At 69.4% G+C, this 55,063-nt stretch carries 58 protein-coding genes and 1 pseudogene (2 of these 59 running past the window's edge); 40 read left to right on the top strand and 19 right to left on the bottom strand.

Annotation, left to right across the window (positions count from 1 at the left end; genetic code table 11):
* The 6 genes and pseudogenes from PA27867_RS19155 to dnaB form a co-directional block, all read left to right on the top strand.
* Positions 1–224, top strand: partial view of a hypothetical protein gene (locus tag PA27867_RS19155; protein ID WP_066598665.1) — the 3' end only. Its footprint begins 631 nt before the window's first position; 224 of the gene's 855 nt are visible here — the last part of the coding sequence; the start codon falls outside the window, past its left edge; it ends in the stop codon at positions 222–224.
* A gap of 211 nt (positions 225–435) precedes the next feature.
* Positions 436–804: pseudogene (rpsF, locus tag PA27867_RS19150) on the top strand (30S ribosomal protein S6); the annotation flags it as partial.
* A gap of 141 nt (positions 805–945) precedes the next feature.
* Entirely contained in the window at positions 946–1,455 is a 510-nt protein-coding gene (locus PA27867_RS19145; RefSeq protein ID WP_066598661.1) for a single-stranded DNA-binding protein, read from the top strand.
* A 54-nt stretch (positions 1,456–1,509) separates the two neighbouring features.
* Positions 1,510–1,773 (top strand): 30S ribosomal protein S18, encoded by a 264-nt coding sequence (gene rpsR, locus PA27867_RS19140; RefSeq protein WP_035835236.1) that lies wholly within the window; start codon positions 1,510–1,512, stop codon positions 1,771–1,773.
* An 11-nt stretch (positions 1,774–1,784) separates the two neighbouring features.
* Complete coding sequence (gene rplI, locus PA27867_RS19135) at positions 1,785–2,234, top strand: 50S ribosomal protein L9 (RefSeq protein WP_066598659.1); 450 nt, start codon at positions 1,785–1,787, stop codon at positions 2,232–2,234.
* A gap of 442 nt (positions 2,235–2,676) precedes the next feature.
* Positions 2,677–4,095, top strand: a complete 1,419-nt coding sequence (dnaB, locus tag PA27867_RS19130; protein WP_066598657.1) for a replicative DNA helicase — start codon at positions 2,677–2,679, stop codon at positions 4,093–4,095.
* A gap of 34 nt (positions 4,096–4,129) precedes the next feature.
* Here dnaB and hrpB read toward each other — a convergent pair whose 3' ends face one another.
* Together hrpB and PA27867_RS19120 are read right to left on the bottom strand one after the other, a co-directional pair.
* Positions 4,130–6,688 carry an ATP-dependent helicase HrpB gene (hrpB, locus tag PA27867_RS19125; RefSeq protein ID WP_066598656.1) on the bottom strand — a complete coding sequence of 853 codons (2,559 nt, stop codon included), beginning with the start codon at positions 6,686–6,688 and terminating at the stop codon, positions 4,130–4,132.
* 205 nt (positions 6,689–6,893) lie between these two features.
* Entirely contained in the window at positions 6,894–8,789 is a 1,896-nt protein-coding gene (locus PA27867_RS19120) for a BCCT family transporter (protein ID WP_066598653.1), read from the bottom strand.
* Between the two features lie 428 nt (positions 8,790–9,217).
* Between PA27867_RS19120 and PA27867_RS19115 the strand changes: the two genes are divergently transcribed.
* Genes PA27867_RS19115 through PA27867_RS19105 form a run of 3 tightly spaced genes read left to right on the top strand, consistent with a single transcriptional unit; the run spans position 9,218 to position 12,041 of the window.
* Positions 9,218–10,363 carry a Re/Si-specific NAD(P)(+) transhydrogenase subunit alpha gene (locus PA27867_RS19115; protein ID WP_066600362.1) on the top strand — a complete coding sequence of 382 codons (1,146 nt, stop codon included), beginning with the start codon at positions 9,218–9,220 and terminating at the stop codon, positions 10,361–10,363.
* The gene (locus PA27867_RS19110; protein WP_066598649.1) at positions 10,363–10,671 is read left to right on the top strand and encodes an NAD(P) transhydrogenase subunit alpha; all 309 of its coding nucleotides are present in this window, start codon (positions 10,363–10,365) and stop codon (positions 10,669–10,671) included. Before PA27867_RS19115 ends, PA27867_RS19110 begins: the two co-directional genes overlap by 1 nt.
* Entirely contained in the window at positions 10,668–12,041 is a 1,374-nt protein-coding gene (locus PA27867_RS19105) for an NAD(P)(+) transhydrogenase (Re/Si-specific) subunit beta (protein WP_066598644.1), read from the top strand. Before PA27867_RS19110 ends, PA27867_RS19105 begins: the two co-directional genes overlap by 4 nt.
* A 24-nt stretch (positions 12,042–12,065) precedes the next feature.
* Here the strand turns inward: PA27867_RS19105 and PA27867_RS19100 are convergent, their stop codons facing one another.
* Positions 12,066–12,866, bottom strand: a complete 801-nt coding sequence (locus PA27867_RS19100; protein ID WP_208857278.1) for a HEAT repeat domain-containing protein — start codon at positions 12,864–12,866, stop codon at positions 12,066–12,068.
* A 142-nt stretch (positions 12,867–13,008) separates the two neighbouring features.
* On the opposite strand from PA27867_RS19100, the gene PA27867_RS19095 reads away from it, so the two are divergent.
* From PA27867_RS19095 to PA27867_RS19085, 3 genes are all read left to right on the top strand, one after another.
* Positions 13,009–13,608 carry a DUF308 domain-containing protein gene (locus tag PA27867_RS19095; RefSeq protein ID WP_066598642.1) on the top strand — a complete coding sequence of 200 codons (600 nt, stop codon included), beginning with the start codon at positions 13,009–13,011 and terminating at the stop codon, positions 13,606–13,608.
* Entirely contained in the window at positions 13,605–13,874 is a 270-nt protein-coding gene (locus PA27867_RS19090) for a hypothetical protein (RefSeq protein ID WP_066598640.1), read from the top strand. The genes PA27867_RS19095 and PA27867_RS19090 overlap by 4 nt, the downstream gene beginning before the upstream one ends.
* 82 nt (positions 13,875–13,956) lie before the next feature.
* Positions 13,957–16,725, top strand: a complete 2,769-nt coding sequence (locus PA27867_RS19085) for a cation-translocating P-type ATPase (RefSeq protein WP_084021323.1) — start codon at positions 13,957–13,959, stop codon at positions 16,723–16,725.
* Between the two features lie 17 nt (positions 16,726–16,742).
* Here the strand turns inward: PA27867_RS19085 and purB are convergent, their stop codons facing one another.
* Positions 16,743–18,125, bottom strand: a complete 1,383-nt coding sequence (gene purB, locus PA27867_RS19080) for an adenylosuccinate lyase (RefSeq protein ID WP_066598635.1) — start codon at positions 18,123–18,125, stop codon at positions 16,743–16,745.
* On the bottom strand, positions 18,122–18,649 hold the full coding sequence (locus PA27867_RS19075) for a low molecular weight protein-tyrosine-phosphatase (protein ID WP_066598633.1): 528 nt from the start codon (positions 18,647–18,649) through the stop codon (positions 18,122–18,124). Before PA27867_RS19075 ends, purB begins: the two co-directional genes overlap by 4 nt.
* A gap of 126 nt (positions 18,650–18,775) precedes the next feature.
* On the opposite strand from PA27867_RS19075, the gene PA27867_RS19070 reads away from it, so the two are divergent.
* Both PA27867_RS19070 and PA27867_RS19065 read left to right on the top strand, forming a co-directional pair.
* Positions 18,776–19,072, top strand: coding sequence for a hypothetical protein (locus PA27867_RS19070; protein ID WP_066598631.1), 297 nt, complete (start codon positions 18,776–18,778; stop codon positions 19,070–19,072).
* Positions 19,069–20,709 (top strand): hypothetical protein, encoded by a 1,641-nt coding sequence (locus PA27867_RS19065; RefSeq protein WP_066598629.1) that lies wholly within the window; start codon positions 19,069–19,071, stop codon positions 20,707–20,709. Before PA27867_RS19070 ends, PA27867_RS19065 begins: the two co-directional genes overlap by 4 nt.
* 19 nt (positions 20,710–20,728) lie before the next feature.
* On the opposite strand, the gene PA27867_RS19060 is transcribed toward PA27867_RS19065, so the two are convergent.
* Positions 20,729–21,124 (bottom strand): phage holin family protein, encoded by a 396-nt coding sequence (locus tag PA27867_RS19060; RefSeq protein WP_066598627.1) that lies wholly within the window; start codon positions 21,122–21,124, stop codon positions 20,729–20,731.
* Positions 21,125–21,239: 115 nt separating this feature from the next.
* On the opposite strand from PA27867_RS19060, the gene PA27867_RS19055 reads away from it, so the two are divergent.
* The 4 genes from PA27867_RS19055 to PA27867_RS19040 are packed head-to-tail and all read left to right on the top strand — an operon-like array spanning position 21,240 to position 26,023.
* A complete protein-coding gene (locus tag PA27867_RS19055; RefSeq protein WP_084021322.1) occupies positions 21,240–22,346 on the top strand; it encodes a histidinol-phosphate transaminase in 1,107 nt (368 codons plus the stop codon).
* Between the two features lie 10 nt (positions 22,347–22,356).
* Positions 22,357–23,499: a thiamine pyrophosphate-dependent dehydrogenase E1 component subunit alpha gene (locus tag PA27867_RS19050; protein ID WP_066598625.1), complete on the top strand. Its 1,143-nt coding sequence runs from the start codon at positions 22,357–22,359 to the stop codon at positions 23,497–23,499.
* Entirely contained in the window at positions 23,499–24,512 is a 1,014-nt protein-coding gene (locus PA27867_RS19045) for an alpha-ketoacid dehydrogenase subunit beta (protein WP_066598621.1), read from the top strand. Before PA27867_RS19050 ends, PA27867_RS19045 begins: the two co-directional genes overlap by 1 nt.
* A 26-nt stretch (positions 24,513–24,538) precedes the next feature.
* On the top strand, positions 24,539–26,023 hold the full coding sequence (locus PA27867_RS19040) for a dihydrolipoamide acetyltransferase family protein (RefSeq protein WP_066598619.1): 1,485 nt from the start codon (positions 24,539–24,541) through the stop codon (positions 26,021–26,023).
* Between the two features lie 187 nt (positions 26,024–26,210).
* Here the strand turns inward: PA27867_RS19040 and PA27867_RS19035 are convergent, their stop codons facing one another.
* A complete protein-coding gene (locus PA27867_RS19035) occupies positions 26,211–27,014 on the bottom strand; it encodes a CPBP family intramembrane glutamic endopeptidase (RefSeq protein ID WP_066598617.1) in 804 nt (267 codons plus the stop codon).
* A gap of 124 nt (positions 27,015–27,138) precedes the next feature.
* Between PA27867_RS19035 and PA27867_RS19030 the strand changes: the two genes are divergently transcribed.
* A complete protein-coding gene (locus PA27867_RS19030; RefSeq protein WP_066598614.1) occupies positions 27,139–27,708 on the top strand; it encodes a TetR/AcrR family transcriptional regulator in 570 nt (189 codons plus the stop codon).
* A 23-nt stretch (positions 27,709–27,731) separates the two neighbouring features.
* Here the strand turns inward: PA27867_RS19030 and PA27867_RS19025 are convergent, their stop codons facing one another.
* Entirely contained in the window at positions 27,732–28,505 is a 774-nt protein-coding gene (locus PA27867_RS19025; RefSeq protein ID WP_084021320.1) for a putative protein N(5)-glutamine methyltransferase, read from the bottom strand.
* A gap of 81 nt (positions 28,506–28,586) precedes the next feature.
* On the bottom strand, positions 28,587–29,234 hold the full coding sequence (locus PA27867_RS19020) for a GNAT family N-acetyltransferase (RefSeq protein ID WP_236900769.1): 648 nt from the start codon (positions 29,232–29,234) through the stop codon (positions 28,587–28,589).
* A gap of 222 nt (positions 29,235–29,456) precedes the next feature.
* Between PA27867_RS19020 and PA27867_RS19015 the strand changes: the two genes are divergently transcribed.
* The 11 genes from PA27867_RS19015 to PA27867_RS18965 all read left to right on the top strand — a co-directional run bounded on the left by PA27867_RS19015 (position 29,457) and on the right by PA27867_RS18965 (position 37,827).
* Entirely contained in the window at positions 29,457–30,176 is a 720-nt protein-coding gene (locus tag PA27867_RS19015; protein ID WP_066598609.1) for an AAA family ATPase, read from the top strand.
* Positions 30,177–30,227: 51 nt separating this feature from the next.
* Positions 30,228–31,247 (top strand): metal ABC transporter substrate-binding protein, encoded by a 1,020-nt coding sequence (locus PA27867_RS19010; protein ID WP_236900768.1) that lies wholly within the window; start codon positions 30,228–30,230, stop codon positions 31,245–31,247.
* A gap of 7 nt (positions 31,248–31,254) precedes the next feature.
* A complete protein-coding gene (locus PA27867_RS19005; protein WP_236900767.1) occupies positions 31,255–32,046 on the top strand; it encodes a metal ABC transporter ATP-binding protein in 792 nt (263 codons plus the stop codon).
* The gene (locus PA27867_RS19000; RefSeq protein WP_066598606.1) at positions 32,047–32,970 is read left to right on the top strand and encodes a metal ABC transporter permease; all 924 of its coding nucleotides are present in this window, start codon (positions 32,047–32,049) and stop codon (positions 32,968–32,970) included.
* Positions 32,970–33,806 (top strand): metal ABC transporter permease, encoded by an 837-nt coding sequence (locus tag PA27867_RS18995; RefSeq protein ID WP_066598605.1) that lies wholly within the window; start codon positions 32,970–32,972, stop codon positions 33,804–33,806. Before PA27867_RS19000 ends, PA27867_RS18995 begins: the two co-directional genes overlap by 1 nt.
* On the top strand, positions 33,803–34,210 hold the full coding sequence (locus PA27867_RS18990) for a Fur family transcriptional regulator (protein ID WP_066598604.1): 408 nt from the start codon (positions 33,803–33,805) through the stop codon (positions 34,208–34,210). The genes PA27867_RS18995 and PA27867_RS18990 overlap by 4 nt, the downstream gene beginning before the upstream one ends.
* Before the next feature lie 176 nt (positions 34,211–34,386).
* Positions 34,387–34,623 (top strand): 50S ribosomal protein L28, encoded by a 237-nt coding sequence (rpmB, locus tag PA27867_RS18985; protein WP_066598603.1) that lies wholly within the window; start codon positions 34,387–34,389, stop codon positions 34,621–34,623.
* Positions 34,623–34,790, top strand: coding sequence for a 50S ribosomal protein L33 (gene rpmG / locus PA27867_RS18980; protein ID WP_066598602.1), 168 nt, complete (start codon positions 34,623–34,625; stop codon positions 34,788–34,790). Before rpmB ends, rpmG begins: the two co-directional genes overlap by 1 nt.
* Positions 34,791–34,792: 2 nt before the next feature.
* Positions 34,793–35,098 (top strand): 30S ribosomal protein S14, encoded by a 306-nt coding sequence (gene rpsN, locus PA27867_RS18975; protein ID WP_035835254.1) that lies wholly within the window; start codon positions 34,793–34,795, stop codon positions 35,096–35,098.
* A gap of 323 nt (positions 35,099–35,421) precedes the next feature.
* Entirely contained in the window at positions 35,422–35,709 is a 288-nt protein-coding gene (locus PA27867_RS18970) for an HU family DNA-binding protein (RefSeq protein ID WP_066598601.1), read from the top strand.
* 141 nt (positions 35,710–35,850) lie between these two features.
* Positions 35,851–37,827, top strand: a complete 1,977-nt coding sequence (locus PA27867_RS18965) for a cytochrome c oxidase assembly protein (RefSeq protein WP_208857277.1) — start codon at positions 35,851–35,853, stop codon at positions 37,825–37,827.
* A gap of 42 nt (positions 37,828–37,869) precedes the next feature.
* Here the strand turns inward: PA27867_RS18965 and PA27867_RS18960 are convergent, their stop codons facing one another.
* A complete protein-coding gene (locus PA27867_RS18960; RefSeq protein ID WP_157109304.1) occupies positions 37,870–38,889 on the bottom strand; it encodes a hypothetical protein in 1,020 nt (339 codons plus the stop codon).
* A gap of 170 nt (positions 38,890–39,059) precedes the next feature.
* Between PA27867_RS18960 and PA27867_RS18955 the strand changes: the two genes are divergently transcribed.
* Together PA27867_RS18955 and PA27867_RS18950 are read left to right on the top strand one after the other, a co-directional pair.
* Positions 39,060–39,854, top strand: a complete 795-nt coding sequence (locus tag PA27867_RS18955) for a Gmad2 immunoglobulin-like domain-containing protein (RefSeq protein ID WP_084021319.1) — start codon at positions 39,060–39,062, stop codon at positions 39,852–39,854.
* Positions 39,855–39,989: 135 nt separating this feature from the next.
* Positions 39,990–41,309, top strand: a complete 1,320-nt coding sequence (locus tag PA27867_RS18950; protein WP_066598598.1) for an ATP-dependent DNA helicase — start codon at positions 39,990–39,992, stop codon at positions 41,307–41,309.
* Positions 41,310–41,406: 97 nt separating this feature from the next.
* Here the strand turns inward: PA27867_RS18950 and PA27867_RS18945 are convergent, their stop codons facing one another.
* A complete protein-coding gene (locus PA27867_RS18945; RefSeq protein ID WP_066598597.1) occupies positions 41,407–42,126 on the bottom strand; it encodes a DUF4232 domain-containing protein in 720 nt (239 codons plus the stop codon).
* 99 nt (positions 42,127–42,225) lie between these two features.
* On the opposite strand from PA27867_RS18945, the gene PA27867_RS18940 reads away from it, so the two are divergent.
* Positions 42,226–43,590, top strand: coding sequence for a serine hydrolase domain-containing protein (locus tag PA27867_RS18940; protein ID WP_167550871.1), 1,365 nt, complete (start codon positions 42,226–42,228; stop codon positions 43,588–43,590).
* A gap of 9 nt (positions 43,591–43,599) precedes the next feature.
* Here PA27867_RS18940 and PA27867_RS18935 read toward each other — a convergent pair whose 3' ends face one another.
* Genes PA27867_RS18935 through PA27867_RS18915 form a run of 5 tightly spaced genes read right to left on the bottom strand, consistent with a single transcriptional unit; the run spans position 43,600 to position 45,991 of the window.
* Complete coding sequence (locus PA27867_RS18935) at positions 43,600–43,773, bottom strand: CsbD family protein (RefSeq protein WP_066598595.1); 174 nt, start codon at positions 43,771–43,773, stop codon at positions 43,600–43,602.
* On the bottom strand, positions 43,770–44,459 hold the full coding sequence (locus PA27867_RS18930) for a hypothetical protein (protein WP_066598594.1): 690 nt from the start codon (positions 44,457–44,459) through the stop codon (positions 43,770–43,772). The genes PA27867_RS18935 and PA27867_RS18930 overlap by 4 nt, the downstream gene beginning before the upstream one ends.
* Positions 44,456–45,118, bottom strand: coding sequence for a hypothetical protein (locus PA27867_RS18925; protein ID WP_084021318.1), 663 nt, complete (start codon positions 45,116–45,118; stop codon positions 44,456–44,458). The genes PA27867_RS18930 and PA27867_RS18925 overlap by 4 nt, the downstream gene beginning before the upstream one ends.
* A 37-nt stretch (positions 45,119–45,155) precedes the next feature.
* A complete protein-coding gene (locus PA27867_RS18920; RefSeq protein WP_066598593.1) occupies positions 45,156–45,527 on the bottom strand; it encodes a hypothetical protein in 372 nt (123 codons plus the stop codon).
* A complete protein-coding gene (locus PA27867_RS18915; protein ID WP_066598592.1) occupies positions 45,524–45,991 on the bottom strand; it encodes an Asp23/Gls24 family envelope stress response protein in 468 nt (155 codons plus the stop codon). The genes PA27867_RS18920 and PA27867_RS18915 overlap by 4 nt, the downstream gene beginning before the upstream one ends.
* A gap of 208 nt (positions 45,992–46,199) precedes the next feature.
* Between PA27867_RS18915 and PA27867_RS18910 the strand changes: the two genes are divergently transcribed.
* The 5 genes from PA27867_RS18910 to PA27867_RS18890 all read left to right on the top strand — a co-directional run bounded on the left by PA27867_RS18910 (position 46,200) and on the right by PA27867_RS18890 (position 49,795).
* A complete protein-coding gene (locus PA27867_RS18910) occupies positions 46,200–46,772 on the top strand; it encodes an RNA polymerase sigma factor (protein WP_066598591.1) in 573 nt (190 codons plus the stop codon).
* Complete coding sequence (locus PA27867_RS18905) at positions 46,769–47,362, top strand: Asp23/Gls24 family envelope stress response protein (protein WP_066598590.1); 594 nt, start codon at positions 46,769–46,771, stop codon at positions 47,360–47,362. The genes PA27867_RS18910 and PA27867_RS18905 overlap by 4 nt, the downstream gene beginning before the upstream one ends.
* Before the next feature lie 220 nt (positions 47,363–47,582).
* A complete protein-coding gene (locus tag PA27867_RS18900) occupies positions 47,583–48,560 on the top strand; it encodes an arsenic resistance protein (RefSeq protein ID WP_066598589.1) in 978 nt (325 codons plus the stop codon).
* Between the two features lie 181 nt (positions 48,561–48,741).
* Positions 48,742–49,110 carry a hypothetical protein gene (locus PA27867_RS18895; protein WP_066598588.1) on the top strand — a complete coding sequence of 123 codons (369 nt, stop codon included), beginning with the start codon at positions 48,742–48,744 and terminating at the stop codon, positions 49,108–49,110.
* Positions 49,111–49,222: 112 nt separating this feature from the next.
* Positions 49,223–49,795, top strand: a complete 573-nt coding sequence (locus PA27867_RS18890; RefSeq protein WP_066598587.1) for a YdeI/OmpD-associated family protein — start codon at positions 49,223–49,225, stop codon at positions 49,793–49,795.
* Positions 49,796–49,867: 72 nt separating this feature from the next.
* Here PA27867_RS18890 and PA27867_RS18885 read toward each other — a convergent pair whose 3' ends face one another.
* From PA27867_RS18885 to PA27867_RS18875, 3 genes are all read right to left on the bottom strand, one after another.
* Positions 49,868–50,773 carry an HAD family hydrolase gene (locus tag PA27867_RS18885; RefSeq protein WP_066598586.1) on the bottom strand — a complete coding sequence of 302 codons (906 nt, stop codon included), beginning with the start codon at positions 50,771–50,773 and terminating at the stop codon, positions 49,868–49,870.
* 106 nt (positions 50,774–50,879) lie between these two features.
* Entirely contained in the window at positions 50,880–51,548 is a 669-nt protein-coding gene (locus tag PA27867_RS18880) for a response regulator transcription factor (RefSeq protein ID WP_066598585.1), read from the bottom strand.
* Positions 51,545–52,789 carry a sensor histidine kinase gene (locus PA27867_RS18875; protein WP_066598584.1) on the bottom strand — a complete coding sequence of 415 codons (1,245 nt, stop codon included), beginning with the start codon at positions 52,787–52,789 and terminating at the stop codon, positions 51,545–51,547. Before PA27867_RS18875 ends, PA27867_RS18880 begins: the two co-directional genes overlap by 4 nt.
* 427 nt (positions 52,790–53,216) lie before the next feature.
* On the opposite strand from PA27867_RS18875, the gene PA27867_RS18865 reads away from it, so the two are divergent.
* Together PA27867_RS18865 and PA27867_RS18860 are read left to right on the top strand one after the other, a co-directional pair.
* Entirely contained in the window at positions 53,217–53,969 is a 753-nt protein-coding gene (locus PA27867_RS18865; protein WP_084021317.1) for an ABC transporter ATP-binding protein, read from the top strand.
* On the top strand, positions 53,966–55,063 hold the 5' portion of the coding sequence (locus tag PA27867_RS18860; protein WP_066598582.1) for an ABC transporter permease. The gene runs 192 nt beyond the window's last position; 1,098 of the gene's 1,290 nt are visible here — the first part of the coding sequence; its start codon is at positions 53,966–53,968; the stop codon falls past the right edge of the window. Before PA27867_RS18865 ends, PA27867_RS18860 begins: the two co-directional genes overlap by 4 nt.

Here is a 55,063-nt window from a genome sequence, read left to right as displayed (position 1 = left end):
GAGAGGACCAGATCGACTTCCGCTGGGACGCCCGGTTCCACGTGAAACGTCGCACGCTGCTCGGCGAATTCGACTGCGAGGTGTCCCGGCCCGGCGACCGGTCGCGCGAGGCGCGACTGCAGGCATCCGGCCGCACCCTGGCCCGGTGGCGCTGGGCGGATGCCCTGCACCCGGGCCGGTTGCGCGAGGTCCTGCAGGCCGCGGGGTTGAGGCCGGAGTCGTGATGCTCCGATGCGGGCCGCCCCGCACCCGGCACCGTGCCGGAATCTCGGGGTGGAGGGCACCGAAACCGAACGGTGGCGCTTGGCTCCCCGTTCGGGTAGTCTTGGCAGGTTGTCTGTGTGCCGGAGTCCCGGCCTCCACCTTCAACACATGCACAACCCTCCTGTTGCAGAAATACTGCAGCCGTTTTAGTCCGAAGGAGGTGGGTTAGTCATGCATCAGTACGAGTTGATGGTTATCCTCGATCCCGAGATCGATGAGCGCACCGTAGCTCCCAGCCTTGACAAGTTCCTCAACGTTGTTCGCAACGATGGTGGAACCATTGACAAGGTTGACGTTTGGGGTCGCCGCCGTCTCGCATACGAGATCAACAAGAAGGCCGAGGGCATCTACGCCGTCGTCGACTTCACCGCGAACGCTTCAGCAACTGCCGAGCTCGACCGCCAGCTGAAGCTGTCGGAAGCCGTCATGCGCACCAAGGTTCTCCGCGCCGAAGAGGGCATCGCCCAGGTTGCCGTCGCAAGCAAGCTTGCCGCCGAGAAGGCCGCCCGCAAGGCTGCCAACCCGAAGGCTGCTGCTGCTCCGGTCAAGGCCGACGCTCCTGCCGCAGCTCCCGCTGCCAAGGTCGCCGCTTCCGCGAAGCCCGCAGCTGCCCCGGCAGCTCCGGTCGCCGTGGACGCTCCTGCCGAGGCAGACGCCGACAAGGCAAGCGACAAGTAGCCCATGGCCGGCGAGACCGTAATCACCGTGGTGGGCAACCTCACCAGCGATCCGGAACTGCGTTACACGCAGAACGGGCTGGCGGTAGCCAACTTCACCATTGCCTCCACTCCGCGCAATTTCGATCGCGCGGCCAACGAGTGGAAAGATGGCGAGGCACTGTTCCTGCGCGCGAGCGTTTGGCGTGAATTCGCCGAACACGTGGCCGGTTCACTGACCAAGGGTTCCCGTGTCATCGCTTCCGGGCGTCTCAAGCAGCGTTCGTATGAGACCAAGGAAGGTGAAAAGCGCACGAGCATGGAGCTCGAGATCGACGAAATCGGTCCTTCGCTGCGCTACGCCACCGCCTCTCTCACGCGTGCGCAGTCCTCGTCCGCTCCTCGCGGCGGCGCGCCCGTCGCGCAGCAGCAGGGCAACGACGAGCCCTGGGCACCCAGCGCCCCCGCAGCCAACACCGGCGGCGGAGATGTCTGGAACACCCCGGGCAACTTCAGCGACGAGACCCCCTTCTAAGCCGAACCTCACGGTTGACGGCTGCACACACACGTTTAAGAAAGTAAGGAAATCATGGCTGGAAAGTCGAGCGGCGACCGCCGCAAGCCGCTCCGCGGTGCTAAGGGTGGCAAGAACGCCGCCCCCGCGAAGTCGATCCGGGTTGGTGTCATCGATTACAAAGATGTCCCCACTCTTCGGAAGTTCATCTCAGAGCGTGGAAAGATCCGCGCCCGCCGCATCACCGGCGTCTCCGTCCAGGAGCAGCGCCTGATCGCGCGTGCCGTCAAGAACGCCCGCGAAATGGCCTTGCTGCCCTACGCCGGCTCAGGCCGGTAAGGAGCCCTCACATGTCGAAACTGATTCTGACGCACGAGGTCTCCGGCCTCGGCACCCCCGGTGACATCGTTGATGTCAAGAACGGGTTCGCTCGCAACTACCTTCTCCCCCAGGGCTTCGCTGTTGCGTGGACCCGCGGTGGCGAAAAGCAGATCGAGCAGATCAAGGCCGCCCGCGTAGCCCGCGAGCACGCCACCCTCGAAGAGGCCCAGGCCCTCAAGGTCGCCCTTGAGAGCACCAAGGTCAAGCTGGTCGTCAAGGCCGGCGCCGGCGGACGCCTGTTCGGCTCCGTCAAGACCACCGACGTGGCCGAAGCGGTTGCCGCTGCCGGTCTCGGTGCCGTCGACAAGCGCAAGATCGAGCTCAGCCCGATCAAGGCGACCGGCGAGCACACCGCGACGGTTCGTCTGCGCGACGAGCTCAGCGCGACCATCACCCTTCAGGTGGTAGCCGCTAAGTAAGCGTCTGTACTCGGGTGTAGCGGTGGTTCCTTCGGGGACCACCGCTACACCTCTTTAACGCCGCCGCCATGCCCCAATTTGTGGCACATTCCGGCGGCGCTTTCCACCCCTTTGTGCACAGGTGTCCACCTATTTCATCAACATTCAAGCGAGTATTGAAACAAGTTTTTCCACACACGTGTGAATAGAATAAAAGCCAGATCAAACGGTGTTTTAACTTTAATACTCGTGAGTTGTCCACAGGTGAGTGCACAGCTTGTGCACAAGCGCGGCGGCGTTTCACGCAGATTCCCCACAGGGTTATCCACAGGGCGGTTTGGCTGCGGAGTCAAGCCTCTCTAGGGTAGGCAAGCGGGTCGATCACCGGATGCGCCTGCGTGCCGGGCGGCCGGTGTCATCGGCTCCTGATAGACCTGAATCACACCAACAGAGGAGGCCCGGCGTGTCGATAGCTCACCTGGGTTACGCAGACCAGCGCGGATCAGATCAGCGCGGCTCTGACCGCGGCTCCGAGTACCGGAGCACCTCCGAACCTCGCCACTCCGAGCGCACGCCGCCGCACGACCTGCTGGCCGAGCAGAGCGCCCTCGGCGGCATGATGCTGAGCAAGGATGCCGTTGCCGACGTCGTCGAAACGGTGCGAGCCGCAGACTTCTACGTGCCCAAGCACGAGATCATCTTCGACGCCATCCTCTCGCTGTACGCGCAGGGTGAGCCCACCGACGTCATCACGGTCACCGACGAACTGACCAAGCTCGGTGAGATCTCCCGGGCCGGCGGCGCCGACTACCTGCACACGCTCACCAGCCTCGTGCCCACGGCCGCCAACGCCGGGTTCTATGCCACCATCGTCGCCGAACGGTCCATGCTGCGAAAGCTCGTGGACGCGGGCACCCGGATCGCCCAGATGGGTTACGCCGGCGAGGGCGAGGTGCTCGACCTGGTCAACACGGCGCAGGCCGAGATCTACTCCATCACCGGCAGCACCGAGACCGAGGACTACGTTCCTCTCACCGACGCCGTGACGGCGGCCATCGAGGACATCGAAGCGGCCAAGCTCAAAGACGGCCAGTTCACCGGTGTGCCCACGGGATTCGCCGACCTCGACGAGCTCACCAACGGCTTCCACGGCGGCCAGCTCATCATCGTGGCCGCCCGCCCCGCCCTGGGTAAGTCCACCCTCGCGCTGGACTTCGCCCGGGCCGCGTCCATCCACCACGACATGCCCAGCATCTTCTTCTCCCTGGAAATGGGACGCAGTGAGATCGCCATGCGCCTGCTCGCCGCCGAGGCGTCCGTTCCCCTGCAGAGCATGCGCAAGGGCAACGTCGAGGCCCGCGACTGGACCACCATCGCCGCCACCCGCGGTCGCATCAACGACGCGCCCCTCTACATCGACGACAGCCCCAACATGACGCTGGTCGAGATCCGCGCCAAGTGCCGGCGGCTCAAGCAGCGCGTCGGCCTCAAGCTCGTCGTGATCGACTACCTGCAGCTGATGACCTCCGGCAAGAAGGTCGAATCCCGCCAGCAGGAAGTCAGTGAGTTCTCCCGGGCGCTCAAGCTCCTGGCCAAGGAACTGCAGGTCCCCGTGATCGCGCTGTCCCAGCTCAACCGTGGTCCCGAGCAGCGTGCCGACAAGATGCCGGCCATCTCCGACCTCCGTGAATCCGGTTCGCTGGAGCAGGACGCCGACATGGTCATCCTTTTGCACCGTGAGAGCGCCTACGAGAAGGACAACCCGCGTGCCGGCGAGGCCGACCTGATCGTGGCCAAGCACCGTAACGGCCCCACCCGCACCGTCACGGTGGCCTTCCACGGCCACTACTCCCGCTTCGCGGACATGGTGCCCGGCGCATAGCTGTCAGCTGACCGCTGGGTCGTCTGTCGCCGGCCTAACCTAGGGCAGCGCGGCGCGTGGTGTGCCGGGTGGGTACGGCGGACCAGGGGTCCTCCGGCCAGGGGTGCTTCGGGTAGCGTCCGCGCATCTCCGCTCGCACCTGGGAGTACGGACCTTCCCAGAAGGATGCGAGGTCGTCGGTCACGGCAAGGGGATGCCCGGCGGGGGAAAGCAAGTGGAACAACACCGGCACTCGTCCTCCGCAGACTCGTGGGGTCTCTGCCCACCCGAAGCATTCCTGGAGTTTCACAGCCACAACGGGACGAGCCGACGAATCATCGGCGGGTGGGTAGCTGAGACGGACCTGCGAACCGCTGGGAACCTGGAGGCGCTCCGGAACCAGAGCGTCAAGGTCGACCGCGGCAGGCCAGGGCAGGGTGCGGCGGAGCGCAGGGGCAAGGTCGATGCGCGCGGCCGGAGTGCCGGCGGCCAGGTCGCTCAGCTCGGGGCCGAGCCAGGAATCGAGCGTAGCGAGCAGAACGGTGTCTGAGACATCCGGCCAGGGCGATCCGAGCTCGCGATGCAGCAGCGCGAGGCGACGCCGCAGAGCGTCCGCGGCGTCTGACCAGATGAACACTCCGAGGCCGTGCGCTGTGACGGCACGGCGGACGGCATCCCGTCCGCCATCGTCCGCCGGTACGCGCACCGGCACGGACGAGCGAATGATCGCCCCGATCCGACGTTCGCGGCGGGCCACGACGCGCCCGTCCACGAACCGTGCTTCGACCCGGTCTGTGCAGAGATGGGGCGCCACCTGCTCCGCCTGGTTCTCGGAGATGACGGCGGCAGAGCGGATGAGTGCCCCGGTTCCTGCGGCCGCTCGTCCCTCTGCCCGAGCGACGTCCGCCACCGCCAACCAGTCGGCACTCGCGAGCGGACCGGTGATCCCGGCACGGGTGCCGGAGGCGAGCAGAAAGGTTGCACCGTTGGGCGATTGATCGACGCGGCGGGCGATCCACTCGGGAAAGGCGAGCGCGATGATGAGTCCGGTCTGATCATTGCCTCCTCGCGCCGTGTCGCTCGCCCCGGCGAAGCGCTCGAGACGGCGGACATCCTGCTCCCATCGGCGGGCATCCGGGCTTCGCCTAGTGCGCAGCGCGTTGAGAGTGGCCTGGGCGTCTCCGTCGTGAACGCGGATGTCACCGGTGAGCAGCGCGATGACCTCGGCCGCTGTGCGCCCGCCGACCAGGCCACTCCCGGTGCGCAGTGCGCGGGCGAGGCGCGGAGGTGCAGGGACGCGGGCGAGCGCTCGCCCTTCGTCGGTGGCGCGTTCAGCGGCATCGATGGCGCCGAGCCCACGCAGCGCGGCGAGGGCCTCGTCCAGGCTGCCGGACGGGAGCGGATCGACCAGCCTCAGGCCCACGCCACGTGGGGCGCCCCAGCAAGCGAGGAGCAGGGCTGCATCGGTGAGATCTGCCGCCTGGATCTCGGGGGCAGCGTGCGACGGCGCCGTGGCGAAGGTGCGCTCGTCGACGCAGCGGATCACGACACCAGGCCCCTGCCGGGTGGCGCGCCCCGAGCGCTGAATGGCGGAGGCCTTGGGCGTCGGGCCGGTGACGAGACCGCTCATGCCGCGCGCAGCATCCCGCTGCGGAGCACGCGACAGGCAGGTGTCGACGACCAGGCGTACGCCGGGCACGGTCAGCGAGGATTCGGCCAGTGACGTCGTGACGATGATTCGTGCCGCAGCATCGGGGCTCCGCCCACTGATCACCGTATCCTGCTCTGCGGCGGGGATCTGGCCGTGCAGTTCCCGCACGTCGAACTCCGCGGCGAGAGAACGGATGCGTCCGGCGATCTCGGAGACCTCACGCGCACCCGGAGCGAAGACGAGAGCATCGGCGGCCGGATCGGTGCGCACGAGGGTGCGGTGTGCGGCCACCGCGGTGCTCGCGACGTGGTCGAGGAAAGCCCGGGTGACGCCCCGCTCATCCAGCCGAGGTGTGGGAGAGGGCGCCCAGCGCACCTCGAGCGGATGGGCCGGTACGCTCTGGCTCACGATCGGGGCCGGGCACGCATCCGTACCGAGAATTGTCGCGAACCTCTCGGCGTCGAGGGTGGCGGACATCGCGATGAGCACGAGGTCGTCGCGCAGCTCGCGAACCTCGCCGAGCAACCCGATCAGCAGGTCCGTCTCCAAAGCCCGTTCGTGCACTTCGTCGATGATGACCGCATCGATCCCGTCGAGACCAGGGTCATCGGGCAGTCGGCGCAGAAGCACGCCGGCGGTCACGAACTCGATCACGGTGGTTGGACTCACCTGACGTTCGCCACGGACGGTGTATCCGACGCGAGAGCCCAGAGCGGATCCGTCCAACTGCGCGAGTCGTCGGGCGGCAGCGCGGGCGGCGACCCGGCGTGGCTGAGTGACGATCACACGACCCGGAACCCGATCGGCGAGGATGGGCGGCACGAGCGTGGTCTTTCCCGTGCCCGGCGGCGCGCTGACGACCACGGTGCGGCTCCGATCAAGCGCAGCACTCAGATCATCGATCGCCGAGGCGAATGCGAGCCCGCGACCGAGTCTGGACGGATCGAACGGAAGACGGGTCACGTCCTCAGTCTGTCGCGTTTGGGGGGTCTGTGCTCACCTGTCGCAGGTACCGAGCCTCGACTCTGGGCCCACCTGACGAACGGAGCGAGCCAGTGGCCGGCTTCGGCAACCGTCGAAAAAGGCCTGACCGGTGGGATGATCCCACCGGTCAGGCCCTGTCGGTGTGCGGCGCGTCAGGCCCGGCCGGCCCGGTGCGCCAGACGGCTCACGATGTGCGCGGGTCCTCCGGGTCGGCGTCCGGCGCGAGAGTGGCATCCGGCGTCTCGGCGTCGGGTTCGGCGTGGTCTGCCGCCGACGACGTGTCCGCCGTGGGCTGCGGGTCCTGCGGCATCAGGTCACCGAGGTCCTGCATCTCCTCCGACGCCGGGTCGCCCAGGTCAGGCCGGTCTTCGAGGGGTGTTGCTGCGCGCGGCCGGCGCGGCCAGAAGGAGCGCCGTTCTCGCGTCTGGACGGACACGTTGCCGGCGGCATCCGTGATCGCGGCGGTGATGCGGCCGTCCATCTGGTCGCCGAAGTGCTCGTCGAAGTTGTTCTCCAGGTGGTTGGTGACGCTCTTGCTGATCCGGCGGGCCATCTCTTCCCGGCGTACCCGGCGTTCGACCTGCACCAGCACCTGGTGTTCGGCGCGGAAGGCGCGATACGTGGCGATGCACATACCGATCATCACCACACTGACGGGGATCGCCGTGAGGATGGCACCGGTCTGCAGCGCGGACAGGCCGCCGGCCAGCAGCAGGGCGATCGCGACGACGCCAACCAGGCTCGCCCACAGGATGCGGCTCCACTTGGGCGGATCCGTCTCGCCGCCGGAGGCGAGCATGTCGATGACGAGGGAGCCGGAGTCGGCCGAGGTGATGAAGAATATCGCCACGATCACGACGGCGAGCACGGCCAGAACCGGCCCGAGGGGAAGCTGTGCCAGGAAATCGAAGAGCACGTTCTCCGGAACGATCCCCACCTCTGGGTCGACGAGGGCGGCGGGGTTCTCCCAGACCTGCTTGATGACGCTGCCGCCCATGACGGCGAACCAGAGGAAGGTGACGAGCGTGGGAACCAGGAGCACACCGGCGACGAACTCGCGCACCGTGCGGCCACGGGAGATGCGGGCGATGAAGACCCCGACGAACGGTGCCCAGGAGATCCACCAGCCCCAGTAGAAGACGGTCCAGCTACCCTGCCAGTCCAGGCCGGCCGAACCGGTGAAGGCGCTCGCATCGAAGGTGAGACCCACGATGTTCTGGAAGTACCCGCCGAGGGACTGCACGAAGACGCGCAGCAGGTACATCGTGGGCCCGAGCAGCAGAACGGCGACGAGGAACAACGCCGCCCCGCCGAGGTTGATGTTGGAGAGCCACTTGATGCCCTTGCCGACGCCGCTGACGACACTGGCGATGGCGATCAGGGTGATGATCACGATCAGGACCACCAGCAGGGTGTTGCTGACCGAGTCGACGACGCCCAGGTGGCGCAGCCCCGCGGCAATCTGCTTCACACCGAGCCCGAGCGAGGTGGCCACACCGAACAGGGTGCCCACGATCGCGGTGACGTCGATCGCGTCGCCGAGACGACCCTTGACCTTGTCGCCGAGCAACGGCTCGAGGGCCCACCGGATCGACACCGGCCGGCCCTTGCGGTGAATCGCGTAGGCAAGCGAGAGGCCGACAACGGCGTAGACCGCCCAGGCGTGGAAACCCCAGTGCAGGAACGTCTGCGACATGGCTGCTGCCGCCAGTTCCGGCTTGCTGCCGTGCACGCCGGGCTTGGGTTCGAGGAAGTACGTGAGCGGCTCCGCGGCGCCCCAGAACACCAGGCCGATACCCATTCCGGCGGCGAAGAGCATCGCGAACCAGGACATCAGCCCGAACTCCGGCGCATCGTCGTCCTGGCCGAGCTTGATGTCGCCGAACCGGCTCAGACCCATCCACACCGCGAAAATGACGAAGAATGCCACCAGCACCACGTAGTACGGGCCGAGGCCCGCCACGACCAGGGTCTGCAGTTGCGCCAGAACGGCGCCCGTGCGGACCGGGAAGAGGATGCTGATGAGAACCACGGCGACGATGATGGCCAGCGCAGGGTAGAAGATTCTCGGGGCGGCCACATGCACGCCGAAACGGCGGCGCCGGTTCGTCGAAGCGGCTGAAGTGGGAGGGATCAACGGGGGCGGGGTCGCGCTGGGAGTGCGCGCCGCGGCGTCGGGTTCGGTGGAACTGATAACGGGCAACCAATCGAGTCGGGGCGTCCCGGGACCGAGCGCTGCTCGGGCGGGGGCGCCGGCGGCAGTGCGGGAAGATCGTGCGATTCGAGAAGGGGCGGGCGCCGAAAACGGCACGGCCAACCCTCCACCCTAGGACGTGCGAGTGGTCCTTGGCCAACCGGACAGGTCCATTGGCAGGGTCTTAGGGCCCGGAAAATCGCCGTGGGCCGGGAATCGACGACGGTACGCTACGAAGTGAGATCGCCCTGGGACGCGCGAACGACCCCGTTTACGCTCGTCCGGTGGCAGATGCGTCAAAGGAGTGGTTGCTCGTGAAGGTTGGCATTGGGCGTGAACGCCGAGACGGCGAAAAACGTGTCGCAGCAACACCGGAAACGGTGCTCCAACTCACCGCGCTGGGCGTGGACGTCACCGTCGAGTCCGGCGCCGGGGCCGCCTCCGGCTACTCCGACGCCGCCTACGAGAAGGCCGGGGCGCACGTCGCTGGCGCCTTCGACGCCACCACCTTCGACGTGCTCTGCCACGTGCGACCGCTGAGCCCCGAACTCGCCGCCACCCTGCCAGCCGGCACCATCACCGTGGGCCTGGCATCCCCGGCGTCCGAGTTGCCCACCGTGGCCGCCCTCGCCGCCGCCCAGGTCACCTCCTTCGCCCTCGAGCTGGTCCCGCGCATCTCCCGCGCCCAGTCGATGGATGCCCTCACCTCCCAGGCTCTCGTCGCCGGCTACCGCGCGGTGCTCGAGGCCACCATCCGGTTCCCACGCTTCTTCCCGCTCTACATGACGGCGGCCGGCACCATCCCGCCGGCCCGGGTGCTCGTGCTCGGCGCCGGTGTGGCCGGGCTGCAGGCCATCGGAACCGCCAAGCGCCTCGGTGCCCGGGTCTCCGCCTACGACGTGCGCCCGGCCTCGGCCGACGAGGTCACCTCGATGGGCGGCACCTTCATCTCCCTCGACCTGGACGCCGTGGAGGGCGCCGGCGGGTACGCCACCGAACTCGCCGAGGACCGGGCCGTGCGCCAGCGCGAGCTGCTCGCGCCCTACGTGGCCAAGGCGGATGTGCTCATCACCACCGCCGCGATCCCCGGCCGGCCGGCCCCGCTCCTGGTCACCCGGGAGATGGTCGCCGCCATGCCGGCCGGCTCCGTTGTGGTCGACCTGGCCGCCGAAACCGGCGGCAACGTTGAGGGCGTGCTGCCCGGCGAGGACCAGCTGGTTCCCACCAGCGCCGGCGACGGGGTCGTCACCCTGGTGGGCATGCGGGACGCCGCCAGCGCGATGGCGTCCGACGCATCCCGGCTGTACGCCAAGAACGTCGCCAACCTGCTCGCGCTCATGACGACCGACGGCCAGGTCGTTCCCGACTGCGCCGACGAGGTCGTCGCCGGCGCCTGTCTCACCTCCGGCGGCGAGGTGCGCCACGCACCCACCGCGGCCGCGTTGGAAGGAAAGAACTGATGGATCCGATCACCCTCCTGACGGTCATCGTGTTGACCGTCTTCGTCGGCTTCGAGGTGGTCTCCAAGGTGTCCAGCACCCTGCACACCCCGCTGATGAGCGGCGCCAACGCCATCCACGGCATCATCCTGATCGGCGCGATCATCGTCGCCGGCCAGCTCGACGACCCGTGGCTGCTGGCCGTCGCGCTCCTCGCCGTGGCCCTGGCCACCGCGAACCTCGTGGGCGGCTTCGTCGTCACCGACCGCATGCTGGGCATGTTCCGCGGCCGGAAGCCCGCCGCCACCACGAAGGACACCACCAAATGAGCCTCCTGTCCGCCGAGTGGACCGCTCTGCTCTACCTGGCCGCCGCCGTCTGCTTCATCCTCGCCCTCAAGGGCCTGAGCTCACCGAAGACCGCACGCCGGGGCAACCTGATCGGTGCCGCCGGGGCCACGGTCGCCGTGATCACGGTCTTCCTCTCCGCCAAGCTCGACAACATCCCGTACATCCTGCTCGCCATCGCCGTGGGCTCCGCGATCGCCGCCCCGATCTCCCGCCGGGTGCAGATGACCCAGATGCCCCAACTGGTGGCGCTGTTCAACGGTGTCGGCGGTGGCGCCGCGGCGCTCGTGGCAATGCTCGAACTGGGCCACAGCGACGGCCCCTGGGTGCTCGTCGCGGTGGTCTTCACCATGCTCGTGGGTGCGGTGTCGTTCGCCGGCTCCGCGATCACGGTGGCCAAGCTGCAGGAACTCATCACCACCCGCCCGGTCGTCTTCTCCGGCATGAAGTGGGTCATGAGCCTCGCGGCCGTCGCGGCCGTGGTCATCGGCGGGGTCGTCGTGGCCACCGGGTCCACCGGCTGGGCGCTGCTGCTGCTCGTGATCGGCCTGGCCGTCGGGCTGCTGCTGGTGCTGCCGGTCGGCGGTGCCGATGTGCCCATCGTGATCTCGCTGCTCAACGCGTTCACCGGCCTCGCGGTCGCCGCCTCCGGCGTGGTGCTGGACAACGTGCTGCTCGTGGTCGCCGGCACCCTCGTGGGAGCCAGCGGCACCATCCTCACCCGCGCCATGGCCTCCGCCATGGGCCGCGGCGTGAGCGGCATCATGTTCGGCGCGTTCCGCGGCGGCTCCACCGCCGGATCCACCGTGCAGTCCAACCGGCCGGTGCGCTCCTCCAACGCCGAGGACGTGGCCGTGATGCTCGCCTACGCCCAGCGCGTCGTGATCGTGCCCGGCTACGGCCTGGCTGTGGCGCAGGGCCAGCACACCATCGCCGAGCTCGCGACGACCCTCGAGGCTCGCGGTGTGGATGTGGCCTTCGCGATCCATCCGGTGGCCGGCCGCATGCCCGGGCACATGAACGTGCTGCTCGCCGAGGCCAATGTGCCCTACGAGTCGCTCAAGGAGATGGCCGAGGTCAACCCCGAGTTCAAGAACACCGACGTGGTGCTCGTCGTGGGCGCCAACGACGTGGTCAACCCGGCCGCCAAGACCTCGCCGGGCTCACCCATCTACGGGATGCCGATCCTCGAGGTGGAGGACGCGCGTCAGATCGTCTTCCTCAAGCGGTCCATGCGCCCCGGGTTCGCGGGCATCGAGAACGAGCTGCTCTTCGACCCGAAGACAACGCTGCTGTTCGGAGACGCCAAGGACTCCCTCACCAAGGTGCTCGGCGCCGTCAACGCCCTCTGACCCGGCACGTCACGCTGAGGGCGCTCAGCCCAGGGCGCCCCAGAGGTTGTGTTCGGCGAGCACGGTGCGCAGCCGGGCCTTGGTGAGGTTGGAGCGTACGATCCAGCGGGCGTCCGGGTTCTCGCTGGCGGACAGCGTGCGGAACGCGGCGAGGCCCTCTTCGGGGCTGGCCGCGATGGCCACGCTCCAGCCGTAGCCGAGCGCCTGGCGCAGCACCCGGTGCGCCTCCCTGGCCCTGGCCGGGTCGGTCACGATCGGCGCGCTGCCGAGCAGCAGGGCGGTGGCGCGGTCGCAGGTGCGCAGCGCCAGCGCCTGGGCCGGGCTGGTCTGCAGCAGCCGCGGCTCGCAGATCGCGGCCAGGGCGGCGCGCGCGAGCCAGGCATCCGCCGCGTTCGACCACTCGTCGACGACCCCGTGCATCACCTCCGGGTCGGCGTCACCGACCAGCTGCAGGGCCCTGGCCGCACCCTCCCGCACCCGCCAGCGTTCGTCGGCGGCGGCACGGCGGAGGGCGGCGAGGGCGCCGGGGCGGTCGGCGGGCTCGAGGGCCAACCGGCCGAGTCCCTCCGTTCCGCAGAAGGCCAGGTATTCGTCGGCCGAATCGGCCAGGCTCCAGATCAGGTCGGCGGGGGCCGTTGCGGCGAAGGCGTCGGCGAGCGGCAGGTTGGCCCGCGGGCCCGGCAGCCCGGACCGGCTGCTCAGGTAGCCGGGAACGGCATCCGGATCGCGGGTGAACATCTCGGTCAGCGTCGCGAGGTGGTCGGCCGGGTCCGGGCGCGCGGCGGTGTCCGGTGCCGCGTTGGCCGGTGTGCCTGGATCGTCCATGGTGACCCCCTATTTCGCCGACCGTAGTCTCCCCACTGTCCGGGCGCAACGCCTGGCCGGGCCGCGGATACCGGCGGCACCGACCGTGCCCAGGTGCGCCGCGTAGACTGGACGGACTCCCTGCGACGAAAGAGGTCCCCGCGTGGCGAACGCCCCGGCAGCAGCCGTCATCGGCACCCGGTACTGGACCGTACCCATCGCGCGCGCCGTGGTGGCGTTCGTGCCGGCGGCCGTGATCACGTTCAACGCCGACCACTCCGCCCGATTCGGCCTGCTCGTCTTCGGCGCCTTCGCCCTGGCCACGGGCCTGGTCACCGCCCTGCTCAGCTGGCGCACCGTACTCGACCCCCGTGACCGCACGCTTTTTGTCGTGCAGGGCGCCGTGGGCGTCGTCGCGGGCGCCCTGGCGCTGGCCCTGCACGCCGGCGGGCTGGGCTTCTTCCTCTACCTCGTCACGGTCTGGGCGGCCGTCACGGGAGTCCTGGAGCTCTACTCGGGCATCCGGGTACGCGGTCGCGGCCCGGTCACGAGGGACTGGCTGTTCGTCGGCGTGTTCACCGCCGTGCTGTCGCTGGCCTTCCTCCTCCTCCCGCCGCACGCGGTCGTCTCGGTGGGGCTGTTCGGCGCCTACCTGGTCATCGTCGGCGTCTACCTCGTCATCGCGGGTCTTTCCCTGTCGTGGGCGCACACGGATGCGCAGCGCGGCCTGGCCCACTCCTCCACAGATTCGGACACCCAGTGACCCAGAACACCCCGCACAAGCCCACCAGGTCCGAGATCCTCAAGCCCGTCGAGCTCGTGGGCATCTCCGCCGTTATGGCGCTCTTCGTGGGACTGACGATCCTGCTGGCCACCCGCAACCTCGTGCTGTCCTCGATCGCGCTGGGCATCACGTTCATCGTGGCCCTCGTGGTCATCGCCATGCTCGCGCTCGGCATGAAGCCCACCCCCGCCGAGAAAGACGACCTGGACGAGCAGAATCGTACCGGTGACCACAAGGGCCATTAGCCCTCAATCCTCCACGTGACCGGTGCTGTAATGGATGCATCGTGGTTCTCTTCCCGGTATGGCTTCCCTGGAGGGGGCAGCCATGACCACCGGGCGTCCCACCGGTCCCGCCGAGCCCTCGACCGCTGACACCTCGGAGGGGTCGCCGAGAATGGCGGCGCCGTACGCCAGTAGCGCCGACGCGGTGTGCGCAGCGCTGTCCACCACCCGGCACGGACTCGGCGTGGCCGACGCGGCCGAACGGTTGGCCCGGAGCGGCCCGAACACCCTGCCGCTTGCCGCTAAGACGAACCCCGTTTTACGATTCCTCGGCCATTTCAACGATGTGCTCATTTATGTCCTGCTGGGCTCGGCCGTGCTCACGGTGGTGTTCGGGGAGTGGGTCGACGCGGCCGTGATCCTGGCGGTCGCCGTGATCAACGCTGTGATCGGATTCCTGCAGGAGGGCCGGGCGGAGAAGGCGCTGGATGGCATCCGGCGGATGCTGTCGTTGACCGCTATGACCCGTCGAGGTGGTAACTGGGTGAACGCCGATGCCGGCACGCTCGTACCCGGCGACATCGTGCGGGTGAAACCCGGCGACAAAGTACCCGCCGACCTGCGACTGGTCGAGGGCACCAATCTCCGGGTCGACGAATCGGCCCTGACCGGCGAGTCGGTTCCGACGAGTAAGACCCTGGCAGCGGTGGCCGCGGACGCGGGAATCGGCGACCGCACCTGCATGCTGTTCTCCGGAACCATCGTCGTGGCCGGCAGCGGTACCGGCGTGGTCACCGCCACCGGTTCGGCCACCGAGATCGGACGCATCCAATCGCTGGTGACCGATGCCGAGAGCCTGGCCACCCCGCTGACCCGGCAGTTGGATGCCTTCAGCACCCGGGTCTCCCTGGCGATCCTCGCCGTGTCCGGACTCATGCTCGTGATCGGCCGCTTCGTGCACGACCGCGATTTCGCCGACCTCTTCGCCGCGACCATCGGCTTCGCCGTGGCGGCCGTCCCCGAGGGGCTGCCCGCTCTGGTGACGATCACACTGGCCCTGGGCGTGCGCCAGATGGCAACCCACAACGCCATCGTGCGCAAGCTCACCGCCGTGGAGACCCTCGGCTCGGTGACGACGGTGTGCACGGACAAGACCGGGACCCTCACCCGGAACGAGATGACCGTTCGCACCGTGATCACGGGCACGGCGAGATACGACGTACACGGCATCGGCTATGACCCGGTCGGTGCGGTGCTGTGCGACGGGCGAGGGGTCACCACGGCCGGGCAGGACGATCTGGCGCGGCTGGTGGAGGTCATGGCTGTCTGCAACGATGCCAGGGTCGCCGAGGCCGACGGCGTCTGGCGCGTCGTGGGCGAGCCCACGGAGGGTGCGCTGCGCACCCTTGCCCAGAAGGCCGGGTTCGAGACGAGCGGGTACGACCGATTGGCGGTGATCCCGTTCGAATCGGCCAACAAGTTCATGGCGACCCTCAGCCGGCTCGAGGACCAGCCGGCGCGTGTCCTGCTCAAGGGAGCGCCCGGCCGGGTGCTGGAACGGTGCACGCACCAGCTTGATGCCGCCGGCCTGGTGGAACCGTTGGACGAGGACCTCTGGAAACGCCGCATCGACGAACTCAGTTCGGCTGGACTCCGGGTGCTGGGCGCGGCTGTTGCGGATGCGCCGGCCGATCTGGCTGCCCTGCACCTGCGCGATATCGAGGACGGGATGCTGTTCCTCGGTGTGGTCGGGATCGTGGACCCACCCAGACCGGAAGCGATCGCGGCGATCGCCACCATGCACGCAGCGGGCATCCGGGTGAAGATGATCACCGGCGACCACCCGGGCACGGCGGTGGCGATCGCCCGGGAGATGGGTATCGTCGACGGCGACGCCAGGGTGCTCACCGGCGGGCAACTCCAGAAGCTCTCTCAGGACCAGCTCGCCGCAGTTGTGCGCAACGTCGACGTGTTTGCCCGCACCAGCCCCGAGCACAAGCTGCGCATCGTGAAGGCCCTGCAGTCCCACGGCGAGGTGGTCGCGATGACCGGCGACGGGGTCAATGATGCGCCGGCGCTGCAGCGCGCCGATGTGGGCGTCGCGATGGGAATCAAAGGCACCGAGGCCACCAAGGAAGCCGCCGACATTGTGCTGGCGGATGACAATTTCGCGACGATCCAGCGGGCGGTCGAGGAAGGGCGGCGTATCCGGGACAACCTGCAGAAGTCGATCATCTTCATCCTGCCGACCACGGCGGCACAGTCCCTGGTCGTGCTGCTCGCCGTGCTGTTCGGCTTCGCGCTACCCCTGCAGCCCACCCAGATCCTCTGGGTGAACCTGATCACCGCCGTCACGCTGTCGCTGGCGCTGGCCACCGAGCCGGCCGAGCCCGGCATCATGCTGCGACCACCGCGCTCTCCGGGCGGTTCGGTGCTCGACTCCGAGTACCTCGGCCGGTTGCTCTGGGTGTCGGTGCTGATCACCGCCGCGACCATCGGCGTGTTCTTCTTCGAGCTCTCGCTCGGGTCGTCGCGGGCCCAGGCGCAAACCACGGCCGTCACCATGCTCGTCCTCAGCCAGTTGGCGTTCCTGTTCAACTCGCGATTCCTGCGCGCGTCGAGCCTCACCGCCGCCGTGTTGCACGGCAACCGGATGGTATGGCTCTCGGTGGGCACGATGCTCGTGCTCCAACTGGTCTTCGTCTACACGCCGATCATGAACGTGTGGTTCAGCTCCACGCCGATCGGCGTGCGGGAGTGGGCGTACACGCTCGGTCTGGCGCTGATCATCTTCCTGCTCGTCGAGCTCAACAAGCTGATCGGCCGCCGGCGGGCCCGCCGGCGGCTGATCGGCCGCACCGCCGGGGCCTGACTGCCCGGCCGGAGGATTCAGCCCAGGTAGTCGACCAGCGGGTCGGCCAGGCCGACATAGCCGGCCGGGGTGAGCCCGAGCAGGCGTTCCTTGGCGGCGTCGCCGATCTCGAGCTCCTGCACGAACGCCACCAGGTCGGCGCGGTTGATGCGCTTGCCACGGGTGAGTTCCTTGAGCAGGGCGTACGGGTCGGCGATCGACGAGCGTCCGGCGCTGACCTCGGCACGGATGACAGTCTGGATCGCCTCGCCGAGGATCTCCCAGTTGGTGTCCAGGTCGTGCGCGAGCAGGTCCCGGTCCAGGTCGATCTCGCCGAGCCCGCGCAGCAGGTTGTCCAGGGCGAGAAGCGAGTGGCCGAAGCCCACGCCGATGTTGCGCTGGGTGGTGGAGTCGGTGAGGTCGCGCTGCAACCGGGAGGTCACCAGGGTGGCGGCCAGCGAGTCCAGGATGGCGCTGGAGAGTTCGAGGTTCGCCTCGGCGTTCTCGAACCGGATCGGGTTGATCTTGTGTGGCATGGTCGACGAGCCGGTGGCGCCGGCCTGCGGCACCTGGCGGAAGTAGCCGATCGAGATGTAGGTCCAGATGTCGGTGGCGAGGTTGTGCAGCACCCGGTTGGCGTGCGAGACCTTGCCGTACAGCTCGGCCTGCCAGTCGTGCGACTCGATCTGCGTGGTCAGCGGGTTCCAGCCCAGGCCGAGACCCTCGACGAACTCGCGCGACACCGCGGGCCAGTCCACATCGGGGTCGGCGGCGACGTGCGCGGCGAAGGTGCCGGTGGCACCGCTGAACTTGCCGAGGAACTCGTTGGCCTCGACCTGCTTCTGGATGCGCTCAAGCCGGTAGACGAAGACCGCCAGCTCCTTGCCCATGGTGGTGGGCGTGGCCGGCTGACCGTGCGTGCGGGCGAGCATGGCGTCGGCCCGGTAGTCGGTGGCCAGGCCGCGGAGCGCTCCGATGAGCGCGCGCAGCTTGGGCAGCCACACCTCGCGCACGGCCTCGGAGACCGTGAGGGCGTAGGCGAGGTTGTTGATGTCTTCGCTGGTGGCGGCGAAGTGGGTGAGCTCGCTGATCGACTCGAGGCCCAGCGGAACGAGGCGGCGGCGCACGAGGTACTCCACGGCCTTCACATCGTGCCGGGTCACGGCCTCCAGGGTGGCGAGCTCATCGATCTCGGCCTGACCGAAGTCGGTGACCAGGGCGCGGAGTCCGCTCTTCTGCTCGGCGGTGAGTGGGACCGAGCCGAACAGGCTGCGATCGGTGAGGGTGATCAGCCATTCCACCTCGACCTTGACCCGTGCCCGGTTGAGTCCGGCCTCTGACAGGTGCTCGCCCAGTTCGGTGACGGCGGCGCGGTAGCGGCCGTCTAGTGGACTGAGGACCTGCGGGGGTAGTGGACTCATCGGACTCCCTGTCTGATTGCGGGTGCGAGCTGCGCGAACAGCGCGATATTTGCTCTCTCAATCATGCCTAAAACGGAGTCAAACAGTGCATCGTCGGAATAGTACGGGTCGGGCACATCCCGCAGGGCGGCCTGGTCCCGGTCGAAGCTGAGCAGCAGGCGCACCTTGTTGCGGTCACGTTCGGTGGGCGCCCAGTTGCGCAGGATGCGTTCCTGCGAGCGGTCCAGCACCACCACGAGGTCGAGGTCGTCGAACCAGCCGGCGTCGAACTGCCGGGCCCGGTGGTGGCTGCCGTCGTAGCCGCGCTTGGCCATGGCGGCGATGGCGCGGGTGTCGGCCTGCTCGCCCACGTGCCAGTCCCCGGTTCCCGCCGAGCTGGTCGTGATGAGGCGTCCGAGGCCGGACCGGGTCACCAGGTCGCGTAGCATCACCTCGGCCATGGGAGACCGGCAGATGTTTCCGGTGCAGACGAAGATGATCCGGAACGGCGTCGCCTCATCTGGACTGAGCGCGGCGAAATTCATGAGTCCATTGTGTTCCACATTCCCCTCCTCCACACCCGCCCGTCCGGGCGACTTCTCCCGGTTCCCGCTCCCGATCCGACAGTGCCCTTCAGGGTGGCACAGTCTGGGGCTCGACGAGGAGGTGTGATGAATAGTGCGGGTGGCAGCATCCTGCCGAACGTGGACGCCGAGCCGGCGGCGGCGGCGTTGGCTCGGTTGCGGGAACAGCGCTGGCAGTTGCGGCAGGTGCGTGACGGCGTGGAGGTGACGGGGCGCCGGCTGACGGCCCGGCCGGCCGTTTCCGGCTGGCGATCGCCGGCTCAGCGGGCGTTCGAGGACCGCCTGGCGGAGCTGGCCGGCACGCTGCAGGGCGCCTGGCGGGCCCTGGACGACGCGTTGTGGGCCGTGGACGAGGCCATCTCCCGGGTGAAGGCGTCGCTGTGACGGGCACGGGCGGCCGGACCGGCCCGGACGACCCGCCCGGTGGCCTCACCGTCTCCGGTGGCGGCAGCACCCTGGTGGCCACGGACGTGGTTTTCGCCGAGATGGCGGCGCTGCGGCTCGTGCAGGGTGACGCCGAGGGCTGGCGCGACCGGCTCGGGCGGGTGTCGGCGCTCGGTGTGGGCCCGGCGCCGGGCTGGCGGCCGAACGACCTGGGGGCGTGCGTCTTCGGGGCGCTGGCGGCGATCGACGACGTCGCCGAGCGCAGCCGCACCCTCGCCGACGCGCTGTCCGCGACCGCCGAGGACTACGGCCGTCTCGAGGGTGGCCTGGCGGGGATGCTGCGGGTCACGGGCTCCTGGCTCGGCTACGCGCTGGGCGCGCTCGGGCCGCTGATCGCCCTCTCGGCCGCCACGCCGCTGGCGTACCTGGCTCTCGGGTCGCTCCTGACCAGCACCCTGTCCGGCCGCACACCCACGGTGGTTCCGCCCGCGCTCACGGACTGGGTGAGCGCGAACCCGCAGCTGCTCACCAGCCCGCTCACCGTGGCACTGGTGCGCACCCTGGCCTCCTCGGCCGACGATGCGGCGCTGGGCCGGGCAGGGGTGCCGTTCCCGGTGGCCGCGCTGTTGGGCGACGGCGGGGCCGGGCTGCTCGGCGCGGGGTCCTCGGCCCTGGGGCTGCTCGGGGCGGGCCGGGCGGCCGGGATGCTGCGCGAGACGCCGGTGCGGGTGTCCCCGGTGGGTGCGTCGGCCGGTGCGGCCACCACGGCCGGTACGCCCGCTGGTATTGCCGCCGGTATGACCACGGGAGCGGTTCCCCCGACGGGTCCAACGGCGGGTCCGCTGTCCGTGCCGAGGCGGGGACCCGCGGCGGGAGGGACGGCGGGGTTGCTCGGGGTGCCGCAGCGAGGCTCCGTGCCCGTGTCGGTCACGGTTCCTCGTTCCCTGCTGGCCGCGCCGGAGCCGCCCACGGGGTTCGCAGACCTCGCCGACCGCATCCCCACCAGGGACGACGGCGGCCAGGTGAGGGTGGAGCGGTACGGCGATGCGGCGCATCCGTCGTGGGTGGTCTACCTCGGTGGCACCCTGGAGTGGAGCCCGACCGGCTCCACCGAGCCGTGGGACATGACCTCCAACGTCACCGCGGTGGCCGGCCAGGAGTCCGGTTCCTACGCGGCGGTGCTTCGGGCGATGCAGGCTGCCGGGGTGGCGACGGAGGATCCGGTGTTGCCCGTTGCGCACTCGCAGGGCGGCCTCCTCGCGGTGGAGCTCGCGGCGCGCGGCGACGCGAACGTGGTGGGCCTGGTCACGTTCGGGGCGCCGGCGGTGCCGGCCGCCCTGCCCGAGGGCCTGCCGGCCATCGCGATCGAGCATTCCGACGACATCATTCCCGCCACCGGCGGCGCTCCGGCCGCCGACGACGGGCGGCTGTACGTGCGCCGGGAACTCTTCGCGGACCAGCCGGTGCCAGCGGACGAGACCCTGCCCGCGCACCAGATGACCGCCTACCAGGACACCGCCCGGCTCGTCGACGAGTCGGAGGAACCCCGGCTGCTGGCGTTCCGGAAGACCCTCGCCGGCCTGGTGGGCACCGAGCGGGGCGAGCAGACCGTCTGGCACGCCGAACGGGTCGGCTGACCGCCCGAGGCGCTTCCGGTTAGGAGCTCGAGTTGTTCAGCGGCCGCACGAGCACGCTGAACAGCCAGCTGAAGATGCCCAGCACGAACGCGCCGAGCACGCCCCACCAGAACGAGTCGACAACAAGGCCGAAGCCGAGCAGGCCCGAGAACCAGGCCACCAGCATCAGGAGCAGGCCGTTCACGATGAACGAGAGCAGTCCGAGCGTGAGCACGTAGAGCGGGAAGGCGACGATCCGCACGAACCCGCCGATGAAGCCGTTGACGAATCCGAAGATCAGGGAGATGAGCAGGTAGGTCAGCACCACGGCCGTGGTGTCCGGCGCGTATGGATCGACCCGCACCCCCGCGACGATGAGCGTGGTCACCCAGAGGGCGACGGCGTTGACGATGAGCTTGAGCAGGAAACGTCCCATGCCTCCACTATGACAGTCGAAGCACCGGGTTTCGCAGCAGACCGGGACGATCCGGGCCAAGCCGGCGGTGCAGAGCATGCGGCAGTGCGAATATGTCGCGGCGTAGACTCGCGGAGTGAGCCCTTCTGACCAGCCATCAGTCCGCCTGCGCCCCGAGATCGTTGCGCTGCCGGCGTACCGGCAGGGCAAGGCGGCTAACGCATCTGCCTTCAAACTGTCGAGCAATGAGAACCCGTTCGACCCGCTGCCCGGAGTCGTCGATGCCGTGAACGCCGTCTCGGCCTTCAACCGGTACCCGGATGCCTCCGCCCTCGCCCTGCGCGAGCGGCTGGCCGCCCGCTACGGCGTGGCCTCCGACGAGGTGCACATCGGCGCCGGCTCGGTGGCCCTGCTGGCCCAGCTGATCACCGCCGCCGCCGGCCCCGGCGACGAGGTGCTCTACTCCTGGCGCTCCTTCGAGGCCTACCCCAGCCTTGTCACGGTGTCCGGAGCCACCAGCGTGACGGTGCCGAACCGCGCCGACCACGGCCACGACCTGCCCGCGATGGCCGCCATGATCACCCCGCGCACCCGCGTCGTGCTCGTCTGTAGCCCGAACAATCCCACCGGCGTGGTCGTCACTGCCGACGAGTTCGCGGCCTTCATGGACCAGGTGCCCACCGACCTACTGGTCATTCTCGATGAGGCATACGCCGAATTCGTCACCGACCCGGCCGCCGTCGACGGCACCACACTGCTGGGCCGCTACCCCAACCTCGTGGTGCTGCGCACCTTCTCCAAGGCCTACGGCCTCGCCGGACTCCGGGTCGGCTACGGCATCGGCCCGGTCGGCATCCTCGACGCGGCCCGCGCCACCGCCATCCCGCTCTCCGTCACCGGCCAGGCCTCCGCGGCGGCGCTGGCCTCGCTCGACGCCGAAGCCGAACTGCTGGCCCGCGTGGCCGTCATCGCCGCGCGTCGCGACGGCATCCAGCAGGCCCTGGCCGGTGCCGGTCTGCACAGCCCGTCGTCGCAGGCGAACTTCGTCTGGCTGCCCCTGGGCGAGGCCACCGCGGCGGCCACCGAACGTTTCACCGATGCCGGGCTCGTCGTCCGGCCCTTCCACCCGGAGGGCATCCGGGTCTCGATTGGCGAGGAGGAATCTGTGGCCACACTCCTACGGATCAGCGCTGAGATTGTGCAGGATCTACCAACGGGGCATCCGGCCCGGCGGCTAGGTTAGTACGGTGCCAGTGACCTCGAACGACGCACCCGTGCTCACCGCTGCGTCTCCCACCGTGCAGCTCCTCTCCGCCGACGGGACGTTCTCCCCGTCCGATTCCGCGGCGGAATTCCTGCCCTACTTCGAGCGGCTGACCGAGGCCGACTACCGCACCTTCTACCGCGACATGGTCGTCGTGCGGAAGTTCGACACCGAAGCGGCCAACCTGCAACGTCAGGGCCAGCTCGCCCTGTGGGTGCCCAGTCACGGCCAGGAGGCCGCCCAGGTCGGCTCCGCCTACGCCACGCGCGCGCAGGACCACGTGTTTCCCTCTTACCGCGAGCACGTCGTGGGCATGATCCGCGGTCTCGACATGGTCGACATCCTGCGGATGCTGCGCGGCGTGACCCTGGGCGGCTGGACCCCGGAGGAGCACGGCAACTTCCACCTCTACACGCTCGTGCTCGCCTCGCAGACCCTGCACGCCACCGGCTACGCCATGGGCATGCAGCTCGACGGCGCCACCGCCACCGGCAACCCCGAGACCGACCAGGCCGTGATCGTCTACTACGGCGACGGCGCCTCCTCGCAGGGTGACGCCAACGAGGCCCTGGTCTTCGCGGCCAGCTACCAGACCCCGCAGGTGTTCTTCATGCAGAACAACCACTGGGCCATCTCGGTGCCGGTCTCCCGCCAGTCCCGTTCCCCGCTCTACCTGCGGGCCGGCGGCTTCGGCATGCCCGGCGTGCAGGTCGACGGCAACGACGTGCTGGCCAGCTACGCCGTCACCGCCAAGGCCATGGACGACGCCCGCGCCGGCCACGGCCCGTCGCTCATCGAGGCGCTCACCTACCGCGTCGGCGCGCACACCACGGCCGACGACCCTACCAAGTACCGCGACCCGGAAGAGCTCGCCTACTGGGTCGCCCGCGACCCGATCGTGCGCTTCCGCAGCTACCTGCAGGGCCTCGGCGTCGAGCAGGAGTTCCTCGACTCCGTCGACGAAGAAGCCGCGGATTACGCCGCGGATGTGCGTCGTCGCGCCCTCGAGATCACCGCCCCCGACCGCTCGGTGATCTTCGACAACGTCTACGCCGAACCGCATCCGCTGGTGGTCGAGCAGAAAGCCTGGCTCGACGCCTACGAAACCTCGTTCGACGGGAGTGAGTCCTGATGACCACGCAGGACACTGTGACCACGGCCGCGCCCACGAGCGCGAACCTGCCGATGGCCAAGGCCCTCAACCAGGGCCTGCGCCAGGCGATGCTCGACGACCCCAAGGTGCTCATGATGGGCGAGGACATCGGCCCGCTCGGCGGCGTCTTCCGGGTCACCGAGGGGCTGCACGCCGAATTCGGCGAGAAGCGGGTGCTCGACACCCCGCTGGCCGAGTCCGGCATCATCGGCACCGCCATCGGCCTGGCCATGCGCGGCTACCGGCCGGTCTGCGAGATCCAGTTCGACGGCTTCGTCTTCCCCGGCTTCGACCAGATCACCAGCCAGCTGGCCCGGATGCGCAACCGCCACGAGGGCGGCGTCACCATGCCCGTCGTCGTGCGGATCCCCTACGGCGGCCACATCGGCTCGATCGAACACCACCAGGAGAGCCCGGAGGCGTACTTCGCGCACACCCCGGGTCTGCGCGTGGTGAGCCCGTCCAACTCGCACGACGCGTACTGGATGATGCGCGAAGCGATCGCCTCGAACGACCCGGTGATCTTCTTCGAACCCAAGAGCCGCTACTGGCCCAAGAGCGAGGTGGACTTCACCGGCGCCGGCACCCCGCTGCACGCCGCCAAGGTGGTGCGCACCGGAACGAGCGTCACGGTTGTCGGTCACGGCGCCATGGTGAGCGTGCTGCTGCAGGCCGCCGACCTGGCCGCCGCCGAGGGCATCCACCTCGAGGTCATCGACCTGCGCTCGATCTCACCGATCGACTACGCGCCGATTCTCGAGTCGGTGCATAAGACCGGCCACCTCGTCGTGGCACAGGAGGCCGCCGGCTTCGTCAGCGTCGGCTCCGAGATCGCCGCCACCGTCACCGAGCGGGCGTTCTACTCGCTCGAGGCGCCGGTGTTGCGGGTGTCCGGCTTCGACACCCCGTTCCCGCCTGCCGCGGTGGAGACGCACTTCCTGCCCAGCCCCGACCGGGTGCTCGAAGCCGTCGACCGCTCGCTCGCCTACTAACCGTCCCCCTGCCCGAAAGGCACCCCATGAGCGTCTCCCGATTCACCCTCCCCGATGTGGGCGAGGGCCTGACCGAGGCCGAGATCGTCGAGTGGAAGGTCGCCCCAGGCGACACCATCGCCATCAACCAGGTGCTCGTCGAGATCGAAACGGCCAAGTCCCTCGTAGAACTGCCCTCGCCGTACGTCGGCGTGGTCGGTGAGATCCTCGTCGAGTCCGGCACCACGGTCGATGTGGGCACGGTCATCATCACCATCCTTTCCGAGGCCGGCGCCACGGATGACGCCCCGAGCGACGCGCCCGCCGCACCGGATGCCGCCTCGGCCGACGACGAACTCGCCGCGGCCGCGCAGGATGCCGGCGGCACCATCTCGCAGGAACCCGCCGAGGAGTCCCCACAGGTGCTGGTCGGCCGTGGCGCCGCGGCGTCGATGCCCACCCGCCGCCGCCGGCACGTGGTGCCCGCCGCCGCGCACGAGGCCCTCGCCTCTGCCCCCACCGCGCCCCCGCAGGGCGGCCCCGCTGCGTCCGGCCCGCGCACGAACACCGCGTCGACCGGCCCGGCTCGCACGGCACCGCCGGCCCCGCCCACGCGTGCCGCCGTGCCGCCCGCCGCACTCGCAAAGCCCGCCGCCTCGCCGCGCTCGGCCGGCCCGGTCATCACCAAGCCGCCGATCCGCAAGCTGGCCAAGGACCTCGGCGTGGACCTCACCCAGGTGGAGCCGACCGGCCGGTTCGGCGACGTCACCCGGGAGGACGTGCTGCGCGAGGCCACCCAGGCCAGCGTGTTCCGCAACATCCAGACCCCGGAGTGGCCCACCGACCGCGAGGAGCACATCCCGGTCAAGGGCGTGCGCAAGGTCATCGCCCAGACCATGGTGAAGAGCGCCTTCACCGCGCCGCACGTGAGCCTGTTCGTCGACGTCGACGCCACCCGCACCATGGAGTTCGTCAAGCGGCTCAAGGTCTCCACCGACTTCGCCGGCGTCAAGGTGTCGCCGCTGCTCATCATGGCCAAGGCCATGATCTGGGCCGTGCGGCGCAACCCCACGGTCAACTCGGTCTTCACCGACGAGGAGATCGTGATCAAGCACTACGTGAACCTCGGCATCGCCGCGGCCACGCCGCGCGGCCTGATCGTGCCGAACATCAAGGAAGCCCAGGACATGAGCCTGCTCGAGCTGGCCGGCGCCCTCGAAAAGCTCACCATCACGGCCCGCGACGGCAAGACCAGCCCCGCCGAGATGTCGAACGGAACCATCACGATCACCAACATCGGTGTCTTCGGCATGGACACCGGCACCCCGATCCTCAACGCCGGCGAGGCCGGCATCGTGGCGCTGGGCACCATCAAGCAGAAGCCCTGGGTGGTCGACGGTGAGGTACGGCCGCGCTTCGTGACCACCATCGGCGCGAGCTTCGACCACCGCGTCGTCGACGGCGATGTGGCCAGCCGGTTCCTCGCCGACGTGGCGAGCATCATCGAGGAGCCGGCGCTGCTCCTCGAGTAGCCGCCGGGTTCGTCCGTCGGGCGGCAGGCGCCTCGCGCGTCGTGCTCCTGCCGCGCCGCAACGCTCACTGCACCTCGTATGGCCCAATGCACCAGCTATAGCTGGTGCATTGGGCCATACGAGGTGCAGTGACGCGCGGAGACCGTCGCGGGTGGCGTACTCCCGCTCGCTCAGCGACCGGCGAGCGTCACCGAACCGGCGGCAGGGCTCCGAGTGCGGCGCTCCGGTCGGCAGTCCCGGTATCCGTTGCGGGACTCTGCGTTGCACCGCTCTGGCGGATGCCCACCCACAACCAGACGGCGCCGGCCAACAGGATGACCGTGATCACGGCATCCATCAGGGATGCGGTCTGCCTCACACTGCTGAGTTGCACCAGGTCGAACAGCGCGTGGAAGACCACCAAGGCCCAGATGCTGCCGGTGCGCAGGAACGCGCAGGCCGCGAAGAGCCCGTACGCGGCGGCGAAGCCGATCTGGCCGAGGGTGCTGAGCAGGTCCTGGCCGCCAAGCAGGTTCACGGCGTGTGCCAGGGCGAACGCGGCGGTCGAGACGAGCACGGCCGTGCGGGGGCCTGTGGGGGCGAGCAGCCGGAGGAACACCGAGCGGAATAGCGTCTCTTCCACGAAACCCACCAGAGCCACGAAGCCGATCAGCCCCAGCCAGGCCCCTGCGCTCTGTTCGGCCGCGCCGCCGGTGGACGCCAGAACCAGCAGGAACACCGCGAGCAGCGGAAGCAGCACCAGCCGCCACGCCGCCCGGTTGCCGCGCACCCGGGGCCGTCCGAAGCCGAGTGTCCCCCACCGCCGGGTCACGCTCGCCCAGATCACCAGGCCCACAGCGATCGGAGCGAACACCAGCGCCACCGGCGAATCCAGCGGCAGTCCGGTCAGGTAGATCACCGTGCCGCCCAGCCCGAGCAGCAGGATGAGCATGGCGGTGGTCACGACCACCGTCGCGACCGGATGTGGGCTGGTGATCGGGCGGCTGGGCACGGGGTCCTCCTGGTGTTCGGCATCCGCTATGAAGGATGCGCAACGTGAATACGCTTGTATTCAGAGAATACGACTGTATTCTAGGTTTGTCGAGCACCACGAACACCCACAAAGGGAGGGCAGCATGGACCGCACGGATGAACTCGCGGCCGCGGCTCTGCGCCTGGTGACCGTCGGGGGCCTGCCGGCCGTGACCTTCCGCTCGGTCGCGGCGGAGTCGGGCTGGTCGCTCGGCGCGGTGCAGAAGACCTTTCCCACCAAGGACGCGCTCGTCCGCGCCACATTGGCCTACGCGCAGTCATCCATCGCCGTGCGCCTCAGTGTCGACCCCGGTCGGCCTACCCTGCGCTCCTGGCTGGTGGAGCTCGTGATGGCCACCCTGCCGCTCGACGACGCGCGCCGCAGTGCCTGTCTGGTCGGTGTGGCGGTGTCGGACCGGGCGCCGTTCGACCCAGAGCTCGCGGTTTCTCTGGCCGGCTGGGACGCCGAGCTGCGCGGCAACCTCGCGCGGCTGGCCGGCCGGGCCCGGCACGAGGGCGAGCTGCACCCGGGCGTGGATGGCGAGAGCCTGGCCCGGGCGGTGCTCGCGTTCGCCGCTGGGTTGGCCGGCCAACTGCTCTACGACCCGGTCGATGAGGCCACGGTCCTGGCCTTGGTGCAGGGTATCGTGGCGGGCCTGACGCCGGCACCCTGAGCAGGCCTCGGGAGCCCCGTCGGCTAGGCGGGCGCCGCCCCGATCACGACGGTGGCGTCCAGCGCGGCTGACCGCCGGATCCGGGGCAGCAAGCCGTGCCGGCTGAAGAGCGCCGCGGTGTGCGGCGCCTGGGCGGCACTGGTCTCCACGAGCAGATGCCCGCCGGGTGCCAGCCACTCGGGTGCGGCGGCGGCGATCCGGCCCTGCACCTCGAGGCCGTCGGCCCCGCCGTCCAGGGCCACCCGGGCCTCGTGCAGCCGGGCCTCCGGCGGCATCCGCTCGATCGCCTCGGTGGGCACATAGGGCGCGTTGGCCACGACGAGGTCGACCTGGCCGCGCAGCTCGGCCGGGAGCGGGCCGAACAGGTCGCCGGTGAGCACCTCACCACCCAGTGGGCTCACGTTCAGGCGGGCGCACACGGCAGCGGCCGGGTCGATGTCGGTCGCGAACAGCCGCAGCGACGCATCTCCGGCGAGCAGGGCGGTGCCGACCGCGCCGGATCCGCAGCAGACGTCGAGCACCAGGCTGTGTGGGCGCGCGAGCCGGGCCGCTTCCCGCACGAGCAGGCCCGTGCGGCGCCGCGGCACGAACACCCCGGGGCGCAGGATGATGCGGAGCCCGTAGAACTCCGCCCAGCCGAGCACCTGTTCGAGAGGCAGGCCCGACACCCGTCTCGCCACCAGCTCGTCCAGTTCGGCGGGCGTGCCGGCCGCCGCCGCGAGGAGCCCGGCCTCCTCCTCGGCGAAGACGCAGCCGGCGGCCCGCAGCCGGTCGACGATGTCGGCTGGAGGTGCCATGCGCCGCGCCATCGGTCAGTCCGCCAGGTTGTGCGGCCGGCGTGCCGGGGCGGCGCGGGAGTCGAGCGGCATGGACCCGTCCTAGGTCGTGTATGTGGGCAGCGGGCGCAGCTGTGGGGGCGCATCCGTGCGGAGCCTGGCGTGGGTTTCGACGTCGAAGCGTTCGGTGCCGTATTTCAGCTTCTGCCGCTCGATGCCCTCGGTAGCGAACCCGGCCTTGGTCGCAACCCGGCAGGACGCCGGGTTGTTGGTGCGGTGGCCCAGCTCGAGCCGGTGCAGCCCCTGCTCGGTGAAGGCCCAGTCGGAGATGGACACCAGCGCGAGGGTCGCCAGGCCCCGCCCCCGCGCCTCGGCGGAGACCCAGTAGTAGACCCAGCCGGTTCCGTGCCGATGCTCCATGCTGCCCACCCCGACATTGCCCACCGCGATGCCGTCGAGGGTGATGGCGAAATTCTGCCGGGACACCGTGCCGGTGGCGAGGTTGTCGGCGATGAAGCTCTGGCAACGGGCCAGGGTGGACAACTCCACGGCACCGAGCTGCGCGGCGAGGTCGCCGCTGACGACGAAGGCCCGTTGCAGGTCGACGGCGTCATCGATGCGCCACGGTCGCAGCACCGCCGCCGGAGCGGCTTGCGCCATTTGCTTGGCCTTGCGGGCGCGACCCGAGCCGGCGGGCGTGGGCAGGCACCCGGCCCACGTGGCGCCGGCCTTCCCGGCCCGTACTCTCATTGCAACAGAGTAGAGCCCGCGCGTAGCCACCGCGAGTCGCCGCAAGCACCCCTCTGCCGAGAGTTGAGAGGGATGTTTGCCGCTAGTCGCCGAGGCACTGTGCGCCGAGCTGCCGCAAACTGCCCCTTCGGGAAGGCTGAGGGGGATATACGGCGCGTCTCGGGAACGACCCGATCGGACAGATCACGGCGCGGATCACCACCCGGCGCGGGAGGATGGGGCATGGCCTTCGAGACACCCCCCCTGCGCCGGGTCGAGGAGGATCCGCAGCATCCGCTGGACCGGGACGTGTGGCCCGCCACACTGCCGCCCGTGACCCAGCTGCTGACGGATGGCCTCGACCTGGGCGCGGCCACGGTCTTCGTGGGCGAGAACGGCGCCGGCAAGTCCACCCTGGTGGAGGCCATCGCCCTGGCCTGGGGGCTCTCACCGGAGGGTGGCTCGACCGGGGCCCGCAACTCCACCCGGCCGAGCGAGTCAGCCCTGCACGACCACCTGCGCCTGGTGCGCACCGGCGGCGCCACCCGGCACGGCTACTTCCTGCGCGCCGAGACGATGCACGGCTTCTTCACCTATCTCGAGCAGAATCCGGGCAGCCGGCCGGAACCGCGCTTCCATGAGATCTCGCACGGAGAATCGTTCCTCGAGCTGGCCATCGACAGGTTCCGTGGTCGCGGGCTCTGGGTGCTCGACGAACCCGAGTCCGCCCTCTCCTTCTCGGGCTGCCTCGCCCTGCTCGGGCACCTCAAGGACCTGCTCGCGGCGGGCGGCTCGCAGGTGATCATGTCGACCCACTCTCCGCTGCTGGCAGCCTTGCCCGGCGCCCGGATTCTCGAGGTGGGCGACTGGGGCCTGCGCGAGACGGCCTGGCGGGACCTCGATCTGGTCACCAACTGGGCCAGCTTCCTCGACGCGCCGGAGCGGTATCTGCGGCATCTCTGACCTGCCCTAATGGTTTTGACAATCATTATCATTAGGCGTACCGTTTCCCAAGTGAAGACCCCCAAACTCCTGCTCCCCGCCCTGGCCGTCTCGGCCGTCCTCGTGCTGGCCGGCTGCTCCACCTCGACCCCCGCAGCTTCCGCCGGGACGGACGGCGACCTCAAGGTCGTCGCCACGACCACCCAGATCGCCGACCTCACCCGCAACATCGTCGGGGACACCGCGGGCGTGACCGTCACCCAGCTGATCCAGCCCAACCAGAGCGCCCACAGCTACGACCCGTCGGTCGCCGACCTCACCGCGCTCGGCGAGGCCGACGTGCTCGTGATCAACGGGGTCGGCCTGGAGGAATGGCTCGACGACGCGATCGCCGCCTCCGGCTTCGACGGCGTCACCATCGATTCCGACGAGGGCATCACCATCCTGGACGGCGAGGCCGGCCACGAGGACGAAGACGCCACTGAGACCCACACGGATGACGCCGAGCACGACCACGCCGGCGGCAACCCGCACATCTGGACCGACGTCAGCAACGCCGAGGCCATGGCCGGCACCATCGCCGACGGTCTCGCCGCCGCGAGCAGCACCCACGCCGCCGCGTTCGAAACCAACAAGGCCGCCTACACCGGGCAGCTCGCCGAGCTCGACGGCTGGATCCGGGAGAACATCGACGCCGTGCCCGCCGCCGAGCGCCTGCTCGTGAGCAACCACGACGCGTTCGGCTACTTCACGGCCGCCTACGGCATCACCTACGTCGGCAGTGTCATCCCGAGCTTCGACGACAACGCCGAACCGAGCGCCGCCGAGATCGACACTCTTGTCGCCGCGATCAAGGCCACCGGGGTCAAGGCCGTCTTCTCCGAGGCCTCCATCAACCCCAAGGCCGCCGACACCATCGCGAGCGAGGCCGGCGTCACGGTGTACTCCGGCGAGGACGCCCTGTACGGCGACTCCCTCGGCCCGGCGGACAGCGACGGCGCCACCTACATCACCTCCCAGCTGCACAATGTGCGCTTGATCCTCGAATCTTGGGGTGTGACGCCCAGCGCCGTGCCCGCCGACCTGCAATAGTTGACGAGTGAACGAGAACCCTTCTCAGCAGCGGATGCCCGCTCCGCTCGCCCTCCGAGTCTCCGGGGCTTCGTTCGCCTACGCGCATACTCCCGCCCTCACCGGCATGGACTTCGACCTCCATGCCGGTGAGGCCATCGCCCTGATCGGCCCGAACGGGTCGGGCAAGTCCACGCTGCTCAAGGGCATCCTGGGCCTGATCCACCGCACCAGCGGCACCGTCGAGGTGCTCGGCCAGGACACCGCGCCGGCCGGCAGCATCGGCTACGTGCCGCAGACCGACGAACTCGACCCGGAATTCCCGGTGACGCTCGAGCAGGTCGTCATGATGGGCCGCTACCGCCAACTCGGCTGGCTGCGGCTGCCGGGGAAGAAAGACCGCGCAGCCGTGGCTGCCGCACTGGAGACGGTGGGGCTCGCTCATCGCGCCAAGACCCGGTTCGGGGAACTCTCCGGCGGTCAGCAGCAGCGGGGGCTGCTCGCCCGCGCCGTGGCCGCCGGCCCCCGTCTGCTGCTGCTCGACGAGCCGTTCAACGGGCTCGACCAGTCCAACCGCGACGCCCTCGTGGGCACCGTCGAGAGGCTCAAGGCCGACGGCGTTGGCGTGCTGGTCTCCACCCACGACCTCGAACTGGCCCGCGCTGTCTGCGAACGCGTGCTGCTGCTCAACGGAACCCAGGTGGCGTTCGGACCGCGCGAGAGCGTGCTCACCCTGGAGAACGTGCAGCGCACCTTCCACGAGGTGGGCGTCGAGATGGACCAGCACACCCTGGTCATCCCCGGCCACGAGGGCCACTGAATGATCGACCTGCTTGGCCCGCTCTTCACCGCGTTCTCACTCCCCTTCATGGCGCGGGCACTTGTGGTGCTGCTCGCGCTCAGCCTCGTCGCCGGCATCGTGGGGGTGCTGGTCAACCTGCGCAGCCTCGAGTTCATCAGCGACGGGCTCACCCACTCGATCTTTCCCGGCATCGCCATCGGCTTCGTCTGGGGCGGCCGCGACGGCCTGTTCCTCGGGGCCATGATCGCCGCGGTCCTCGCGGCCGTGGTGCTCACCCTGATCACCCGGCGCGCGGTCTCCGGTGGCGCCGCCATCGCGATCGTGTTCACGGCGATGTTCAGCATCGGCATCCTCGTGGTCTCGCGGCAGACCAACTATGCCGGTCAGCTGGAACAACTGCTCTTCGGCCGGCTGCTCACGGTCACCCCCACCGAGGTCACGCAGACCCTGGTGATCTGCGCGCTCGCCCTGCTCCTGGTGGGCCTCACCCTCAAGCAGCAGGTCTACCGCGCCTTCGACCCCACCGCCGTGGCCGCGGCCGGCTACCGGCCGCTGCTGCTGGACCTGCTGCTCAACGTCGCCATCGCGTTGGTCGTCGTGGCCGCCTCCAGCGCCGTCGGCAATCTCCTGGTGCTCGCCGTGCTCATCGTGCCCGGCGCCGTGGCCCGGCTGATCACCGCGCGGCTCTGGCTGCTCTTCCCGCTCGCGGCGGGCTTCGCCGCGCTGTGCGCCTGGGTGGGCCTTGCGCTCGGCTTCGAAGCGTCGGTCACCGCCGGCATCGACCTGCCCAGCGGCGCCACGGTCGTGCTCGTCCTCGTGGCCGGCTACCTGCTGGTGCTGCTGGTGCGGGTCCTGGCCGACCGGATGCGCCGCCCCGCCGACGCCGACGACGCCGAGGATGCCCCCGCCGCCGACCCGGCGCCCCAGGCGGTGCGTGCCTGATGGGCTACTTCGAGAAGGCCCTCCTCGCCGCCGTGCTCATCGGCGCGCTCAGCGGCCTCGTCGGCACCCTCGTGGTGCTGCGCCGGCGCACGTTCTTCGCCCAGGCGCTCACCCACGCCACCTTCCCCGGAGCGGTGGCGGCGGCGATGCTGGGCATCAGCATCCCCCTCGGTGCCGCGGTGGCCAGCGCCCTCATCGTGGGCATCATGACCGCGCTGGGCCGGGTGCGTCGCCAGGGCAGCCAGGTGGCCTCCGGGATCATGCTCACGGCAGGTTTCGCGCTCGGCGTGCTGCTGCAGGCGCTCAACCCCTCGCTGCCCGTGCACGTGGAGTCCTACCTGGTGGGCTCGATCCTCACCGTCACCGACGGGGACGTGATCCTCGCCGGAGCAGTGCTGGCCGTGGCCGTGCTCGCGGCGGTGTTCCTGGGCAAGGAAATCCTCTTCTCCACCTTCGACCGCACCGGGTACCGGGCGGCCGGCTACCGGGAATGGACCATCGAGGCGCTCACTCTGGTGCTCATCGCGGCCACCGTGGTCTCCGTCATGCCCGCCGTCGGCGCCATCCTGGCGATCGCGCTGATCGCCGCCCCCGCCGCCGCCGCCCGTCTGCTGGTGCACAGCGCCGCGCACATCGCGGTGCTGGCCCCGGTCATCGGCGCCGGCTCAGGCGTCGTCGGCGTACTCCTCTCCCGGGCCCTGGACGTGGCCGCCGGCCCGGCCATCGCACTCACCGCGGCCGCCTGCTTCCTCCTCGCCCTGGGAGCCCGCGCACTGGCCGCGCAGCGCCGCGGGGTTCACGAGCCGGCCCGGGCCGGGCTACGGTTGGACTCATGAAGCGAAACACCTGGCAGCGAGAGGCCGTGCGCACCGAGCTCGGCCGGGCCGAGGGCTTCGTCAGCGCCCAGGGCCTGCACGCCGCCCTGCACGCCACCGGATCTCCCATCGGCCTCGCCACGGTCTACCGTGCGCTGGCCGACCTCGCCGTGGAGGGCGACGCCGACTCCCTGCAGTCACCCGATGGCGAGAGCCTCTACCGGGCCTGCACGACCACCGAGCACCACCACCACCTGATCTGCCGTAACTGCGGGCTCACGGTCGAGATCGAGGTGGACGCCATCGAGAACTGGGCCACCGCCGTGGCCGCCGAACACGGCTTCACCGAGGCCGCGCACGTCGTGGACGTCTTCGGCCTCTGCGCGGCCTGCACCGCGCTTGCGTCGGTGCGCCCGAACCCGTAGGCTGGGTAGCTGCTGCGCATATCTGTGCGTGCATTGCTTGTTCGTGTCTTTTCCTCCCATCGAATCAGCCGCCGGAATTCACCTTTCGGCCGGCCGTTTCCGGGTGGAATCCAACGCGAACTGGCCGACAAGAGATCTTGGGAAGGGCATTCGCCCTTCGGTATTGGAGGAAAACCATGGCAGCAACCTGCCAGGTGACCGGAGCCGTTCCCGGCTTTGGACACAACATTTCGCACTCGCACCGGCGCACCAAGCGTCGCTTCGACCCGAACGTGCAGACCAAGAAGTACTTCGTGCCGTCGCTTCGCCGCAACGTCACGCTGACCCTCTCGGCAAAGGGCATCAAGGTTATTGATGCTCGCGGCATCGAGTCGGTTGTCAAGGACCTGCTCGCACGTGGGGAGAAAATCTAATGGCTAAAGCTCAGGACGTACGTCCGATCATCAAGCTGCGTTCGACGGCAGGAACCGGTTACACCTACGTGACCAAGAAGAACCGTCGCAACAACCCCGACCGACTCGTGCTGAAGAAGTACGACCCCGTAGTGCGCAAGCACGTTGACTTCCGTGAGGAGCGCTAAAAATGGCGAAGAAGAGCATGATTGCCAAGAACAACCAGCGCAAGGTCATCGTTGAGCGTTACGCCGCGAAGCGCCTCGAGCTGAAGAAGGCTCTTGTCGACCCGGCCGGCACCGACGAGTCCCGCGAAGAGGCTCGCAAGGGCCTCCAGAAGCTGCCCCGCAACGCCTCGCCGGTTCGCCTGCGCAACCGCGACGCGGTTGACGGTCGTCCCCGTGGCCACCTCTCCAAGTTCGGCATCTCGCGCGTACGTTTCCGCGACATGGCGCACCGCGGCGAGCTGCCCGGCATCACCAAGTCCAGCTGGTAACCAGCTCCTGATCGCGTAAGCGATCCAGGCACACCTCAGGGGATGTCCGACTTCGGTCGGGCATCCCCTGTCGCGTACCCGGGGCGTGCCGCTCGGCCCTCCACCCTGATCGGGGGGCCCGGGACCCCACATCGGTTCGCGCACAGCGCAAAGGCAGTCAATTAGCCGGGCAAAGCGGCCCGAAACGCCGTAAATCCGCGGATTTCCGCGGATCAATGCTAGATTCAACGCGGTCGAACCGACCAACGGAGGCGTTGTCACAACGTCGCCCGCTTCACGTGAATACCTGTTTTTTACAGACGAAGGTCCGAGGAGGACACTCAATGGCTGACAAGTCGCTGAACAAGACCGAGCTCGTTGCCAAGGTTGCCGCAGACTCTGGCCAGAGCCAGGCTGCTGTCGACGGCGTTCTGAACGCTTTCTTTGCAACCCTCGCCGACACCGTTGCTAACGACGGCAAGGTCACCATCCCGGGATGGCTCGGCGTCGAGCGCACCGCGACGGCTGCTCGCACCGGCCGCAACCCGCAGACCGGCGAAGAGATCGCCATCGCTGCCGGCCACCGCGTCAAGCTGACCGCTGGTAGCAAGCTCAAGGCTGCCGCCAAGTAGGTTGCAAGCTTCGTAGTACCAATGGGCGTCGACTTCGGTCGGCGCCCATTGTCTGTGCCCCGGTGTTCCTGCTCCCAGACCCCTGGCTGGGCCGGTGCGCCGCCGGACCGATGGGCATCCGCCGCCGGTTAAGCTGGAGTGGTGCCCCGTTACGTTCGTATCATCGGGCCGGCAGCGCTGCTGCTGGTCGCCATTGTGGCGACTCTGGCGGGACTCGCCTACGGCGGTGGGGCGGATGCCCAACTCCTCGCCGACCCAGGCGCCGTCGTGCGCTGGGGGCTCCCGGTGGCCAAGCTCCTGGTCAACCTCGGCGCGGCCGGCACCATCGGCGCCCTGGTGCTCACCTGTTTCGCCCTGAGCCCGAGGGAACGGGAGTTCGGCACCGCGATCGACTTCGCCGCCGCGTCGGCCGCGTTCCTCACCATCGCCTCCGCGCTCACCGGCTTCCTCACCTTCCTGCAGGTGACCAACGTCACCGTGAGCCTCGACGACCGGTTCAGCGCCACGGTGGGCCAATTCTTCAGCCAGATCGCCATCGGGCAGGCCTGGCTCACCACCACCCTCATCGCCGCGGCCGTGACTGTGCTCTGCTTCGCGGTGCGCAACCAGACCGCCCTGGTCTTCGTCACGGTGCTGGCGTTGCTGTCCTTGCTGCCGATGGCCCAGCAGGGCCACTCCGCGGGCGCCGAGGGCCACGACGCCGCGATCACGGCGCTCGGGCTGCACCTGGTCTTCGCCGCCGTCTGGCTGGGCGGCCTGCTCACGGTCATCCTGCTGCAGCGCCAGCTGAGCCCGGCGCGCCTGCGCGAAGTCATGGGCCGGTACTCCACCCTCGCCCTGGTGAGCTTCGTCGTCGTGGCCGCGTCCGGATACGTCAGCGCCGAGCTGCGCGTGGGCAGCTGGGACAAACTGCTCACCGGCTACGGCGTCCTGGTGCTCGCCAAGGTGGCCGTGCTGCTGGTGCTGGGCGGCTTCGGTGTGCTGCAGCGCCGCTACCTGCTCCGCCGGATGCGCACCGTCACCGGCACCGTCGACCCCTGGTTCTGGTGGCTCGTGGTGGGCGAGATCGCATTCATGGGGCTCGCCAGCGGCGTCGCGGCCGCCCTGGCCAAGACCGCCACCCCGGTGGCGCAGGTGGTCACCACGGCCATCCCCACCGCCACGCCCGCGCAGATCCTCACCGGTGAGGTGCTGCCGCCCGAACTCACCTTCGCCCGGTACTTCACCGAGTGGAATTTCGACCTCGCCTGGATGTTGTTCTGCGCGTTCGGCATCTTCTTCTATCTCGCCGGCGTGGTGCGGCTGCGTAGCCGCGGCGACAAATGGCCCCTGCACCGCACCATCCTCTGGGTGGCCGGGCTGATCACCCTGTTCTACATCACCAACGGCGGCGTCAACGTATACGAGAAGTACCTCTTCTCCACGCACATGCTCGCCCACATGGCCCTGACGATGCTGGTGCCGGTGCTGCTGGTGCCGGGCGCTCCGGTCACGCTCGCGGCCCGCGCCATCCGGATGCGCCGTGACGGCAGCCGGGGCCCTCGCGAGTGGATCCTGCTGGCCGTGCACTCCAAGTTCGCCGGCATCATCTCCAACCCGATCGTGGCCGCGGTGCTCTTCGCCGGGTCGCTCTGGGTGTTCTACTACACCTCGCTGTTCAGCTGGGCGACGACCGACCACATCGGCCACCAGTGGATGATCGTGCACTTCCTGATCACCGGGTACCTGTTCGTGCAGTCGCTGATCGGCATCGACCCGGTGCCGTACCGCCTGCCGTACACCTTCCGCCTGCTCCTGCTGCTGGGCACCATGGCCTTCCACGCGTTCTTCGGCCTGGCGCTGATGACCGGCACCGGTCTGCTCCTGGCGGACTGGTACGGCGCCATGGGCCGGGACTGGGGCATCAGCGCCCTGGCCGACCAGCAGGCCGGCGGTGGCATCGCCTGGAGCGTGGGCGAGATCCCCACCATCGCTCTGGCCATCATCGTGGCCATCCAGTGGGGCCGCAGCGACGAGAAGGAAACCAAACGTCGCGACCGAAACGCCGACCGCACGAATGAGGCCGAACTCAACGAGTACAACCACCGACTGGCCCGGCTGGCCGCGCACGACCGCTAGTCAGCCGGTCGCTTCGGCGACGTCGAGGCTGTCGTGGCGGGGTCAGCGCAGCTGGATGGCCAGAGCGCCGTCCGGCTGGATCGTGACGCTGATACCCAGGGAGAACGGCACGTCCTCGTCACGGGTGGTGCGGTCGCCGTCGTAGAGGGACTGCACGTCGACCACGATGTGGGCCTGGCCGATGGTGTCCGGCATGTCGAACGAGCTGTCGCCGCCGGTGAGGGCCACCTCGGGGTACTCGGCGATGGACCAGACCGGGGCCGACGTGACCCTGTCGTCGATCTCGATCCCGAAGGGGCAGCTGGACGGCTGCAGCACCTGCTGGGTGGCGCACTCGTCGAGGTATTCGTTGAGCTTGGTCTGCACCTGCTCGGTGAAGGTGTCGTTGGGCATCGCATCCACCGTGATGTCGGTGGCGCCAGACGTGACGACGGGCACGCTCTGCACGGGAGCCGTCAGCAGCGACGAATCGTGGGAGACGTCGTAGACGGTGGGCGCGAAGGCCAGGTAGGCGCCCTGGTTGGAGAAGGTGGCCGGCGCGTCGGCGGCGGCGTGCGCCCGGGTGTCGAGGGTCAGGCCGTTCACCGTGAACCCGGCATCGTGCAGCACGGTCACCTGCAGCACCGCCAGCGGGCTGGTGGCGAATCCCCAGGTGCTGAAGAGGCCCGCGACGGTGCCGAGGCGCTTGACCGTGAACTCCATCGAGGTCTTGGCGCCGTCGAGGGTGAAGTCGTACACGACAGTGTGCTGGCTCTTCTGGCCGATGCCGGTCGCGGCGGAGCTGGGCTCGTCGCTGACCAGTTCGATGTCGGTGATCGACCCCAGCACCGAGGGGCGCAGCAACGTGCGCGGCAGGTCCTGGGGCAGGCCGGCGGCCTCGAGTTCGGCATCCGTGGGTTCGGCGCCCGGCAGGGCCAGGGCGGTGTCGGTGTCGTGCGCGGCCAGGGCGGTGAGGTACTGGCGCACAAAGCCGCCGGCGCTGTACAGATCACGGTTGAGCGAGCCGATGGCGGCCACCAGGGCGGCGGCGAGGAGCACGACAACCAGGCAGACTGCGATCACGGCACGCAGATAGCGCCCCCGTGGTACCGCATCCCCGACCCCATAGCTCACCTCCATATCCTACGGGGAGGCTTTGCGGCATGGGCTCACACCGGCCGCGGCGGTGTTCGGCCCGGGCTGCCCGGCGGCGGACGGCCGGGCTATGCTCCCAGCATCGTAAGGAGTGAAAAATGGTGCTGCGCAGCGCTCGATCGGCCCCGCGAGCCGGGCGGAAGCGGCGGGTTCTCGCCGTGGCTGCCCTGCTGGCTTGTGTGCTGGCCGCGTGTGCACCCGGCCCGCGACCGGAACCGTCGGGGAGCTCATCCGCCACATCGACGCCCTCCGCGACGGCCACCGAAACGCCGTCACCGGCAGCGACCATCACCATTGACAGCCCCATGGCCGACGCCCCGGTGACCGTTCCCGTCACGATCAAGGGCACCGCGAGCACGTCGGACTCGAAGCTCGTGGTCGACCTGCTGGATGCCGACGGTCAGCCCCTCTGCGTGCGGCACATCACCGCCACGCCGGGCTCCGGCTCCTCCGCCACCTGGCAGACCGACCTGGCGTTCGAACCGCCGGATGCGGAGCAGGACGTCACGCTGCGGGCCTATACGCAGAGCGCCGCCGGCAGCGCTGAAAACGTCGTCGAGCGTCCGCTCACCCTCACCACGGAGCGCCCGCCGATCATCATCACCTCACCCGGATGCGGCGACACCGTCGTTCCGGGCGGCACCCTCACCGTGGTGGGCCGGGCCCTGGTGCCCGAGGCGCAGTTCACCCTGGAGCTGCGCGACGCATCCGGTGCCGCGCTTCTCACGCAGGACGTGATGGCGGCGGACGGGACCCAGGAGTCGGACTTCAGCGCCACGCTGGACATCCCGGCCGGACTCTCCACCGGGTTCTACGACCTGGTCGGTTTCGACAACAGCCTGAAGGACGGCAGCGAACAGTACGACTTCCCGGTGCAGCTGCTGGTGCAGTGACCGGTGGCAACCGAAGTTATCCACCGGCCGGGCCGGGAGTGGGGCGGTCGCGGCCGGGCGGTTACAGTGGAAGTGGTCATCGACCGCCCTCGAGCCATCCGTCGCACCGCCTCCCCATCCCACCGAAAGTACCCCGTGACCGCGCTTCCGAACGAGATCCCGCTTTCACGCGAACAGGCCGAGGTATTCGCTGCCATCGAGGGCACGAAACAGAACGTCTTCGTCACCGGCCGCGCCGGAACCGGTAAGTCGACGCTGCTCAACCACCTCTCCTGGAACACCAGCAAGCAGATCGTCATCGCGGCGCCCACCGGCGTCGCCGCGCTCAACGTGGGCGGGCAGACCCTGCACTCGCTGTTCCGGTTGCCGATCGGGGTGATCGCCGACCACGCCATCGACCAGAACGACCAGCTGCGGAAGCTCCTCAACACCATCGACACCGTGGTGATTGATGAGGTCTCCATGGTCAACGCCGACCTGATGGACGCCATCGACCGCAGCCTGCGGCAGGCCAGGCAGCGCCCGCACGACACCTTCGGCGGCGTGCAGATCGTGCTCTTCGGCGACCCGTACCAGCTGGCGCCGGTACCGGGCGACCCGGAGGAGCGGGCGTATTTCAACGACACCTACCGGTCGATGTGGTTCTTCGACGCGAAGGTGTGGCAGAGCGCCGAGCTGAAGATCTTCGAGCTCACCGAGATCCACCGCCAGCACGACGCCGGGTTCAAGACCATGCTCAACGCCGTGCGATACGGCCAGGTGACCCCCGAGATCGGCGGCGCGCTCAACGGCGCGGGGGCCCGCACGCCCCCGTCCGAGGGCGTCATCACGCTGGCGACCCGCAACGACGCCGTGAATCGCATCAACGCGGCCGCGCTCAAACGGCTCTCCGGTAAGTCGCTCTCGGCCAAGGCCGAGGTCACCGGCGACTTCGGCGGTCGCACCTACCCGGCCGACGAGGTGCTCGAGCTCAAGGTGGGCGCCCAGGTGATGTTCCTGCGGAACGACAACCCGCTTGACGGCGGCCCGCGCTGGGTGAATGGCACGATCGGCACCGTCACCCGGGTGGATTCAACCGTCTACGTGGACATCGACGGCACCACCCACGAGGTGGAGCCGACGGTGTGGGAGAAGTACAAGTACACCTACAACGCGGCCACCAAGAAGCTCAGCAAAGACGTGGTGGCCGAGTTCACCCAGTTCCCGTTGCGTCTGGCCTGGGCGGTCACGATCCACAAGTCGCAGGGAGCGACCTACGAGAAGGCGATCGTGGACCTGGGCACGCGGGTGTTCAGCCCGGGGCAGACCTACGTGGCCCTGAGCCGGCTCACCAGCCTGAACGGGCTCTACCTCACCCGGCCTCTGCGCCCCAGCGACATCATCGTGGACGAGAACGTCCTCCGCTTCATGGAGGGCCTGCGCGTCACGCCCCCCATCGAGCGCATCAAGGACTAGCCCCTCCACCCTCCTCTGTTAGCCGCGACTGTGAGAAATCCCGGATTCGGGGCATTCTCGGTGCTTGAGTCACCGTTCGCGGGAGGGTTAGGGCGGGCTAGAAGGCTACAGGGGTGGGGGCGAAGGCTCCGGTGCTCACGAGCTGGGTGGTGGCGTCGTTGCAGCCGTCAATGGGGCTGGGGGTGGCGACCCGCGTGGACTGGTCGTTGTTGGGCGGGGTCACGGCCAGCTCGGTGACGGGCACGATCGGGCAAACGTGGGCACCGGCCTGGGTGAGGTGCAGGAGACTGAAGGCCGACTGGCCCGGGTCCAGTCGCACAAGCGACGGCTGTGCCCGAGGCTCCAATCCGGAAGCGGCCCCGACGGGCTGTCCGGACGAGACCAGCAGCACCGTGGGGTACCCGTTCACCGTGCACGGTTGCGTACCGGCGTTGGTGACGCTCAGATCCCAGAAGAAGCTGCTCATGCCGCTGTCGAACGGGCGGCTCTGCAGGCCGAAGGTGAGTTGGTCGGTGGTGCAGGCGGCCGGCTTCGGAGGCCGGGGCGAGCTGGGCGGTTGGGGAGCGGTCGTCTGCGGGGGCTGTGGGCCGGGACCGGAGGAAGGGCCCGTTGACGGCGCTGTGGACGGACCGGTGGTGGGAGTCGCCGTGGGCGTGGCGGAGCTCCTCGTCGACGGTGTGGCGGAGGGCTCGAGGGTCGGGATGAGCGGCACCCCGCAGGCGGACAGGGTGAGCGTGCCGGCGGCCAGGACCAGAAGTGTGCCGCACAGCCGAGACGTCGCCGAGCGGTGCGGGCGACCCTGCCAGGAGTGGATCATGTGCACAGTATTGCACCGCCCCGAGCGCGGCAGCAGGGCGGCGACGACCCAAGGATGCGCCCGGCCACGGTCGGCAGCACTCTGGGTACACTGCCCGGCATGGGCCCCCTGCCGACACCTCCCCACGCGCGAACGCACGCACGGGCGCGGCGCCGGTGGAGAACGGCAGCGGCTCTGGGCCTGGCGAGTCTGGCGCTTGCCCTCAACGGATGCGCCGACGCCCGGAGCCCGATTCCGATCGGGCCCGAGCAGGCATCAGGGACCCTGGCGCCGGCCACGACCGCCTCCCTCGATGAGGCGCTGGCCGAGGGCCTGCGGCTGGCCGGCGCATCCGGGGCCATCGCCGGCGTCTGGCTGCCGGGAGTGGGGCGTTGGCTGGCCAGCCCGGGCCGGATCGGCACGCAGCTCGAGGCCGGCACCGGCCGACCGACCGGGGGCGCCGCGGTGAACGCCGGCATGCAGTTCCGGATCGGCACCCTGACCGCCGCCATGACCTGCACGGTTCTGCTCCGCCTCGTCGACGAGGGCCGGGTGGGCCTGGACGATCCGGTCTCCACCTACCTGACCCGCCCGCCGGGGTTGGACGGCATCACGCTGCGGCAACTGTGCCAGCACACCTCCGGGCTCGGCCAACCCGCCCTCGACCCGCAATTCATCGCGAACCCGACCCGGCAGTGGGCACCGATGGAGCTGATTTCGGGGGGAATGGGCTCTGTGCGGGCCGGTCAGCCCGGCCGGGACTGGAACCGATCCGATGTGGGCATCCAGCTGCTCGGTCAGGCCCTGCAGGCGGCCACGGGTGAGCAGTGGGCGGACCTCTACCGGCGCTATATCTTCGACCCGTTGGGACTCGACACCACGGCGTACCCCGGGCCGGGCGAGCTCGAGCCGGCGCTCGACCACCCGCACGGATGGGCCGCGGCGGCCGGTCCGGGCGGCTCGCCGGACTGCACCACGATGCAGGACGTGACGCAGCTGTCGCCGTCGATGACCGGGGTGGCCGGTGGGGTGGTCTCCACCCTCGAGGACCTCAGGACCTGGTCAGTGGCGCTGGCCACGGGGAGTCTGCTCGAGCCGGACACGGTCGGGGAGCAGTGGAAGACCGTGGCGGAGGATGGCGCGTCCAGGTGGCGCCGCCAAGGGCTGGGGGCGGAGCAGGTTGGTCCGCTGCGGGGCGGGGCCGGAATGATTCCCGGTTTCCTGTCGGCCACGCTCACCGATCCGGTGAGCGGGCTGGTGGTGGTGGTTTCGGTCAACAATTCCAGCGGCGGGGAGGAGTTCATCCTGGCCCTGGCCCGGTGGCTGGCCGTGCTCGCCGCCGATGCCCAGGCCGAGGGGCCGCAGGCTGGCGGCACGACGACCGCGGTGACGCTGCCCTGGACGGCGCGGGAGGCCGAGACGGATGTGCGTGCCGCGGCGGTCTGCCCGGCCGGCGCCGCGGATCAGGCAGCGCCGGCCGGGTGACCTGTCGGGTTACTTCTTGAACGCGTCCTTGACGTTCTCGCCGGCCTTCTTGAGGTCGGCCTGAGTCTGGTCGGACTTGCCCTCGGCGACCTTCGAGTCGTCGTTGGTGGCCTTGCCGAAGGCTTCCTTCGCCTTACCGGCGAGGTCCTGGGCGGCGTTCTCGATCTTGTCTGATCCACTCATCGTGTTCTCTCTTTCTCTAGGGGGTGGTTCTGGGGGGTCGGATGGGTCTGGGGGCCGGGCGCCGGCCGGGCCGTGCCGCTGGGCCGGAGCCGGGCGCGGCCTGTGAGCCGGCTCTGCAAGCCACCGCCGAGCCGAACCAGCACCGGGACCTCGGCGCCGAGGACAGCGTCGAGTCCGTGCACGGCGGTCTCGATCACCGTGATCGCATCCCGCGGTGAGACTCCGCGTCGCACGGTGGCCGACACCTTGAGCACGGGCGAGCCGTGCACCGGATAGGTCGAGACGGTCACTGCCACGAACTCCGGGCGGTCCTGCAGGGCGGCGGCGAGCATCTCCTCGGCCACTGCGGCGTCCACGATGGTGGCTCCGTCCGCGGTCGGTTCGGCCTCGATCAGCCGCTCGGTGTGGCCGCGGCCCTGGCGCGCGATGAAGACGACCAGCGCCGCGATGACAAGCGCCGCGACGAGAAGCGCCGCGATCGGCACCCAACTGCGCCCGGTGCCGCCGATGGCCGTGCCGGCGAGGAGATCGGTGAGCCCGGCGGTGACGTCGGGGGCGGTGCGCGCCCAGGCCCGCATGAAGTCGGGCACGGCGACCAGGGCCACAGCGGCGGCGCCAAGCACCACGGCCAGCAAACCGACCATCAGGACGAAGGCTCGGTTGAGAAGGCGGTTCGTGCCATTCATGCGTCCACCCGTCCGGTCGGGGTGATCACCACGGTGGGATCGATGGCCGGTCGCAACGCGTCGTAGGCGATCGCCTCGGCGATGGCCTTCTCCGCGGTGAACCGGTTGGGCAGCACCCCGGATTCGGGGGTGAGACGCACTGTGGCGCTCCGCCGGGACACCGTGACGTCCACATTGTTCGGGGCGACATGGGCCGCGACGGATGCCCGACGCTCCAGCGACGCCGCGATCACATCGTCGTCCACCACGACGGCCGCGCGGTCGGAGTCAACCTCGTGCCGGGCCCGGCGGCCGGGCAGCAGGGCCACCAGAACGAGCGCGATGCCGGCAAGACCGGCGAGGATGCCCGCCGTGAGCAGGATGGCCGGCGCCAACCGGTTGACCTGGCTCACGTAGGCCACGGCGTCGGTGGGCGCGACGAGCAGAGCCGGCCGGTCGAGCAACTCGAGCACCAGCTCGGTTCCGCCGTACAGGCATCCGGCGATGATCACCGAGGCCACCGAGACGGCGGCCACCGTGCGCGGTGAGTGTGTCTCGCGTCGCAGCAGCCGCTTGTAGGTCGACCGGTGCGCCCGGTTCACGGGGCGCAAATGCGGCACCGTGACGGCCAGGCGCCGGGGCAGGGTGCCCGGAGCCGATGTGGTGCTGCTGCCGTTCATGGTGTGCCGATCGTTTGGTGGAGCTGTGGTGGGCGGGTCAGTCGACCCGGTCGGGGCGGCGGATGCGTGCGCCGGTCAGCCGCACGACCACCCCGGCGATCTGGGCCCCGGTGAGGTCGGCCACGGTGCCCCGGATCCGGCGCTGGGCCCGGTCGGTGCGGTCGAGGATGGTGCCGTCTGCAGGAGTCTCCGCCGCGGTGTCGAGGGGGGAGTCGTGAAGGGGGACGACCCGGATCGGGGCGCGCACCGTGAGGTCGAGCCCGCCGTCGGCGTCGGCCAGACGCACGGAGACCTGGCTGGGTCGCACGCCGAGGGCATCTGCCGCCACCGCCGAGACCACCCGGGTCATGGCACGGGTCGTGATGCGGGTGCTTCCGCGTCGGTGCTGGATCACCGTGGCTGCGGTCACAGGGCGTCGGCCTCGCCGGCTTCGTCGGTCTCCTCGGGCAGGTGGACGTCGGTGATGGTGACGTTCACCTCGGTGACGTGCAGGCCCACGAGGCCCTCGATCGCTTCTATGATGGCGGTGCGGGCGTCCTCGGCCACCTGCTGCAGCGACACGGGGTACGCGGCGACGAGGGTGACGTCGACGGCGACCTCGCCCTCACCCACCTCCACGCTGACGCCCTGCGTGTGATCGGTGCTCTTGAAAGCGTCACGGATGGCGCCGAGCGCGCGTGCGGCGCCGCCGCCGAGCGCGTACAGCCCGGCCACATCGCGCAGGGCGAGTCCGGCGATCTTGGCGACGACGGCGTCGTTGATCACGGTCTTGCCACGCGACTCGCCGCCCGGAGTGGTGGCGGGAGCGCTGGCGCCGTCGGGAAGGACCGGGGTGGAGCCGGGGACGGTGCTGTCCGGGGTGAGGTTCGTCATGAGTCGTGCTCCTGTGTCGGTAGTTCGGAGAGAGGCAGTGAGGCCGTGTGGGATGCCCAGTTAGCCACTATGCTGCACGCAGCGGTACCGGCGGGTGATTTTTTCTCTCCGAAACTCATTGATACTGTTCAGACGCATCTCGCGGACTGTTCGTCACGAACATCGAGTATTTGCCACGAGAGCGGGCTTGAGTAGAGAGAGGTCTCCGGTGACAACCACGGGGTCAGATGAGCGGTCGCCACTCAGCGACGCCACCGACGCGATCCTCGCCGCACGTGCAGCCGACGGTGACGTGCGAGCGTTCGAGGTGATCGTGCGACGGCACGGGCCGTTGATGCGCGCCTACGCGACCCGTATTTTGGGTTCGACCAGCGATTCCGACGACGTGGTGCAGGAAACCTTCATCACAGCGTGGGAGCGCCTGCCCGAGCTGCAGGACCCCGCGGCGACGAAGGCCTGGCTCATGCGGATCACCAGCCGCAAGGCGATCGACCGCATCCGTGCACGGCGCCAGGATCAGCCCCTGGCGGACTGGGACGTGGCTGCGCCAGAATCAGAATCTCCTCACCATCAGGCCGAAGCTGCGTCACAAAGGGAGCGACTCACACGTGCACTCGGTACTCTGAGCGAATCGCAGCGCGAATGTTGGACGTTGCGGGAGATCGGCGGGCACAGTTACGCCGAGATCGCCGAGGAACTCGACGTGCCGCCCTCTACGGTGCGGGGACTCCTCGCCCGGGCCAGGCAGAAGCTCATGCAAGAGATGGAGGAATGGCGATGACACTCCCTCACGACGACGCGAGCCGCGACCTCATCGCCCACCTCAGCGACTATCTCGACCGCGGGGAGACCCCGCCGGACGAGTTCCTCGGCGAGGCCCCGGAGCACCGGATCGCCTACGACGCACTCAGCCGCTTCCGCGCCCTCGCCGGCAACATCCTCGCCGAAGACGTCTCGGCCGAACCGGCCAGGGACGACAGCTGGGTGACTGGAATCCTCAACAACATCCACCGGGAAGCGCGCGCCGGGCGGTCCATCCCGGTGTCGCACCCGTCACCGAAGGCCAGCCTCAGCCTCACCGAAGGCGCCGTCAGAGGCCTGATCCGCACGGCCGGCGACGGTGTTGCCGGCACCTTTATCGGCAAGTGCCGCCTCGAGGGCGATGTGGCCACCCCGGGCAGCCCGGTCACCGTCAACGTCGAGGCGAGCGTGTTCTGGGGCGAGCGGATGCCGCAGACCGCGCAGCGGCTGCGCGACGCCATCGCGACGTCGCTGTTGCACCACACCGAGCTGAACATCGCGGCCGTGAACGTGACGATCACGGATGTGCACCTGCGGCGAAACGCCAAGCGGGAGGAGCCCGGGAGCTGACCTCGTGACGTGCGTGCGTGTCGCGCCCCCGTCGTCGGTCGAGCCTGTCGAGACCTCGTGACGTGTCTCGAGACCCGCGCACCGGGTCTCGACAAGCTCGACCAGCGTCCGACAAGCTCGACCAACGTCCGACAAGCTCGACAGACGTTGCGCGACGGGTTCGATCGACGGCGCGCGCCAGGCTCGACGGGCGGCCTCCGTGCGCCCCTAAGGTGGGACGATGACGGGGATCGGACAGCGGCTGGAGCGCCGGCAGGTGGCGCTGTACCTGGCCGCCATCGCCGCCGGGGCGCTCGCCGGGTGGCTGGTTCCGGCCATCGCGCCGGTGTTCACCGCCCTGATCACCCCGGCACTCGGCCTGCTGCTGTTCGCCACCTTCCTGGGCGTTCCCCTCGCGGACGTGCGCCGGTCCGTGCGCGACATCCGCTTTCTCGGCGCCGTACTCGTACTGAACTTCGCGATCGTGCCGGTGGTGGCCTTCGCTCTGACCCGGGTCATCGCCGGCGACCGTGCCCTGCTTCTCGGTGCGCTGCTCGTGCTCCTCACCCCGTGCGTGGACTACGTGATCGTGTTCACCGGCCTCGCCGGGGGAGCCCGTGACCGGCTGCTCGCCGCGACCCCCCTGCTGATGCTGCTGCAGATCCTGCTGCTGCCGGTCTACCTGCTGCTCTTCGCCGGTCCGGCGGCCACCGGGGTGATCGAGGTGGGCCCGTTCGCCCGGGCGTTCCTGCTGTTCATCGTGCTGCCCCTGGCCGCCGCCGGGTTGCTGCAGACGGGCTCCCGGATGCCGCGCACCGCCGGCGCCGCGCACGCTACGGAGTCAGTCATGAGCGCGCTCATGGTGCCGCTGATGATGCTCACCCTCGCGGTGGTCGTCGGCTCGCAGGTCTCCGCCGTGGGTGCCCAGGCGGCAGCCTTGGTGGGACTCGTGCCGGTCTACCTGGCCTTCCTGACCGTCATGGTGGCGGTCGGGGTCCTCGCGGCCCGGGTCTGGCGCCTCGACGCCCCGGCGGCCCGCGCCCTGGTGTTCAGCGGTGCCACCCGCAACTCGCTGGTCGTGCTGCCGCTGGCTCTCGCGTTGCCGGCCTCGCTGCAGCTCGTCCCGCTGGCCGTGGTGACCCAGACCCTCGTCGAGCTGCTGGGCATGGTGATCCTGGTGCGACTGGTGCCCCGGTTGGTGCCCGGCATCCGGCGCTGAGGCGGCCGTGTCTCACGCGGCCTCTGTTTCACGCGGCGTGTGTTTCACGCGGCCTGTGTTTCGCGCGGCGTGTGTTTCGCGCGGCGTCTGTTTCACACTGTGACGGGCGACGGCGACACCCCGAAACTGCGTACCTAGACTCGGTGAACCCGAGCACGCATCCCTCCTGGAGGACGTTCACATGATCACCCAACCGCTGCACATGCTCCGCTGTAATCACACGGACCAGGACGACTGTGTGAACGAGGGTGCCGGACACGAGCTCCGGCCCATGCAGGCGCGGCTCACCGCCGCCACCCCGACTCAGTGGAGCGACGGCATCGTGGTGCGCGCGACCGCCGACGGATGGATCGGGATCGCGCTGCTCGGGCCGGCCGACGAGGCCGACCCGAACGACGCTCTCCCGTACGACGCCCTCCCGGAAACGCTGTGGGTCTGGAACCACGCCGACCACAGCGCACAACTCACCGCCGGTCAGCCGGTGGCGGTGCACGCCCTGTGCAACGTGCTGGCGCACGGTTCGAGCAGCATCAGTATCGTCACGATCTAATGCGGCGAGCCGACTCATCTCGCCGGAGTCATCCTCGTCGTCGCCGAACCGTCCCTTCACGAGCGCCCTGAACCGGACCCCTCGAGGGCGGCGTCGTTTGTAAAATGGGCCCATGGTGGGCATGAACGACAGGGTGACCCTCGATGTCACCGTCGAGCAGTGGGAGGCCTACCTGCGCGGCACTCCCGACCACGGTGGGGTGCGCCTGAAGCTGCGCAAGAAGAACTCCGCGGCTCCGGGGATGACCTGGTCCGAGGCCCTTGATGTGGCGCTTTGCTACGGCTGGATCGACGGCCAGACCAGTCGGCTCGACGATGACTACACGCTCACGGGCTTCTCGCCGCGCCGCAAGAACAGCCCGTGGTCGCAGGTGAATCGGGAGCACGTTGCCCGGCTCATCGCGGAGGGCCGGATGCAGCCGGCGGGGCTCGCCGAGGTCGAACGAGCCCAGGCTGACGGCCGTTGGGAAGCCGCCTATCGGCAGAAGGATGCCGTGCCGCCGGACGACCTGCAGGTCGCGCTGGACGCCGACCCGGCCGCCGCCGCCTTCATCGCTGGGCTCACCAAAGTGCAGAGGTTCCAGATCTATTTCAGGCTCGGCAGCATCAAGATGCCCGCGGTTCGCGCGGCGCGCATCCGTGACGTGGTGGAGAAGGCCGCGCGGGGCGAGCGGCACTACAGCTGACGGTGATTCTGGCCGCACGGGCGGGCACGCCACGCTGGGCCGAGCCGCACCGCTCATGGGTTGCGGGTCAGTTCACCCCGGACCGACGGGACCAAAGACGGTGTTCCAGTCGTTCTTGATGCTCACGACGGTCCACCCCAGTTCGACGGCGCGCTCGATCGCTCGGCCGCTTCCCGCGGTGTACTCGAATTCACGGGCGCCGTCATCGTGGTTGACAAGAAGAGCGAATTGGGCGGATTCGAGCATCTCGACGTCCACGTCGGCGTTCCCGCCGGCGAGAACAGGTAACCGGCCCGTTTGGGCGAAGAGGTGCTCGGGCTTGCCGGGCCCAATGTCCAGTCCGCCCAAGCTGCCACCGGAACGGACCATTCTCCCGTCTGAGTACCGGAAGTCCGCGGCGGTGCCGATCACGTTCTCCTTGTGGATGCCCCAGGTCTCTTCTGCGAACACGCGCATGAAGTCCCGGCCGCCACCGGAACAGACGAAGACACGAAACTCGTTGGCCTGGAGGTACTTGATCAGTTCGAGCATCGGCCGGTAGACGAGGCCGAGGTAGCGCACATTGAGGGTGGGGTGCCGCACGGTCTCCAACCAGCGCGTCACTTCGGCATCGAACTCCTCGGGGGTGCTCCCGGCCCAGGTCCGGCTGAATGCATCAAGGACCGCCTGGACGGTGGCGGGGTCCTGTGTTTCGAGTCCCGCGAAGAAGTCCCGGTCGTGCTCGATCAGCGCCTTGTAGGGCTGTCTACCGGCCAGCGCAGGATCGGCCTCGACCTCCATGCTCCAGCGGCGAAAGACAAAATCGAACTGCGGCGGCAACGGCTGCTCCGACCAGAGGGTGCCGTCGTTGTCGAAGGCGGCGATGCGATCAGCGACGGGAATGAAGCCTGGGCCGGGGGATACGGCAGTCGTGATGAAGTCCACGAGGGCCTGCTTCGTCGGCCCGTCAGTCCAACTTGCCAGTGCATTGTGTGCCATCGTGGCCTCCTGGAGGACGGTGCCGAGCAGTACGTGAGGGAGCGGCTCAGCTGCACGATACAGCCGTCGGGCCACGGCGCCAAGCGGCCGGAGCGTCCTGCCCGATTCAGGGCGAACCGGGCACGAGCAGGCCGGACTCGTAGGCGATGATCACGAGCTGGGCCCGGTCGTGCGCACCGAGCTTGGTCATCATGCGGTTCACGTGGGTCTTGGCGGTGTGCGGGCTGATCACCAGTTCGGCGGCGATGTCACCGTTGGCGTGGCCGCGGCCCACCAGCAGCAGGATCTCGCGCTCCCGCTCGGTGAGCGAGGCCAGCGCGGCCGGCACCACGAGGGCCGTCGGCGCGTCGGGGGCGGTGTAGCGGTCGATCAGGGCCTTGGTGGCGCGCGGCGAGAGCAGCGCGTCGCCGCCGTGCACGGTGCGGATGGCGTTCATCAGGTCGGGCGCCTCCGTGCCCTTGCCCACGAAACCGCTGGCCCCGGCGCGCAGGGCCTGCAGCACGTACTCGTCCTCCTCGAACGTGGTGAGCACGATGATCCGGGTCGCCGCCAGCAGCGGGTCGGCGCAGATGGCCGCGGTGGCCTGGATGCCGTCCATGACGGGCATCCGAATGTCCATGAGCACGATGTCCGGACGCGTCTCGCGCACCAGGTCGACGGCCTCGCGCCCGTTGGCGGCCTGCCCGGCCACGATGAACCCGTCCTCGTGCGAAACGAGTTCGGCCACGGCCGTGCGGATCAGGGTCTGGTCATCGGCGAGGACCACGGAGATCATGAGGCACCATTCGGTTGGGAGGAGGCGGGAAGGTCGGTGGGCAGCCACGCGGTGAACCGGAACACCGGCCCCGGTCCCCGCACGGCGGTGAGGGTGCCGTCCACCGCGCTCACCCGTTCGTGCGCGCCGAGCAGCCCGTGCCCGGCAGTGCCGGCCGCGGCGCTCGCCGCATCCGTGCCCGTCGATGCCGGGCGTGAGGGTGCCGCCACGGTGTTGGTCACCGTGATCTCGATGCCGGTGGGCTGGTAGTCCAGGTGCAGCAGGCAGGAGCGGTCCGCGCCGTGCTTGTGCGCGTTGGTGAGCGCCTCCTGCACGACGCGGAAAGCGACACTGTCGACGGCGCCGGGCAGCGGCCGGGGCGTGCCGACCACCCGGTGTTCCACCCGCAGGCCGCTCCGTTCGAAGTCCAGCAGAAGCGGCTCGAGGTCGGCGAGGCCGGCGACGGGCGCCGTGGTCTCGTCGGTGGTGGCGGCATCCGGCGCCCGCAGCACATTGAGCAGGCTGCCGATCTCGCCGAGAACGGTGCGTGCAGCCTCACGGATGGTGGCCAGCGACTTCTCGGCGTCGGCCGGCCGGTCGGGCAGTGCCTGGGAGGCGACGCTCGAGTGCAGGTTGATCACCGCGATCTGGTGGGCGAGCAGGTCGTGCAGGTCGCGGGCGATGCGCAGGCGCTCCTCGGCCACCCGGCGCAGCGCCTCGGACTCCTTGGTCTCCTCGGCGCGGCGGGCGCGCTCAGTGATGCCGCGGATATAGGCGGCATGCGACTTGTTGGCATCCCCGGCCGCCGTAGCGAAGCCCACGAAGGCCGCCAGCTGCAGCATCGCCCGCGCGTCGTTCCACGGGGTCTCGAGGAACGCGACGGTGGCGGCGGCCAGCACGACCACCGCGGTGGCGGAGAACAGCAGCGAGGTGCGCCGCGGCTGCCAGCGGGCCACCGCGAAAACGCCGATCAACACCGCAATCAGGTACGACACGATCGGTCCGTCGACGGCGAGCCCCAGCACGCAGGCCACGACGGCCGCGGATGCGCCCACCAGCGGTGCGCGGCGGCGCAACAGCACCGACCCGGCCGAGACCAGCACCAGAATGCCGGCGGCGACGCTCGAGGTCGCCGCGCCACCCAGGCTGTGCGGGGCAAGGCTCGGGCCGAGCACGAACAGCACCACGATGACGTCCCGCAGCCAGGCGGGCAACCGGGACAGCGGCGAAAAGGACCGCTCGAACGGTTCGGGCTCGGTCACCGGGGGCGTCGGCCGGCGGAAAGGGGCGCGGGAAGGATGCTGCGATGCTGCGGTCTCGCGCGAGTTCGGCATGCTGTCCTCCCGCCCGGTGATCGGGCTCGTTCCATTCTGTCAATCGAACCGGGGCGGCGTCTGCCCGCGGACGTGGGTGCTCGGCGTACCACGATCGCGGTACGCTGCCGCCGAACCATGCTCCGCGGGCACCGTTGGCGGTAGGCCAGATTGCTACGCGGGGAGGACGACCGGCCCGGCGCACCCCGCGAGACTGGGGACGTGCCGTTGGGCCGGTTCGTTGGTGGGCCGGTCCGGCAGGCACGCCAACGCAGGGCAGACCGCATCCGAACCGCCGCACACGCTGTCTTGCACCGGCCGCAGTCGCACCATTCGCATCCGCATCACCGACGCATCTTTCAGGAGAGCCACCCTCATGACCGTGCCCATTCTCGCCGCCCGCGACATTCACAAGTCGTACGGTCGCGGCGCCACCCGGTTCGACGCCCTCAAGGGTGTCTCCCTCGACATTCAGCAGGGCGAGTCCATCGCCATCGTGGGCAAGAGCGGATCGGGCAAGTCCACGCTCATGCACCTGCTCGCGCTGCTCGACAACCCCACCACCGGTGCCGTAGAACTCAGCGGACGCGATGCCGGCTCCCTGAGCGGCCGCGTGGTCAACCAGACCCGCAACGAGACCTTCGGGTTCGTTTTCCAGCAGTTCTTCCTCACCCCCAACACGAGCGTGCTCGACAACGTCACGCTGCCGCTGCAGATCGCCGGCGTCAGTGGGGCCGAACGTAAGCGCCGCGGCATGGCGGCGCTGGAGCAGCTGGAACTGGCCGACAAGGCGAAGAACAAGGCCACCGACCTCTCCGGCGGCCAGAAGCAGCGTGTGGTGATCGCCCGGGCGCTGGTGAACAACCCCAGCGTGATCTTCGCCGACGAGCCCACGGGCAACCTCGACTCCGCCACCGGCAAGGTCGTGGAGGACATCCTCTTCTCGCTGCAGAAGGAGAAGGGCATCACCCTGATCATCGTGACGCACGACGAGGACCTCGCCGCCCGGTGCGACCGCCGGGTGTACATCCGCGACGGTCTCATCACCGACAGTTTGCACGGGGAGCCGATCGCGACCGCGGTCGCGGCCCCGACGTCCGCACCGATCACCGGGGAGGCGCGCGCGTGAACGCCTTCGACCTGATCCGCACGGCCGTGAAGAACAGCCTGCGCAGCAAGACCCGCACCACCCTCACCGTGCTCGCCATCTTCATCGGCGCGTTCACCCTCACCCTCACCAGCGGCGTCGGCACCGGCATCAACCAGTACATCGACACCACGGTGGCCTCGATCGGCGCCGATGACGTGATCACGGTCACCAAGGCCGCCGAAGACACGACGGATGGCCCGGTCGAGTACGACCCCGACGCCAAGGCCGTCGCCGCCGCGACGGGCCGTCCCGGCTCCACCGTCGTGGCCCTCACCTCCACCGACCTCACCGCCATCGAAGGTGTCGACGGCGTGCTCTCGGTCGAACCGCAGCTGCGGGTGAGCCCGGATTACGTGCAGGTCGGCGACGGCACCGCCTACGAGGCCACCGTCGGCAGCTTCATTCCCGGCATGGCCCTGGACCTCGCCGCCGGCGCCGAACCCGACTCTGCCAGCACCACCAACGAGGTCGCCATCCCGGTCTCCTACGTCGATGCCCTCGGGTTCTCCGACGCGGATGCCGCGGTGGGCCAGACGCTGACCTTCGGTGTGACGGATGTGCAGGGAACGCAGTCGCAGGTCACCGCCACCATCGTGGGCGTGGCCGAGGAAGGCCTGGTGGGCTCGACCGCCTTCACCGCGAACGAGGCGCTGACCCAGACCCTCTACGACACCCAGAGCGTCGGCCTCTCCGACGCGGGCAAGGACAGCTACGCGCAGGCCGTCGTGCGGTTCGACCCCACCGGCACGGATGCCGACCTCAGTGCCCTCAAGGCATCCTTGAGTGACCTCGGCTACACCGGCACCACCGTGCAGGACACGATCGGCGCCTTCAAGGCCGTCATCGACGGGATCGTGCTGGTGCTCAACGCCTTCGCCGTGATCGCCCTGCTGGCCGCCGGCTTCGGCATCGTGAACACCTTGCTGATGAGCGTGCAGGAACGCACCCGCGAGATCGGCCTGATGAAGGCCATGGGCCTGGGCGGCGGAAAGATCTTCGGCCTGTTCAGCCTCGAGGCGGTCTTCATCGGCTTCCTCGGCAGCGCCATCGGCGTGGCCGCGGGCATGCTGGCC

The organism is Cryobacterium arcticum, assembly GCF_001679725.1.
Lineage (GTDB): Bacteria > Actinomycetota > Actinomycetes > Actinomycetales > Microbacteriaceae > Cryobacterium > Cryobacterium arcticum_A.
Note: the sequence above shows the minus strand (reverse complement) of the source record. Positions and strands in the feature narration are given on the sequence as shown.

Excerpts from the sequence above, each read along its gene's own strand:
- PA27867_RS19020 (WP_236900769.1), bottom strand. The coding sequence starts at position 29,234 with ATGAGAGTACGGGCCGGGAAGGCCGGCGCCACGTGGGCCGGGTGCCTG.
- PA27867_RS19000 (WP_066598606.1), top strand. The coding sequence starts at position 32,047 with ATGATCGACCTGCTTGGCCCGCTCTTCACCGCGTTCTCACTCCCCTTC.
- PA27867_RS18890 (WP_066598587.1), top strand. The coding sequence starts at position 49,223 with ATGGTGGGCATGAACGACAGGGTGACCCTCGATGTCACCGTCGAGCAG.
- PA27867_RS19045 (WP_066598621.1), top strand. The coding sequence starts at position 23,499 with ATGACCACGCAGGACACTGTGACCACGGCCGCGCCCACGAGCGCGAAC.
- PA27867_RS19145 (WP_066598661.1), top strand. The coding sequence starts at position 946 with ATGGCCGGCGAGACCGTAATCACCGTGGTGGGCAACCTCACCAGCGAT.
- PA27867_RS18990 (WP_066598604.1), top strand. The coding sequence starts at position 33,803 with ATGAAGCGAAACACCTGGCAGCGAGAGGCCGTGCGCACCGAGCTCGGC.
- PA27867_RS18940 (WP_167550871.1), top strand. The coding sequence starts at position 42,226 with ATGGGCCCCCTGCCGACACCTCCCCACGCGCGAACGCACGCACGGGCG.
- PA27867_RS19100 (WP_208857278.1), bottom strand. The coding sequence starts at position 12,866 with ATGGACGATCCAGGCACACCGGCCAACGCGGCACCGGACACCGCCGCG.
- PA27867_RS18945 (WP_066598597.1), bottom strand. The coding sequence starts at position 42,126 with ATGATCCACTCCTGGCAGGGTCGCCCGCACCGCTCGGCGACGTCTCGG.
- rpsN (WP_035835254.1), top strand. The coding sequence starts at position 34,793 with ATGGCGAAGAAGAGCATGATTGCCAAGAACAACCAGCGCAAGGTCATC.
- purB (WP_066598635.1), bottom strand. The coding sequence starts at position 18,125 with ATGAGTCCACTACCCCCGCAGGTCCTCAGTCCACTAGACGGCCGCTAC.
- PA27867_RS18915 (WP_066598592.1), bottom strand. The coding sequence starts at position 45,991 with ATGACGAACCTCACCCCGGACAGCACCGTCCCCGGCTCCACCCCGGTC.
- rplI (WP_066598659.1), top strand. The coding sequence starts at position 1,785 with ATGTCGAAACTGATTCTGACGCACGAGGTCTCCGGCCTCGGCACCCCC.
- rpmG (WP_066598602.1), top strand. The coding sequence starts at position 34,623 with ATGGCTAAAGCTCAGGACGTACGTCCGATCATCAAGCTGCGTTCGACG.
- rpsR (WP_035835236.1), top strand. The coding sequence starts at position 1,510 with ATGGCTGGAAAGTCGAGCGGCGACCGCCGCAAGCCGCTCCGCGGTGCT.
- PA27867_RS18995 (WP_066598605.1), top strand. The coding sequence starts at position 32,970 with ATGGGCTACTTCGAGAAGGCCCTCCTCGCCGCCGTGCTCATCGGCGCG.
- PA27867_RS19015 (WP_066598609.1), top strand. The coding sequence starts at position 29,457 with ATGGCCTTCGAGACACCCCCCCTGCGCCGGGTCGAGGAGGATCCGCAG.
- PA27867_RS19110 (WP_066598649.1), top strand. The coding sequence starts at position 10,363 with ATGGATCCGATCACCCTCCTGACGGTCATCGTGTTGACCGTCTTCGTC.
- PA27867_RS18865 (WP_084021317.1), top strand. The coding sequence starts at position 53,217 with ATGACCGTGCCCATTCTCGCCGCCCGCGACATTCACAAGTCGTACGGT.
- PA27867_RS18930 (WP_066598594.1), bottom strand. The coding sequence starts at position 44,459 with ATGAATGGCACGAACCGCCTTCTCAACCGAGCCTTCGTCCTGATGGTC.
- PA27867_RS19105 (WP_066598644.1), top strand. The coding sequence starts at position 10,668 with ATGAGCCTCCTGTCCGCCGAGTGGACCGCTCTGCTCTACCTGGCCGCC.
- PA27867_RS18895 (WP_066598588.1), top strand. The coding sequence starts at position 48,742 with ATGATCACCCAACCGCTGCACATGCTCCGCTGTAATCACACGGACCAG.
- PA27867_RS18925 (WP_084021318.1), bottom strand. The coding sequence starts at position 45,118 with ATGAACGGCAGCAGCACCACATCGGCTCCGGGCACCCTGCCCCGGCGC.
- PA27867_RS18970 (WP_066598601.1), top strand. The coding sequence starts at position 35,422 with ATGGCTGACAAGTCGCTGAACAAGACCGAGCTCGTTGCCAAGGTTGCC.
- PA27867_RS18905 (WP_066598590.1), top strand. The coding sequence starts at position 46,769 with ATGACACTCCCTCACGACGACGCGAGCCGCGACCTCATCGCCCACCTC.
- PA27867_RS19040 (WP_066598619.1), top strand. The coding sequence starts at position 24,539 with ATGAGCGTCTCCCGATTCACCCTCCCCGATGTGGGCGAGGGCCTGACC.
- PA27867_RS19060 (WP_066598627.1), bottom strand. The coding sequence starts at position 21,124 with ATGGGACGTTTCCTGCTCAAGCTCATCGTCAACGCCGTCGCCCTCTGG.
- PA27867_RS19025 (WP_084021320.1), bottom strand. The coding sequence starts at position 28,505 with ATGGCACCTCCAGCCGACATCGTCGACCGGCTGCGGGCCGCCGGCTGC.
- PA27867_RS19085 (WP_084021323.1), top strand. The coding sequence starts at position 13,957 with ATGACCACCGGGCGTCCCACCGGTCCCGCCGAGCCCTCGACCGCTGAC.
- PA27867_RS19075 (WP_066598633.1), bottom strand. The coding sequence starts at position 18,649 with ATGAATTTCGCCGCGCTCAGTCCAGATGAGGCGACGCCGTTCCGGATC.
- PA27867_RS18885 (WP_066598586.1), bottom strand. The coding sequence starts at position 50,773 with ATGGCACACAATGCACTGGCAAGTTGGACTGACGGGCCGACGAAGCAG.
- PA27867_RS19070 (WP_066598631.1), top strand. The coding sequence starts at position 18,776 with ATGAATAGTGCGGGTGGCAGCATCCTGCCGAACGTGGACGCCGAGCCG.
- PA27867_RS18955 (WP_084021319.1), top strand. The coding sequence starts at position 39,060 with ATGGTGCTGCGCAGCGCTCGATCGGCCCCGCGAGCCGGGCGGAAGCGG.
- PA27867_RS19030 (WP_066598614.1), top strand. The coding sequence starts at position 27,139 with ATGGACCGCACGGATGAACTCGCGGCCGCGGCTCTGCGCCTGGTGACC.
- PA27867_RS18900 (WP_066598589.1), top strand. The coding sequence starts at position 47,583 with ATGACGGGGATCGGACAGCGGCTGGAGCGCCGGCAGGTGGCGCTGTAC.
- PA27867_RS18935 (WP_066598595.1), bottom strand. The coding sequence starts at position 43,773 with ATGAGTGGATCAGACAAGATCGAGAACGCCGCCCAGGACCTCGCCGGT.
- rpmB (WP_066598603.1), top strand. The coding sequence starts at position 34,387 with ATGGCAGCAACCTGCCAGGTGACCGGAGCCGTTCCCGGCTTTGGACAC.
- PA27867_RS18880 (WP_066598585.1), bottom strand. The coding sequence starts at position 51,548 with ATGATCTCCGTGGTCCTCGCCGATGACCAGACCCTGATCCGCACGGCC.